The following is a 57,671-nucleotide window of genomic DNA, read 5'->3' as shown; positions in this document are numbered from 1 at the left end:
GGAGAAGTGCCGGCAGAGAAGTTGAGCAGTCCCGTTGCACTTCTAGAAGAGCTTCTTGATGCAGCGTTCGAGAAAGGCCTCCTGGAAGAGAATACGACGACGTACCGTGATTTGCTAGATGCACGAATTATGGGGCTCTTGATGCCTCGTCCTTCCGAGGTGGTACATCAATTTTGGAACAAAGCCAAAACAAAAAGCATAGAGTCGGCAACCGATTACTTCTATAAGCAGTCCATTGATTCGAATTATATTCGGATGGATCGCATTAGGAAGAATGAATATTGGTTGACCGAAACAACGTATGGCGATCTCGAAATCACAATCAACCTTTCCAAACCGGAAAAAGATCCGAAGGAAATTGCCCTGCTCAAAACGCTGCCGCAAAGCACTTATCCCTTATGTCTGCTGTGCGTCGATAATTTAGGCTATGCAGGTCGTGTAAATCACCCTGCGAGGCAAAATCTACGTGTCATTCCGTTAGAACTCGATGGCGATAAGTGGTACTTCCAGTATTCGCCTTACGTGTATTATAACGAGCACAGCATCATTTTTCATGAGAAGCACATCCCGATGAAAACGACATCGCACACGTTCTACCGTTTGCTGGACTTCATCGATCAGTTCCCTCATTACTTCATCGGATCGAATGCAGATATGCCGATTGTAGGTGGTTCGATTCTGAACCACGACCATTTCCAAGGCGGACGCCATCAGTTCCCAATGGAAAAAGCGCCAAGCGAGAAGGCATTCTCGCATGCTGAGTTTGCCGGCGTGAAGGCAGCTATCGTCAAGTGGCCGATGTCGGTTCTTCGCTTGAGCGGGCACAACAAGCAGCAGCTTTATAAGCTTGCGAGCAAGCTGCTCGAAGACTGGCGAGCCTACAGTGATGCGGAAGCGGACGTCCTCGCCTTCAGCGAGAAGGACGGACAGCGGATCCCGCATAACACGATTACGCCCATCGCCCGCAACAATGCACGGGGCGAGTACGAGCTTGACCTGGTGCTGCGGAACAACCGCACCAGCGAAGAGCATCCGGATGGGATTTTCCATCCGCACCAGCACTTGCACCACATCAAGAAGGAAAACATTGGCTTGATTGAGGTGATGGGGCTGGCGGTGCTGCCAGGCCGCCTGCAAGAGGAGCTGGCGGATATCGCAAAGATCCTCACCGGTGAAGCCGAATTTGACCGCGTAAACCGCGAGAATGCCAGCCACCCGCTGCATAAGCATGCGGGATGGATCGATGCAATGCTCGCGGAGCATGGAGCAGCGCTGCCGCAAGACGGAGCGAATGCGGTTCTGCAGGCGGAAGTCGGCAACAAGTTCGCTGACGTGCTGCTCGACGCGGGTGTGTTCAAGCGTGATGAAGCCGGGCAAGCGGCTTTTGAACGGTTTTTGGCGGCTGCAGGATTTGCGCAGCTGTAGTTGGAACTCCCTGGTCATTGCGACCGGGGAGTTTTTTTGCAATCAGGATGACATAATTTTGAAATATTTTATTGGGATAATAAGTTTGAAGATGAGATTTATAGATAAAATCCTAAATAAAAAGGAGATTTGAAAATGGTTATGAAAAAGTTTATTGTAACAACAGCGTTGATATCCCTCTTGTCGGTGAGCGCTGTACCTGCTTTTGCCGCTGAGAAAAATCAATCCAGCATCTCTGTGCAGACAAAAATTTCATTGGATGATGTGAAAGGTCATTGGGCTCGAGAGGCGATTGATGCATTGGTGGAGAAAGGGATCTTACAAGGTGAGGATGACCATCATTTTAATCCGGACAAGTTGGTAACGCGTGAGGCATTTGCTGCGATGGTGGCGCGTACGTTTCATTTGAAAAATACGTCGACCATACAAGATTTTAATGATGTGGGTCCAAAGCGGTGGTCCTTTAATGTTATCGAAGCGACAAAAGATTACTTCGACCGCTACAAAAGCCTAAACGAAGGCTATAACTTTGAACCAACGCTGGGTGCCAAACGGGAAGATGTCACGGTAACACTGGTAAAGGTGCTCATGAAGCAGAATTCGTCCATTCAATTGCTTGACGCTGCAGCGGCAGAGGCCTTGTTAACAAGTAAATTCACGGATACGAATTCGATTCCTGAGGTGCTGCGTCCTTATGTGGCTACAGCAGTCCAGAATAACTTGATCCAAGGGGATGACCAGCACAGATTCCATCCTAATGCAACGCTGACGAGGGCTGAAGCTGCAACGCTCTTGTATCGGTTACTTAAAAATAATGTTGTGGTGGACGTCCCAACGGGCAATAATACTAACGGCAGCACGGTAACAGGCAATACATACGGTAGCAATTAAATGCAGATGATTAGAAGCGGCATGAAGACACCGAAAGGTGCTTCTGCCGTTTTTTTATTGGATGAGATGTTGGATTGGAATCGAGAGAATAAGTTTAGTAAAATGAAGAGCTTATTTATGGCAATAAACAGATGTTAGGAGGAGCCAGATGGATAGCTTTGATGCTTTGATGGTGGAGCGAACGGAGGAACGTTTTTCCGTCGAAGTAAGAGAACTGCAGGTTGAGGAGTTACCACCGGGTGAAGTGACGATCCGTGTTTTATATTCTGGTATTAATTATAAAGATGCTTTGGCTTGCAGTCCGTCCGGACGCGAGTGAATATATTAGGTATTGATTCCGTTTTTACCGCTTTAGATGGGAGTCTCATCTCCAACCCGATGAATATGCCCGGCATGCGCTCTGAAAAAGAAGGACCTGCTCCTTCCTTTGCTGCCGGTCCTTCTTTTTTGAAATTTCTCCTATTGACCCACAAGCGCGATTCCGTTCATCACCGCTTATGCGACCAGCTGCGGTGTATTTTACGGACCGCAAACCAGTATACAATGAACGGAATTGGCGTTTGAATGATGCCCCAGATTCCCCAGAACCAGGGATAACGGACGCTGCGCTTACGCGCATCAACGAACAGCCATGTGCTTTGCACAAGTAAGATGAGGGCAATACCGATCCAAGCCCATAGGGGCAGTTGATCCCAATTTGGATTATTCATGTGAATCCACCTGCTTTCGAAGAAGTAACCAAACTAGAGGCACAATCATCGCCAAAGCTTGGAATGAGATAAAGGTGACCGGCTGTGAAGCTGCGGTCATGTACAAGATATATAGCAGCATAAGAGCTACCAGCCACAATTTGAATAAATCGCCTCGCAGCCTTAAACGCTGCTTGTTCTGTGTTTCAGCAATTTGTTGATCAAACCAAGATGAGCTAGGGGGCGAGGCCGGGAATAGATCATCTAGTTTGTTCAGACCCTCATGCAGTATTTGAACGGTATGTTCTTCACTCGGACCTTCACTCTGTCTCCGCTGTGGCTTCTTCTGATTCTCATCCATTTACTCCAGTTCCTTTCGTAATTGCTTCAGTGCATGATGCACTCTTGATTTGACAGTACCCTCCGCGATGGAGAGCATTTGGCCAATCTCCTCATACGTGTAGCCGTAGTAATGTTTGAGAATGACCGGGATGCGGCTCTCCTGCGGCAATTTGGCCAAGCTATTCAGCACATCTGGCCAAACCTCATTTTGGCTTCCAGTTTGCCACTTCAGGCGTGAGATTTGTTCTTGCTCCTGCCACAGCTTCTCGCGTTTTCGCCGTCTTCCCTGATCAATCAACAAATGGGTGGCGATGGTCATGAGCCAAGATGAGAATTTCGATTTTCCATTGTACAGCTTTATTTTCTCGATACATCGGATCACGGTTTCTTGCGTGATATCTTCCGATATAGACGGATTCAGCGTAATTTTCAGCAAATACTTGTAAACAAAGTCATAATGCTGCTGCAGCAGCTGGGACAGAGCGGTGTTGTCTCCCCGCATAGCCTGACGAATTAATTCGTGCTCTTCCAAGTGAATGAACATCCTCTCTGCCTGAATTCATAGATAGTACGAACAGCTTCGGCGATTCGTTCAATGCACACGAAAATTTATGTTAAATTATTTATTAGCTTACCACGCCAATGCGTAGGCATGTATAATGACATCAGGTAAGAACATTAGAATTATGGGGGACAACATATTGAAACAAGGCATATTACCGAGAGCAGGACTGTCGCCGCAGGAGCTGGAGGAAGTTCGGAAGCTTTGGGAGATTTGTAATGCCCATGACCGCATAGAGATTAAACTGAATTGGGGCACGCTTTCGAACCGTCCGTCTGGCGTGACGAATGACTTTTTATTTTACCAAAATGACCGTGTTGTCGGCTTCTTAGCGATATATTGCTTTCTATCTACCGAAGTGGAAATTAGCGGGATGGTGCATCCAGAGGTGCGGAACCAAGGTATTTTTGGTCAAATGGTTCAAACGGCGATAGACGTTTGCAGGCTTAGGAAAGTTCCGAAGCTGATTTTCATTAATGAGCGAGGATCTGCAAGCGGAAAATCTTTCCTTACGAAACTTGGCACACGATATAGCTTTTCTGAATATGTGATGGAGCTTCAAGAGCATACGGTAGCCACTCAGCCAGCATTAGATGAAATCGTTGCGATTCGTTTGGCTGATGTGCAGGACACAGAGATGCTGGTTAAGCTCAATATGTCGGGGTTCAACATGTCGGAGAACGATACGAGAGAGTACGTCAGCCAAACCATCAGAGGCGAAAAAGAACGGACGTGGATTGCAGAGCTTGGTGAGAAGAAGGAGCCCATTGGGAAAATCGGCTCTATGGTGGAAGTGGATGCGAGTGGATTCATTTATGGCTTTTGTGTGTTGCCAACGTATCGGGGTAAAGGCTATGGGCGCCGTATTTTGAGCCAAACAATAGCAGAATTAAAGCGAGTGGATCATGCGAACGTTATTAAGCTGGAAGTTTCTGTTGAGAACGAGAAGGCGCTTGGATTATATGAATCCTGTGGCTTTAAAACGAAGAATGCGAATGATTATTACGAGCTTTTACTCAGCTAAAAAGGGCAAAAAAAGGATAGATCCGCAGACTACTGCGTTTCAATCCTTTTTTTATGTTTATCCTATGCATGCTTTTTTAATGATAAATGAGTTCGGATGAACCGCTGATGATCGTGCCTGTATTCTGACCCGCACAAATTTCTTTCATGGAGCCCGGCTTGTCGAAGTTGAAAACGTGAATGGGGATGTGATAATCTCTCGCAAGGATGAAGGCGGACTGATCCATGACCTTCAGATTATTGTGGATGACATCATTATAGTGGAGTGATTTGTACTGAAGAGCATCTGTATGATGCTTAGGATCCTTATCGAACACACCGTCAACCCCATGCTTCGCGACAAGAATTGCTTCACAGTTGACTTCAATGGCTCTTTGAACCGATGGATAGTCCGTTGTGACGAAAGGCTGTCCATTGCCGCCTGCGAAAATAACGATGTACCCTTTTTCCAAATGATGAATGGCTCTAAGCCGGATGAAAGGCTCCGCCACAGAAGCGATCGGAATGGCTGTCATGACGCGTACTTCCGCTTCAGTCTTCGCCTTAAGAACTCCGCGCAGCAGCAAGCTGTTGATAACGGTAGCAAGGGTGCCTATATTATCTGCCTCCGCCTTTTCAATGCCCCAGCTCTCGCCCATATTGCCGCGAAAAATATTACCTCCACCAATTACGAGACACACTTCGACGCCTAAATTGACGACTGTCATAATTTCATTGGCAATGTGATTAAGCTGCGTAGGATCGAAGCCAAACTCATTATCTCCCGCAACAGCCCCGCCGCTTAGTTTAATTAGGACCCGTTTGTACCGCATATCCATCTCTCCTCCCCGATGAGTAAAACTATTATTTGGTGTTTCACTATAAAGACCTCCCGCTCAAAGCGGTGTGCGAAAAAAAACACTAAAGCAACGAGTGCTTTAGTGTTTTCATGAATGAGAAATAGGAAGAGAATTCGTCTCTACTGCCAACAGCACTCTTCATACTCCTCACACCTTCCGCTTATGATTAAAAGTTATTGTACACGAATTAGGAGGAAGAATGCAATTTCTGCGGCACACGCATATGAACGAACAGTCCAATCACGACTAGAAGCAAGAGTGAGCCTAAGGCTACACGGCTAGCGAGGTTCCCAGATGAAGCCAGTGCCCAGGTAATTGATCCGTAAAGCGCCGGCCCTACGATGGATGATACTTTTCCCGAGAAGGCGAACAATCCGAAAAATTGACCGCGCTTCTCCTCCGGTGTTAATTGAACTATCAGCGTCCGGGAGGTCACCCACATAGCTCCCATTGATACCCCATACAAGCTGCCGGAAACCCAGAATAAGCTCTGACTAGTCGCTAATGCCGCTATGGCTATCGCAATGATTAGGATGAAGGCGACGATTGTGACTGCTTTTTTGGGGCCGATATTTCTGGTCACATAGCCGAAGAGGAACGAACCGATAATGCTAGATACTGTCGAAACCAGGTAGAGCAGAATGAATTGCCCCGTCGTGAAGCCCATCACGGTATTCGCATAAATGGCCATCACCGCAATCGCCGTGGCAATCGCATCGTTAAAGAAGAAGTAGGCGATCATGAACAGGAAGGCGGCTCGATACTTTCTTGCCTCTTTGAACGTATCCCATATCTCACGGTAGCCGCTGAGGAGTGATTTTTTCTCACTGATCGTTTGCTGAGGCTTCTCTTTATAGAAAAACATGATCGGCAGGGAGAAGATTAGAAACATAAGCGCGCTGGGAATGAACGTATTTTCAAAATGATTGCCATTGACCAAAGGGAATACGACGAGTCCAACTAATGTCCCCACATAACCAACCGCTACACCGACTCCCGAAATAATGGGAATCTCACGCGCATTACCCAGATCTGAAATCATCGAGTCGTAAAAGATTAAGCTCGAATTATAAAAGAATTTGGCGATCATAAAGAAGAAAATTACGCCAAGAATCGAAGTGTTGAGCCCCATCCATTGCTGATTGGTGTGCCAAATGGCTGAAACGCCCATGAGCAGCGTCGCCACGATCGCGATAAGTGTGAAAGGTACGAGGTAGGCCTTTTTTTTGCCTGACCGGTCTATCCATACCCCGAATAAAGGAGACAACAAAACGAGAAAGAAGCTGGATATCGCGTTGGAGTAAGTGATGAAGGTACTGGCAATCTGATTCAATTCTTCGCTTTTGCCTAACGTTTCTTTTAAATAAAACGGATAAAACACAGTCACAATATTGGAGGAAAAAATCGTATTCGCGAAATCGTACATAGCCCAAGCGAATATCGGCAATGAGAAAAACAGTGTCCAGACTTTACGTGCTTGTATCGGGTTGGAAGTGGATTCAAGCTTTGCCAATAGGGTCACACCCTTCCTTCTCATCAATTGGTGTTTTCTCTAGTATATTGGCTATCAAGCAGGTAAATCCCTCTGACTTTACAATAAAAAAAAGCTCCCTCCAATGTAATCGGAAGGAGGTGGTCTGTGTAACTGTATGGGCCGCTGGGCAGAAGGTTTTACTGAACGTGTTAGGTATCCGATCCAGGCTTTTTGAATTCAACCTCGATCATATCCAAGTTCTCTTTCATCTCAAGCACATCGATACCGTTACGTTGTAAGGTGGTAGAGAGTGACCCTTTATCCTGGGCTGGGAAAACATACGCATTGCTTTTCTTGCTGTCGAGCAAGCTCTTTGCCACCTGGACAAGTCGCTCCATGGAAAAGGGTTTTTTGAGATATTTATGGACGAAATGGACGTGAAGACCGTATTTCATCTCCAACATCCTCATGATGAATCTGCAAAAACAAGGAATCTTATCCCAGGCTTACACAGACTTGGACACCTCGCATCAGATTCAGACTTATTCCAGCGCGTTGGGAGAGGGCTTTTATTTATTTTTGGATTTGATGATTTGAAGTTTGACCTTGTGGTGGATGTAACGGAGCGAACGATATTAAGGTTACCCAATTGGCTGGGGTAGCCTTTTTTTGTGCATAGAAAAGTGGCTCCATAGCGTATGAGGGAGAGATGAGGTAAGGTGTAATTTCTATTGTATCTGTACAATAGAATTAAATTTGCAGACAATGTTTTGTGGTTCTATTGCATTTCGTACAATGTTTCTGGCTCTAGCCAGCAAGTGCAATGTATAGACGTACCTATAGCGACGAAGAGCATTTCTATTGCACATTTTACAATGGACTAGGGGAGGGGAAAGGTAGCTTATGGTTGTGGGGCTGCGTTTGTGGGATTGTATGAGTAGCTTAACTGGTGTTAGTTCGTTCGTATTTGGGTAGGAAGGCTGGTTTTTGCAATCAGCTTGCCAAGCCAACTTGTTTGCCAAAGCACCACAAAAATGGGCTGCAACAGCCTACCCGAAGGTAACCTATCACAGCCCGTAACAATCCTGCTAAGACATTCAAAACTAGCTTCTATCCAGCTGCAACTCGTGTTTATGCTTCTACCCACTCGCGGCGCAGCGAGAACAAGTCGCGCAGCTCGTCGGTCGACAGCTCGGTGATCCAGTTCTCGCCAGAGCCGACGATCTGTTGGCTGAGGCCGAGCTTGCGCTCAATCATCTCGTCAATGCGCTCCTCGAGCGTGCCGAGCGTGACGAACTTGTGCACCTGCACGTGGCGCGTCTGGCCGATACGGAAGGCGCGGTCCGTCGCTTGGTTCTCGACGGCGGGATTCCACCATCGATCGTAGTGGAACACATGATTCGCCGCCGTCAAGTTAAGCCCGATGCCGCCGGCCTTCAGCGAAAGAATGAACACATTTCGCTGCTCTTCCGCCGGCTGGCTCACGTCTTGGAAGTGCGCGATCATCTCATCGCGCCCTGTTTTTGTTGTTCCGCCGTGGAGGAACAACACTTTCTCGCCTAGCTCCTGCTGCAGCACATGCTGAAGCAGGTTGCCCGTCTCCACAAATTGCGTGAAAATCAAGCATTTGTCGCCTTCCTGGCGCAGCTCCTGCACCATTTCGAGCAAGCGTTCCAGCTTATTCGAGCGGCCGCTCCATGGCGCATGGATGCCTTCTTTGAGCAGCAAAGCAGGGTGATTGCACACCTGCTTGAGCTTCGTGAGAGCGGCGAGAATGAGACCTCGCCGTTCCATCGCAGAGAGCTTATCCAGCCGATCGAACATGTCTTGGATGTAGTTCTCATACAGCGAGCCCTGCTCGGCGGTAAGGGAGATGAACGTCTTCGACTCGTTCTTTTCCGGCAGATCCAGCTGAATCGCAGGGTCCTTCTTTTCGCGGCGCAGCAGGAAAGGGCGGATCAGCTTTTGAACCTTGCCGATTGTCTCACTATCGCCCGTCTTCTCGATTGCGTTCACATAGCGGTGCGTGAATTCACGTACCGTACCCAGATAGCCGGGATTAGCAAAATCGAAGATCGACCACAGCTCCGTGAGCCGATTCTCAATCGGTGTTCCCGTCAACGCTATGCGATGGTAACCGTCCAGTCGGCGAATCGCCGAAGCTTGCTTCGTATAAGCATTTTTTATATTTTGGGCTTCGTCCAAACAGATGGAGTTCCAGGCGATAGAGCCCAGCTCAGCTTCATCCAGATGGGAAAGCGTATAGGAGGTTAAAACTAAATCGACCTTCCCGACCCCTGCATTAAAGGCAGGTCCTTTTAAACGCTGAGGGCCATAGTGAAGATGAACCTTCAGCGACGGCGCAAAACGTTTAAGCTCCATCTGCCAGTTACCGAGTACGGATGTCGGACAGATCAGCAAAGAAGGCGTTTCTGGCTGCTCAGTCTCTTTCACCGTGAGTAAGTACGTAATCCACTGGATCGTCTTCCCGAGACCCATGTCATCGGCCAAGCAGCCGCCTAGGCCGAAACGGCGCAGGAACAACAGCCAAGAGATGCCGTCCACCTGATAGTGGCGCAGCGATCCATGAAAGCTGGGCGGCGGCTGTATCGTCGGAATCGCCTCCGCCTGCGTAAGCTGATCGACCATGTGGCGCAGCTGTTCGTTCAGCTCGACCTCCATCTCGATGTAGCGCAAGGCATCGGGGTCATCCTCGGCCGGCAGCAGTCCACCAGCATCGCCGGCGAAGTGCAGCTCCAGCACATCGCGAAAGGAGAGGCCCTGCTTCTTCTGTACCTGCTTCATGATCTGCTCGACTTGCGCCATGAATAGCGGGTCGAGCTGAATCCAGTTGCCGCGAATCTGGATCAGCTTGCGCTTCTCCTCCAACAGCAGACGGAATTCCTCTTCCGTCAGCTCCAGATCCCCCACAGCCAGCTTCCAGTCGAACTGCATCAGCTGGCTTAGCCCGAACATCGTCTCCCGTCCAGAACCGACGGAAGACTTGATCTTTGCGCGCAGCTTCGGCCGCAGCTTGCGGATGCGATCCCACCAGGCCGGGAGGAACACACTCGTCCCGGCCTCAACAAGCCGTACGCTTCCCTCTGCGAGGAAGCGCCAAGCCTCCTCCTCCGTCAACGTCTGACGGAGGTCGCCCTCACCCGCATCCAGCCATGGCAGGATGCGTACCCATTTCGCCGCGTCACGTTCTACGCGGCCAAGCTCCGGTTGCCACGCCTCCGGCAGCGGCAGCTCGCCAGGGGCCGGCTCGCCGCCGCGCGTAACCGTGCGCAGCACTTCCGGCGCAAGCCGGTCCTGCAGCAGCACGCGCAGCTGCCAGCCCGCGCCATGCGCCAGGTCCGGCTCCACGAGCTGCAGACAGGTCCGCATCGGCGTCCGGTCTTGGCGCCAACCAATCGCGACGAGCCAGTCCTCCTCGTCAAGCCACAGATCAGCGGCTATCTCGCCGCGGCGCATCAAAGGATACGCAGCTTCGAGCTTGTGCAGATTATCCTTCATGATGCCGTCGGCGTCCACCCACTCGGGGATAAGCGCATGAATCCAGCGTGAGACGGCTGGCGATTCCAAAGCCTGCAGCTCCTCAGGAAGCTGAAGCTTCCAGCCGATCTCACCGGCTTTCCATTTCTCATAGTCCGGCATGAAACGTCCGGAAGCCAAAGCTTCTTTCACAGCTGGGGCGAGTCTAATAAAATCCGCGCAGTCCTGATGCCAGCTAAGCTGTAGATGCTGCACAGGCTGCGGGTCGCTGAAATAATCGAGCGCTTCGAGCGGCCCAAGCTCAATGCCTTCGCGATTTTGCCATTCGCTCGGCTCCATGAACGTGCCGAAGAAGGAAGAGCGATGCCAGGCAAATAGCATATTTTTCAAATCAAGAGCATCCCAAATGCCGCCGTTCTCGCGGGTACCCCATAGAAATAAAGAACCACTAGGTATGGAGCTAACGTGAACTGTCAGCGCGCTGGTTTCGATCATCGAATCCATTTTCCTTTCTTGAGCTCTTCTTGGAAGGCACGCAAACGTGAGAACTTATCCGCTAAACGATACACGTAGTGCTCCCAGCGATCGTCTTGGCCTAACTGTTTGTAAATACCGTGCAGCTTCTTCAGAAGTCGAACAGCCGTCTTATAAGAAGCTCTATTTTTCTCCAGAACAGCCCGTTCGGCCGCTTGATGATAGAGGGGGAGAAGTAAAGCCGAATCATGCTCTTCAATCGCTTTGAGTTCCATCCCGTATAAGCTCAGTGGCGATATGCGGTTAGCTAGCTGCAAATCCACCCATTGCCGATACCGTTTCGTTTGCAATAAATAAGCCGTGTAATAGTAGTAGGAACGAGGCAGCAAAGCCTCCATAACCTGTACCCATTCACTATCGGATTCCAGATGCTTGGTCGTATCGAGCCAGTATTGGCAAAATGTCCGGAAATCATCATGATTCGCGTTCGCAATTGACTTGAATAGAAAACGAAGCCAAACAAGCATGTGGTTCCACTGCTTATCGTTGTAATAATAGTTCAGGTAAAGGAAGTAATCCTTCGCATGGGGATGAGACAGCAGCCCAAGACGCTCGAATGCGCTATCCGTATCCCCCTGCATAATATCAAAATGCGCGCTAGCCGCAATCAACGTATCCTTCTTCCGAGCGAGGAGATCCTTCTTAGCAAGAAGAACCTCAAGACGCTGGATTTCCTCTTTCTGGGCCCCAGTTTGATCCGTAAGCTTCCACCAAATGAAACGGTAGACAAAGAGCCAATCAATAGGGCTATCCTTGCCCTGCAGTGCGAATTCCCCGAGCATTTTAAGGGTAGAAAGCCAGTGCTTCGGTTCCGCAGCGAAAGAAGCATTCACATCAATGCGGTCCATGAATTCAACAAGCTTCTCTTCGCAATTTTTTGCAGCAACGTTGCACCCATTCTCATGATAATAAGATAAATAGGAGCTTTTCGTTTCTTGATAAAATTGTTCGATTTTACGCATCATGAAAAGCACGATATGGCACATGTAGAGCTCATTAGTCGAGCTTCTCCAATTCGCCGCATAGCCGGGTAGAGACTCCAAGGCCGAGTCATAGAAGGTTTCTATCGAATGCTGATGGGAAATGGAAAATCCATGAAACTTCCCTTCAAAAAAACGATGCCAATCTATGGGCATAGCCTCTTCGAGCGGCACGTTGGCTTGTGCAGCAGCTTTACGTTGTTGTACCAAGGATGCCCCGCGTAAGGGCTTTTTCCGTGTGTTTATTTGTTGTTTTAACTGTTGAAGCAGCAGTTCCGGACGTCCATACGGTGCATACAAGCTGAAGAACGTGGCACCAATATGTTTACAAAAGCCGTCATAAGAGCAACTGCACTCACTAGTAGAAAAATTTTCCAAATTAAGCATCGTATTATGTATCATTTTGCCTGCAACGATCGCCTGAATGCTGGTGCCTTTCAGATCGACTTCGGTCACACGGCCTTTATGATAATACTCCCAGCCCTGCTCCAGATGAGCAGCGTCGAAATGCAGCGGGATTTGCTTGATTAGGTAGTTCATTCGATTTTTGGGAATCTGCAGTTTCAGCATGTGTGCTTTCCTACCCTCCGAGCGGTACATTCCTTCTTCCATAGTAACAGATTTTTTCCGAAATTGCCCATTTCCACAGTTTATGCCAAAGGGTAATTTTTTATCCGCCGTAAAAGGGGTAACCCTGCATTCCGAGCTATAATATGATAAAGTGAAGCTAGAAGGAATGCTTTTGAAGGGAGACTGCGCGATGGGCATTAAATTTGGCAGAGAATATAAGGATATTGTCACTGATTTCGTGCGTGGCATTGAGATGGTTGACGGGTTTTATGAGTTCTTGGAGATGAATGCAGAAGATTGGCAGGAACTCGATAAGGATGAACAAGAAGAATGCCTGCGGACGTTGGCTGACGATATTTTTTACGGACTAGGCAGCACGCCTGTGATGCAGATAGGGGCAGGATCGGTTCGCCATGACCCGAGTAATCACGTGCTGAAGGTTCATGATGGTGAAAAGCTGGTTTCCGTCATTTATTTGGTCTAAATAAGGCAGAAGTGTGATATAGAAAGGTGTATAGAAGCTATGCTGGATGGAGCAAGGAAGGTTTTACAACAGGTTTATGGGTATCCGGAATTTCGCGAGGGACAGAAGAATATTATTACCCATCTGCTTGAAGGGAAAGATACGCTAGGCATTATGCCGACGGGCGGAGGTAAATCCATCTGCTATCAGGTTCCTGCGATGCTGATGGAGGGTGTGACGCTGGTCATTTCGCCGCTGATCTCCTTGATGAAGGACCAAGTGGATGCTCTGAATGTGCTTGGCGTTCCGGCGACTTTTATTAACAGCACTCTGGAAGCTAGAGAAGTGGAACAGCGTATGCAGGGTGCGATGCAGGGCAAATATAAGCTGCTGTATATTGCGCCGGAGCGGCTGGAATCTGAGCGGTTTCGAGCTCGGATGTCAGCGCTGAATCTCCCTCTTGTGGCAATAGATGAGGCGCACTGTGTATCCCAGTGGGGGCATGATTTTCGCCCTAGCTATGTGTCCATTGCCCCATTCATTCGTGAGCTGCCGAACCGTCCGATTGTGGCGGCCTTTACAGCTACGGCTACGGCTGAGGTTACTGCAGATATTGCGAGACTGCTTGATTTGGATCAAGCCGGTATATTCATAAATGGCTTTTCTCGGGATAATCTGGAACTAACGATTCTTCGCGGAGAGAATAAGCGGGATTACATTCAGAATTATGTGAAAGAGCATACGCATCAGCCTGGTATTATTTATGCCGCTACGCGTAAAGACGTTGAAGAGTTATACGAGTTGTTGCGTAAAAAAGGCTACGCCGCAGGCAAGTACCACGCCGGTCTATCGGATGATGAGCGCTCCTATATGCAGGAGGCGTTTCTATATGATGATATTCGGGTTATGATCGCGACGAATGCGTTTGGGATGGGCATCGATAAGTCTAACGTTCGTTATGTCATTCACTACAATATGCCGAAAAATATGGAGGCTTATTATCAGGAAGCTGGACGTGCGGGTCGAGATGGGGAGCCGAGTGAGTGCATTCTCCTGTTCAGCGCGCAGGACATTATGACGCAGAAGTTCTTGATTGAGCAGAATCAGCTTTCGCCCGAGCGCAAAGCGAACGAATACAAGAAGCTGCAGACCATGATTGACTATTGCTATTCGCCACGATGCTTGCGTAACGTCATTCTGCATTATTTTGATGAAACGAATATAAAGGATACTTGCGGCAATTGCAGCTCATGCAAGGACGATCGCGATACAGTGGATATCACGGTGGAAGCGCAGAAAATATTCTCCTGCATCCGCCGTATGCAAGAAAGATTCGGCATCTCGATGATAGCTTCTGTGCTCAAAGGCTCAAAGGCGAAGAAGATCGTCGATTATCGCTTCGATCGTTTGCCCACGCATGGTATTATGAGGGATCTGCCTGAAAAGGAAATTTCCGATCTGATTAACGTGCTGATTTCAGAAGGGTTCTTGCAGCTATCAGACGGTCAATACCCGGTAGTAAAATTGATGCAGCCCGCAGCGGAAGTGCTTCAAGGGAAGCTGCAGGTGAACCAGAAGGTGCGTAAGCAGCAGGTTAAGGCTGCTGCTATCGACAATACTTTATTCGAGCAGCTTCGTCTTCTTCGCCGAGAAATTGCAGCACGTGAGAAGGTGCCGCCGTATATTATTTTCTCTGACAGCACGCTGCGTGAGATGAGTGAAATTTGTCCGACATCGGAATCCTCGATGCTGCGAATCAAAGGTGTCGGTGAGGTCAAATACCGGAACTACGGGAAGCCATTCTTAGACCTTCTCCGCACGTATGCTGGAGAGAGCGAAGTCGGTGCAGCGGTTTATGAATTTGAGTAAATGCTGAGGGAGTTGCAACACATGTAGCTTGGGAACACTGACATTGATCAGAGGCTTATGACGATGACGGGTTGGACGACAGACGATCACAAATGGATCGTGCGCAAATACCTTAACAGAGCTGGATTTCAAATCAGCTGCTAAGTTCGACCAGGCTTTTGCTGAGATCAAGTCCGGCAGTTAATCCTAGTTAAGCTCCGTTATATACCATACAATGAAAGGCGGATATCCCTTTGGGGGTCCACTTATCATACGTATCCGTGATTGCAAACCCGGCTCGCTGGTACGTATGGATCGCGCGTTCGTTCCAGACGAGCACTTCCAAATCAATTTCCTGCTGAGGTGCTAGGCGCTTGGCCTCTTGAACAAGCAGCTGAACGAATTGGGCACCGATACCGCTTCCTCTTCCACAGAGATCAGGTCGAAGTCCTAGTCCTAATCGTGTGACGCCCACAATAGGAAAAAACTGAACGAAACCTATCAATAGACCATCTTCATCGACCACGGCTCTATACTGCTCAGCACGAATCTGCGGGTCAGCGAACTCTGCTTGTTCCTGGAGCATGGTCTCCCATGGAGCCCAATTATACAACTCGTATGGAGGCGGATATTTCCACGTACATAGTTCCTGACACCCGGAATCTGTTAGCGGTACGACACGCCATGGTAAGCTTGTGTTGCTTGCATTCACCATCTTTACAATCACCCTTTCTTCTATTGGCTGGAGGTTCAAATGGTTTGGCATTTAGATATTCCAATTAGCACATATACCCTATTTTCCATGCTCATGTTGGGATTAAACTTATTTCGAATCTCCTTGAAAATGAAATGGCCACTTGTGCTGCTTGTCTCCTTATGTGTCTCTAGTTTATTCGGATTACTTTCTTCACTGCTTCATATGAAGACATTGAATCCCATGCTCATTATTTTAACGGAAGCGATCTTTATACACTATATATTTCGCTTGCGGAAGCTTCAGTCGCTCATGGTAGTGTTTCTCGGCTCACTTGGCTATACGATTTATTTGGCTATTGTTCTATTCATAACACCGCTCATTACCCATATTCCAATGAGTGATTACTTTGAGGAGCTTGATGCCTCTTATCGTATTTTGAAAATGATTGCCGCATCGCTTACATACCTCACAGCTTTGGTGATAGTCAAGAGGCGTTTAGGTTTTACGGTTCGCCTGGAGATGAATGCCAAGAACGTTTGGCGTCCCCAGAATAATGTTTTATTGCATGTGTTTCTGTTCGCATTTGCCCTGTTCTCATCAACTTATTATGCAGTTACGTTGAAATTGACGTCCATCTTCTATTTCGTTGCGGGGTTCTGCATTTTACTGGGATGGATCATCTATCTCCTGTACCGTAAGGAAATGGAGGATATTTAGCCGCACCGGTGTCTGTGAATTAGTGCAAATTTTCAGACGCTTACTCCATTCTACATGGCAGACATGGGGTACAATTAATTTATAGACTAAATAGGAATAGGAGGTCATCTTGATGACCCAAGTTACGATTCGTGAAGCTGTTATGCAAGATATTTCGCAGTTGAAAACGTTAATGCTAGCTTATATTGTAGACTTCTATCATTATCGGCAACCCGAGGATGAGAAACTGAACGGATTAATTCATCAATTGCTCGAGCAGAAGGAAGGTATTCAATTCGTAGCTGAGACTGAGGAGGGTACTCTGGTCGGATTTGCGACCTTATACTTTACATTCAGTACCCTGCGTGCCTCCAAAATAACCATTATGAACGACTTATACGTCGTTGAGGCTGAGCGTGGCCAAGGTGCGGCTGCGAAGCTTTTTGCTGCTTGCAAAGGGTATGCGGCTAGAAATGGATATGCGAATTTAACGTGGACAACGGCCAAAGATAACTTCCGTGCACAGGCATTTTACGATAAAATGGGTGGAGATCGGAGTGATTGGCAGACCTATTCCGTTAATCCGACGAGTGGGATGGGCGATTAATCAATTGATGAGGGAAGGTGGCATGAACCTGTGGAAAATATCGTAAGACAGACTTGGCTGCTTGGACAGCTAGGCGATGCGAACATCGTGATCGCGGATTGCCGCTTTGCGCTAGGACAACCAGATTCAGGCAGACAGAATTATGAGAAAGACCATATAGCAGGAGCTGTGTATGTCGATTTGGAGAAAGACTTATCCGGCGCCAAAATGGCACATGGAGGAAGGCATCCGCTCCCTGATCTAGGTGCATTCTCCATCCTCGTGGGCAAGCTCGGGATCGATGGTACGAAGACGGTCGTGGCTTACGACGACCAAGGCGGAGCCATGGCTTCGCGGTTATGGTGGATGCTGAAATTCCTCGGTCATTCCGAGGTATACGTACTCGACCAAGGGTATACCGCTTGGAAAGCTGCCGGCTACCCGGTTACCGATGAAGTACCTGCGGTGTCCCCGCGGACCTTTTCTCCGAAGGTGCAGCGCGCGATGCTCGCCAGCATGGACGAGGTCAAAGACAAGCTCGGCCGCCCTGGCACCGTGCTCGTAGACTCGCGTGAGGAGCGCCGCTACCTCGGCTTGGAAGAGCCAATTGATGCGGTCGCTGGCCACATACCCGGTGCGCGCAGCTACTTCTGGAAAGGCGTTCTCGGTGAGAACGGCGCCTGGTTATCCGCAGCGGAGCAGGAGCAGCACTTTGCCGCTTTGCGCGATGCCGATGAAATCATCGTTTATTGCGGCTCCGGCGTAACGGCGTGCCCCAATGTACTGGGCCTTAGCGAAGCGGGCTTTGATAACGTGAAGCTCTACAGCGGAAGCTGGAGCGACTGGATTAGTTACGAAGACAACCCGATTGCGAAGGGTAGAGAGTAAGAGCATAGAGACCGCGTCGGAAGCAGGGTGGAGGGTTGTGGCAGGTTGCCTTTGGGCAGGCTGCTGCAGCCCTTTTTTTGGTCTTTTGCAAACAAGCCCTGCGGAGTAATAGGTGATCCATATTTTACCATTAAATCCCCCATCGCTGTTTAGTTATGTTACAATAACACTGAATCATCGTGTATCTCCCCTTTTCATTGGGTCTATTGCTATTTGGTGACAAATGGGGTCCTCATCAATTAAATAATTGCAAGGCAGGAGCTTTCGCACAATGGAAAGAAGGAATTTATTTGTCTCGGACACTCTATGTTGTTTTGTTTGCGCTCAGTCTGATCTGGGGAGGTTCGTTTTACTTTATAAAAGTGCTTCTTCATGATTTTGGTCCGTGGACCATTGCTTTTCTCAGATCATCCTGTGGTTTGATTACAATCGTTTTGATTATGCTTGTTTTGCGAAAGCCTTTTGAATGGAGGAAAATCCCTTGGATTCCAATGGCGATAATGGCTTCATTCAATACGGCAATTCCCTGGGCAATCATCGGATTCAGTGAGACCAAACTAACAAGCGGCATGGCATCCGTATTAAATGCTACAACACCGCTGTGGACGATGATCGTGGGAATGTTATTTTTTCAGGCTGTAACGAGTCGGCTGCAGTGGATCGGCATGGGAATTGCCTTCATTGGTTTGCTGGTATTGCTTGGCGTAAATCCGGTTTCAATTATTTCAGTTGATTTGATAGGATTTATCTGTATGATTGCAGCGACGTTATGCTATGGGCTCGGGTCACAGTTGTCTAAGCGTCTTCTCAAGGGACTTTCGATGTATCAAATTACGTTCGGCACACTATTTTGTGCCGCACTTGGCAGCGGGAGTGTGGCGCTGTCGGTTGAACGAATCTCAATTCCGCATTTGACTTCCCCCACGAATATTGCTGTGCTGATTGGTTTGGGCGTATTCGGCTCAGGCATCGCTTATATTCTCTTTTATTATATGGTTCAAAAAGGGAGTCCTGAATTTGCAACGATGGTTACCTATCTCGTTCCGGCAAGCGCCATTATTTGGGGCAGTACGCTGCTGAATGAGAAAATTCATTGGAGCTTGTTGTCAGGACTGGCATTTATTCTTGGAGGCGTATTTCTAGCAAGCAAAAAGCGTCCCGAGAAAGCGGATGTGCAACAGGGGGAAATTAGATTGCGTAATAGCGGAAAGTAGGGTTGTGACTGGTTACCTTCGGTAGACGGTCGCAGCCCTCTCAGCTTATAAACCCGCTTACGGCCACACACTGTACCCCGTGTAAACAAACTCTCAGTACAAATTAGCACTCGCTCAGCAAACGAAGACCTCGAGAGTACAAGACACCAAAGCCCCCCTCGCGACCCGACCAGCATAAAAACAATCTCACCCCATCGCAAACACCTCGCCCATCATAATCAACTGCATACTCCGTCAAAACTTCAAAACAAGCTTCCATTGTAAAATGTACAACAGAAGTACCCATTTTCCTCACAGATATGACTTTTCATTGTAAAACATACAATGAAATCGCCTCTGAACCTCCTGAGAGTCAGGCTCGAGCCAGTTTCATTGTACAAAATACAATAGAGCGTAAAAGCATAGACCATAAAATTAATATCAATGCACAAAATGCAATAGAAATAGCACCATACCGTATACCTGCCAATCTCTTACAGCTATTCGATTCCAATCGTATATTTCATATTCTGGATGCAATTGATCCAGAGAGCCGAACAAGGGCCACCATACATTTTGCAGCAGCAGCTTCTCTGCATAGTTGTGCCCTCGAAGTAACCGTCCCTTTCTCTCGCCAGTCCTGAGATGCAAATGACGCTCGAGAAACGCTTGATGCGCTTTTTCAAAACCCATAATAGGCTTTTCCCTCCCTAAATACAAAAATAGAACGCCCTTCCGCCAAAATGGCATAAGGACGTTCTTCGTCTGCTTCTGATTATAACCCTCGTTATCGTTTATTCAAGTGATACTTTCACGGAAATCCACTTTTTACCCTTTATCGGCCATGTTAAAATCGAGCTCCAAAATAACAGGGCAATGATCGCTGCCCAATATATCACAGTCGATTTTTGCGTTAACGATCATGGAACTTACCCTCGCAGAGGCGAGGAAATAGTCGATTCTCCACCCAACATTCCGTGCTCGAACACCAGGCATATTAGACCACCAGCTATAAACATCTGTTCGCTCAGGGTAGAGATGTCGGAACGTATCGATAAATCCAGCCTCCAACAATTCGGTCATTTTGCCCCGTTCTTCCAGAGTAAATCCTGAATTATTGTGATTCCCTTTCGCATTCTTCAAATCAATCTCATGGTGGGCTACGTTAAGATCACCGCAAACGATAACAGGTTTAAGGACGTCCAATTGCATGAGGTAGTTTCGAAACCGATCCTCCCACTCCAGTCGGTAATCCAGCCTAGAGAGATCACGTTTGGCGTTTGGGGTATACACGGTCACGAGGTAGAATTCATCAAACTCCAACGTGATAATCCGACCCTCCGGTTCTTCGTCCTCCTCCATGCCATATCGTACAGAAAGCGGCGGGATCTTCGTAAAAACGGCCGTGCCGGAATACCCTTTTTTTACCGCATAATTCCAATATTGTTTATAGGCCTCGCCAAGCTCTAGGCTGATTTGGCCTTCCTGAAGTTTCGTCTCTTGAAGACAGAATATATCCGCTTCCGTTTGATCTAAATAGTCGATAAATCCTTTATTCACACATGCTCTTAACCCGTTAACATTCCAGGATACCAGTTTCATTTTCATATTTTCCCCTTGTTGATCACATTCATTTCTTTCCTGAGTGTATCATAGATTTTCATTCCTGCCGATTGTAGGCAAAATATAAGAATTTAGAATGCTAAGCTATCAGATTTTGCAATCTAGCAACCCAGCTAATCCAGAGATTCACAGAAAGACGACGGCAGAGGAAATATGGAAGGATACGGACGGAAAAGTCGATATTTTCGTCGCAGGTGTGGGCTCTGGAGGGACGATCACCGGTGTGGGGGAGTTACTGAAGCGGAGAAATCCATCCGCTCAAGTGATAGCTGTGGAGCCATCCGATTCACCCGTCCTGTCGGCTGGCGCCGTGGCGTACATCAAATCCAGGGCATTGGTGCAGGTTTTGTGCCGGATAATTTCCGAAGATCAGTTGTAGATGAAGTAGTTAGAGTGTCCAGTCAGGATTAACTCCATCGTTGTAATCCTGCCAGATACCGGTGAACGCTGCTTATCAACGGCACTTTTTGATGAGGGATGAGGACTGCCCCTGACTTCAGAGGAATAAAGAGGCACTGAGCTGCTCAATCCCAGGATTGGACGGTTAAGTGCTCTTTTTCAACTTGTTTATTGAAAGCTAAATGCTCTGGCAGCGGCTTGCTAAAATAATACCCCTGTACATAATCACAGCCGATGTTTTGCAAAATGAGAAGCTGCTCTTGTTTCTCTACACCTTCGGCGACAACCTCTTTATCAATCCGCAGAGCAAGTGAAACGATAGATTCCATAATGACCCGGTCAACGAAACTGTCTTCAATATGATCAATGAATGATTTATCAATTTTGATGATGTCCGCTGGTAACTGCTTCATATAGCTGAGTGAAGAAAAGCCTTTGCCGAAGTCGTCTAGTGCTATTTTGACCCCTTTATCCCTGAGGAGGTTTAGATGGTTTGTGGATGTTTCGATGGATTGAATCAAAACGGTTTCGGTAAGCTCCAGCACGAGGTGGCGGGGACTCAGCCCGGTTTCGGCTAATATCGCAAGAACCTGTGCGGCGAAATCATGCTGCATCAGCTGAAGCGCGGATATATTTACGGAAATTGTAAAAGAAGCATGCGAAGAATCCTGCCACTTTTTCGCTGTTTGACAGGCGGTTCTTAACACCCAGTTACCGATGGGAATGATGAGCCCCGTTTCCTCAGCGATATGAATCCAATCACCAGGAGAGATGTATTGGCCATCGGGTTGCTGCCAACGCAGTAAAGCTTCATACCCTTTTACATCTCCGCTATACACTTGAACTTGCTTCTGATAGTGCAGAGTGAACTCATTTTGTGTCAGAGCATCCTGTAACGCGTCTTCTAGCTTGCGCTTTTGAAGAAGGTCGAATGTCATCATTTCGTCGAAAAAGAGAAACTGGTTCTTACCGTTTGTTTTTGCTTTATGCATAGCCACATCTGCGCTAATTAGCAGCTTTTCGGCCGTTTTTCCATGTTCCGGATACACGGCAATCCCCATGCTCACCTTTAAGGGGAAAGAAACACCTGCCACTAGAATAGGGGATTGGCAAGCTTCCCAAATGGTTAGAGCGATGTTCTTAGTCTGATTATCGTCCCTACTCACATCCATAATGAGGTTGAATTCGTCTCCACCCGAACGGAAGAGATGAATATTAGGGGGGAGTGCTTGAACAAGCTGACGGGCAAATAATCGTAAGTATTGATCACCCGTTGCATGTCCAACTGAATCATTAATCATCTGAAAGTTATCCACATCGAGCCAAATAACACAAACTCGGCTGTTTGAGGCAGCTGCTCTTTGTATGGCGTTTTGTAGATGTTCGTGCACAGAAAGTTGATTAGGAAGATTGGTCAAGGTATCTGTGGTGGCCAAACGCTTAATTTGTTCTGCTTTATTCAAGGTATCTTTCTGTAAAGTGGAAAATCGGCTCATGAGCTTTCTATCATTGCCGACAATTAATAGTAAGGTGATTGCAGTCATCATCGACCATGTGATAACGCCTGTAATTACTTGGGGTGACAGAATTGAGATGTTGATTGGCACGGAAAAGATAAAGAAGATGTCCGCTGCCAAGGCAAGTGAAATGGCGGTATATAGAAGATCTCTACGCATGAAGACTCCGGCCAAGACGATCATGTAGACACTGCTAAATGCACTCGTTATAGCTGGGATGAGTACCATCAACAGAATCGTGCTCACAAACTGACCGAAAATCGGAATATATCCGATCCAATTTGAATCTTTACGACGGTAATAAAACCATATATAGGCGGAAAGAGGGATAATATTCGCAATAACAAAAAATAAATAAGAGGTAAATCCGATACCCAAATTGATTAAACCATGAAGGCTTACAATAATTAAAAGTGCAAAGTTGAGTAGGAATAATTGCAGCACAATGGCATTTTTCCGTTGACGATTTTCGCTTATTAATAAATCCATCCGTAATCGCCCCTAACCGAATCTGTTACTTGTAGTTTAATGTCGAATCGTCCAATGTCCTGTAGAAAATTGTAAATAAAAATAAGTATTTTGTAAACCATTACCAGTAAAATAATAAAAAAAGACCAGGAATCCTTAATGGATCCCCGGTCGGTCAACTGTTATGACCGAGAACAGCTGTTACAAATTCTTTCGTTGAGGAAAGAACGTTTGGTAGAGCAACAAATGAATTGATTGCAAAAATAAATAAATCGGTATCGAATACATAAGCTGATACCCATGTTTATAATGAAACACACCAACAAGTACGCTCAACCACTCGAAACCTATGCTCATCGATGTCCAGAGTAAGATATAGGGTATGGTATAAAAACTTTTTACACCTAATTTTTTGTAAAAATATATATATAAATATCCAAAAGGAGTATACATGGCATAGGAGACAATATCAAACAACTGATACCGGGATTCGTCAACGACATCATAGAAATCAAAGGGTTGGACACCAATTGTATGATCAAACATAAGACCAAAAACAATCCCAATTAATAAATTAAACAAGGTTTGTGTCAGGGTAAACTTTTTTGGTAATAGTCAAATAGCTAGTACTCCAAAGACAATCATCGCGATGACGAACCATTCATTTGCGTTGAATTGATTGTCGTAAATGGTCACGTCGTTCATACGGAAATCTCCTTTTGCTTCAGATGCATTAACCAGCGGCCTATCCTATATGTGAGAATCATCATTGTCAGAATTAATAGGCATTCATAGAAGATGTTCCATTTCAGATAGGTTATTGCACCAGTCCATCTTAGGATTTGAGCGATGACAAAGAGGAAGGAGAATGTGTACGGAGAAATCCCTATTTTTACACGGCGATTCGATGTAGTTAGATAGACATTCGCAAAGGTAAGAAGAGTTATTGAAAAGCTGAAATCTCTATGTAGAATAACCGAAAGGAATTCCGGAATCTTGTTGCTAATTTGAAAAAGTTTAAACATATCACTTAAGATCGTTAATTTGTTGATGTCCACGATGGCTAAGCACATGTAAAGCAGCACATTCGTGATGACCGGTAGCTTATTTGGCAAAGCGGTAAATACATGGATGCTTAACCAAACGAAGAACAAGATAATGACGAAGTTCAAGCCAGGCTCCCCTTCTAGATGAAAATAAATATCAACTTCTATCCTTACCTTTATGAGGTTGTTTAAACCATTGTTAGGAAACACAGGAATGGTTTCATACAAAATAAAAAATTGCCTTCTATCCGGCCTTTCTGGGCAGGTGGCTGGCAATTCATGTTCAGGGTAATCGCCAAGACTATAGGATCTCCATAGTCTTTTTTCAATTCGGACAAAATCCCGGATTCCGGGCGCATAACTGCTGCTTGTAGCCCGGATCAAGCTTGGCTAGCTCGGCAAAATAGTTGCCATTTACATGGTTAGCGGAGAATGAGCCCCCTTGATAGGTTAATTCGACCCCTTTTTTAACATGAAGGTAATGGTAGACCTGATCTGTTCGGGGGGACATGTAGATGAAGGGAGGAAGCTCAGTGACTATGTCGTTGATATTATAAATGCGATAGTGAGGTCCGGTCCTGCGGTTGAATAAGCTGGCGAATGCCGGATTTCCAACCCGCGGTGATCCGTAGGTATACACAGAAGGCTCTTTAAACTTCGTGTTCGTACCAATATCGGCGGCGCATATAGCGGCAAGAGCCCCACCAAGACTGTGCCCTGTGATATACAGGGTTTTACGAGGGGAGAGTTTTTTTAACGATGTCATAATCTGTTTGCGGGAGGAACGGTAGATATCTAGAAACCCTTTGTGTACGAGTCCTCCCTCTTTCGCATAAGGGAACAGGGTTTGACTAGCAATGGCATCGGAGATCCAATTTGACGTCGTATGTGTGCCTCGAAAAACGATAACAATCTGTCCATCGGATTCAGCAATAAAGCCGAATAGCTCCTTTTCGCTAAGGATAGAAGTGGCGTAAAAGGAAGAAACCATTCGATAATTTTTCGGCAAAATGACGCTATCGGGACCATTTTCGAATTGGCCATAGCTTTGGCTGCACATAGCTGCTAGGAAGATAGCGGTGCGTGTATCTAACGAATTACTGAGCATATATGGATTCCCCCCCCACAGGATGCTGTTCAACTATATATATATGAATGTAGTGGACACCTGTCCTCCGACAAGGGCCTATTTTATTGGAGAATATCCGCTCATCGGAAATTGCTGATTCATTGAAGTCATAAATTACTCCCTTACATTTTCTTATCAGGTATAATAGGCGAAGGGAGATGGGGATCCACGTGTTAAAACGCTTTTTTTCGTATTATCGGCCCTATAAGCACTTATTTATTTTGGATTTTACCTGTGCGGTCGTGGCTGGGCTCCTAGAGCTAGGGTTCCCGCTTGCAGTGAATCAGGTCGTCGATAGATTGCTTCCTGCTTTGGATAGCGGTGTACTTTAATCAGAAAAAGACGAAGACATTCCGTCGAATGATGGGCGATCTCGCCGATATAAATGCTAGAGTGGAAGACAATATTGGAGGATTCGTGTTGTTCAAGCCTTCGCGAATGAGTCCTATGAGAAAAAGCTGTTCGCGGACAACAATGGACGCTTCCGGCTGACGAAGCTGCTCTCCTACAAAATCATGGCGTGGAACGTTTCGCTGAGTTATATCCTGATGCGTTTGGTAACGGTATTCGTCCTTATTTGCGGCACCTGGTTCGTTATTGACAAACAGATTACCTATGGAGAATTTATTGCTTTCGTTCTGTTAACGAATGTTTTTCTGGGTCCCATTCAAAAAATTAATAATGTCATCGAGAGCTACCCCAAAGGTATTGCCGGCTTTAAACGGTATGTTGAAGTGATCGATACAGAGCCTGAAGTGTCCGATCAGCCGAATGCTGTGAAGGTGAATCATCTAGACGGTCAAATTACATTCGACTCAGTTTCATTCGGCTATGGAGATGAAGCCCGCGTGTTGAATGATATCAGTTTAACGATTCAAGCTGGGGAAACCGTTGCCTTCGTTGGTCCATCAGGCGCAGGGAAGACCACAATCTGCAGCTTGCTGCCCCGATTCTACGATGTGAGCTCGGGCAGCATTTCCATCGATGGCCTCGATATTCGCAGCATCCAACTGGAATCGCTGCGCCGTCAGATTGGCATCGTGCAGCAGGATGTGTTCCTGTTCTCCGGCACACTGCGGGAGAACATCGCGTATGGCAAGCTTGGCGCGACGGATGAGGAGATCCGGGAAGCTGCACGGCGAGCGCAGCTGGAGGTTTATATCCAGACGCAGCCGAAAGGGTTGGATACGACCATCGGCGAGCGCGGCGTCAAGCTATCGGGCGGCCAGAAGCAGCGCCTTGCAATCGCGCGGATGTTCTTGAAGAATCCGCCGATTCTCATCCTCGATGAGGCGACTTCGGCGCTAGACACAGAGACAGAGGCAGCGATTCAGCAGTCACTGGCCGAGCTGTCGCAGGGGCGTACGACTTTGGTCATTGCCCACCGACTGGCGACGATTAAGAATGCAGACCGCATCGTCGTTGTGACGGAGCAAGGCATTACCGAGCAGGGCGGACATGAGGAGCTCATTGCAGTGGGCGGTGTGTATAGCCGCCTGCACCAAGCGCAATTCAGATCTTAAGCCGGGTTGCGGCAACTAGCTTAGGCTAACTTGCTGCAGCCTCTTTTTTATTCTAGATATTGGATAGAACTTCCAAATAAATCGTGGTAAACTATGAAAATAGTTATCTACCAACGATGAATAATAGAACGAGGTGACGATAGTTGAAGTCGAATTTTCGGTGGGTGTTACTTGGGGTATTTACACTGTTGTGTATTTTCTTTCTAAGTAATATCCGTAATGCGTTCTTGTCTACACAACCAGACCAGATTCGAATTGCAATAGGTCCGGATACCAGCATACAGAAAATAAGTGAGCAGCTGCCTGACAGTCAAGTCCTGAATGAAAAAGCAGGCCTGCTATCTGTTCCTTATGGAAAGTCGTGGGACTATATCGGAAAGACGATGGCGATCAAAGGCATTTTTCGCGCGACTACTGTTCCTCTGGATCATCCTGTAATTTCATGGAAATATTACGGTTATTCCGTGAAAGAGCAAATCAAAGACTTCTTCCAAGGTGACTTTGGGAAATTCCGTAATCCTTATAATCGCAAAGAGGTTGCCATTATTCAAGAACTCCCCACCATGCTTCTGCGAACAAGCACGTATTTCATTCCTGGCTTACTGCTGGCGATTGTGCTTAGTATGCTCATGGCGATATTAGCTTCTTTGTGGCGACGATTAGGTGCCTTGATGGATGGTGCGCATGCAATGCTCGTTGGCTTGCCTGATTTTTTCTTGATTGTTCTCATTCAATTAGGCGCTATATATGCGACGAGGTTTCTGGGGCACTTCGTGCTGCTCATTGTCCAAGTTGGCGATAAGACGCCGTTTCTCATCCCGTTTCTCACCATCGCGCTTATTCCTTCAGTCACCATTTATGGCACGCTTCGCGTTGCGATCGTCCGTGAACTAGCCCAAGACTATGTCGTTACCGCACAGGCAAAAGGGTTAACCCGAGGCGAGGTGCTTATCTCACACGTGCTGCGTAACCTGATGTTGGATTTACTCGCAATCTTGCCTAAAGCGACCACGCTGGCACTTGCCAGTATGGCTGTTGCGGAAGCGATCTGCGGGATTTTCGGCCTAGGCGGCTTTATCATCTCTCCAGCTCTACAGAGCGTCTCTTCGATGTCGGTCATCTGTATGACGATCTCGTTGATCGCAATGGCTTTTCAAGTGCTCTACGCCCTGCTTCGTAAAAAGTTTGTCATTCGTACTGGGGAGGTGGTTTCACGATGATGAAACGCTCATCAGCCGCTTACTACTGTTCGATTGGCCTTATCGTTCTTATCCTGCTTGTCATGATTTTCGGCACTTGGCTCAAGCCGCATGGGATCTCACCGAATGACAAGATTAATATGATCCAATATCAAGAAGACGGTAAAACACGATACAGCATCCCGCCGTACGCGCCGAACAGCACCTTCCTGCTGGGTACCGATCATCGGGGCTTTGATATACTCAGCTTACTGCTGAACGGATTGAAATACACGCTGGGGATGGCGCTAGTGTTAACCTTACTTCGCTTTGTTTTTGCACTTCCTTGGGGATTGTGGAGCGGGATCACGGGCAAAGGATGGGGCATTTTAAGCTCTATGCAGTGGGTTATTGCCTCTGTACCCGCTTTTGTTTTCCTATTTCCGCCTTTAGCTGGTATGTATTTCGGGCTGCGGCTTGATCAGTGGATGAAGGCAGACCCTCATTACCAGCTGCTGTTCTCCGCTACTTTCGTTATCCTGGTTACGTTCATTGGTGTATTCCCGCTAGCCCATCAAGTGGCTGAACGGACACGCTTTTATAATGAAAAATTATTTATAGAAGCGTCCCGCTTGATGGGCGGCTCTGTCTTCCATCGAACGGTGCGACATTTGATTCCCTGCATGCGAAATGAAATTCTGTTCATCTTCCTTAGCGAGTTCATGCAGGTGCTCTTCTTGCTCGGACAGCTGGCCGTCTTTAATATTGTGTTGGGAGGTACAGAGGCAATTGGCGACGCAGATGCCGGATATTCGATCACCATCACGACATCGGGAGAATGGTTATCGCTTATCGCCTATGGCTCAAGGTACATTAGGCTGCATCCTTGGATTATTTTGAGCGTAGGGACCAGCTTCGCTTTGTTGTTCCTATCGCTGCAGTTCTTCTTAACCCAACTCAAGCGCCGCTTCGGCAGCGAACGTCAGTTGATGTAAGCGAAGAACTAGACGATATATTTAAGCCTCATTCTCAGCATTTGCATATATTTGTCGGCAGCAGCTTCTGGTATGTTAGCTATACAATTGCTTAGCGATTGTATATGGTTGGGCTCTGCTCCCTAATGTCCGGAAGTAAATTTAAGGCCGAGAACGCCAACCAGGATCAGGATCATAAACAAGATCCGCGTTAAACTGATAGGTTCATCGAGAAAAAGAGTGCCAATAACAATCGCCCCTACAGCGCCAATTCCTGTCCAAGCCGCGTAGGCTGTTCCGATGGGGAGAGTTTTCGTTGCGACAGCAAGAAAATAAAAGCTTACCACCATGCCTGCAATGGTAATGCTGGAAGGAATTAGACGCGTAAAACCATTGGAAGACTTCAACGAGATGGCCCATACCACCTCGAAAACACCTGCAATGACTAGATACAACCATCCCATGATGAATCACTCCTCTTGAACTTTGCTAGGCTGCCTTCTTGGCCGCAGAAAAAAGAAAAAGCCTGGAAGCTATATCGCTAAGCGATATGACTCCCGGGCTTTTTCCCCTCCGTGACCACAGCGTATCCGCCTGTGTGTTTTCTCTCGGACCAGCCTGGCGATGGACGCCACGGAACCCTAGAAAACGATATGCCGTTATTATAGGACGGCTCACATGCTATGTCAAGTTACATCTTTTGCCTCCAAAATGAATAAAAACCCTGAAAGCTGCTCTTTCGAGCTGGGCTTGTCCGGGCTTTATTCATGGATCGTACAGAATTTACTTGGATTCAGCAGTTAGTTGATTGTAGATATCATCCCACAGAACTCGTCTGGCTGATACATACCGCTTCGCATAGTAGGACTCGCTCAACTTATTCTTTACAACACCTTGGCTTGTGGCAGAGTGAACGAATTCACCATCTCCGAGGTACATACCTACATGAGAAACACCGCTTCCATCTGTGTTGAAAAATACAAGATCGCCTTTGCGAAGATCTTTTTTGTCAATCCAGTAGCCTTCTTGGTTTTGTGATTTGGAACTGTGAGGAAGATCGATCCCGAATTGATTAAACAGGTATGCTGTGAAACCTGAGCAATCAAATCCTTTGGTTGTGGTACCTGCCCATTTGTAGGGAGTTCCAATGAGACCATCAACCGCGTTATCCATTTCGGACCCAGCGGCGAAAACGCTTCCTACGCTAATACTCAAAAACAAAACAAGACTAAAAACAAGAGTAACAACCTTTTTCAACTGCTTGTCTCCTTCCGGTGCCTACGAGGTTAGCTGGAGGGTTCGGTTGAAGGTTCCCTATGATCCCTGTTTTGCAAGATCAATTCACCCGGTGTGGTTCCCCCGTTTCCCCAAGAAATGAGGAATTCGGCATGAAATATTTGGTATTTTGATGCTAGTCCTTCTATTTCGTCATAAACATCGAAAATCCTCCTTTTCTATGCGTTTCGTACTAAAAATATGTGAAAAAGTTCGCTATACAGACAAAAAATCCCCTTTCGCAAGGGGATTAAGGAATTTCAGCCAATTTCAGCTAATTTTATTGTTTTTAACCGTTCATTTTGGCAGAAAGAAGCTGATATTGGGAGGTCATGGCCCACATTTGCATGAAGATATGGAAAAGCGGGAAAAGCTGATAAATGATTAGCGCTACCAGACCTGCCCATAAGTAGGTCGCTGCGACTGTGATCCCTGCCAATAGTCCCGAGCTGAGCAGGAGGATGAGTGCAAGTCCGATGATGGGAAGCGAGAAGCGAATGAAGGTAATGAGGGTAGACAAAATGCTAAGTTTTGCAGCAATCGCGAATTGCACGTACATAAACAGCAGATGTAAGAGAAAGCCATAGACAAGCATGCCCAGAAACCAAGGCAGCAATTGAAGGGCTGCCTCCTCATACGAAGTGCTGTGTGCCAATTGCCTCTGCGCTTTGGGCAGCAGCCAAATGAGCGGCAGCAAGGAAAGTGCGATTCGGACAGTATACGCGATTAGGAATGGAAGCATAAGCTCTTTGATGCCTCGGAAGAAGCGATAACCAGCATTTTGCTGGGAATGGGTGAGCGAATAGTAGACCCCGCTATTCAACATCGGTGTAAGCAGCATACGAACAAAGAGCAGAGCGGCTAGCCACCATAGGTAGGAATGACTAAGATTGGTTTTGAGCAGCTGAAACTGTCCTTCGGCTAGAAACAGCTGCAGCGCTTCCTTCGGCTGCCCGCTGCCGGGATAGCGGTGCATGAGAGGGACCAGTACACCCTGCGCAAGCTTATAAAGCAGGACGCCCCAACCCATTTGATACAGGAACAAGATGATCGTAGCGAAAGGCTGCCGCAGAGCCGCATTCAAGCCGGATTTGATATAGGTTGTCACAGTGGTCCCTCCTAAGAATTTTGCATTAGCAGAACTGGCATCGTATTGCAAAGCTTACCAGGTAACCCAGCCGAATATGGCTTGCAGGAATTGAACGATACCGAGATTTAGGCGGATTTTCCACTTCGGATCCACTTCCGTTTGAATATAATTATTAATATGTTTATTTTCCAATATCAGCGTGTAATTAGGATCAATTCGAACCCAGTCAACAGGTGTGGTGTGGGTTAACTTGAATTCGATACTGCTTTCTTTGCCATCCCATGATTTATCCAGTATCGTGCCGTCAGAGAAATGGAACTGGATGGGGACCTCAGGCGAGTTGCCGCCGCGTTTGGAGATAAGCACCGCACTTTCGTAAGACGCCGCCCCCATGCTGCCTAGGGATTTTACGCGAATACTCTCCACGGAATAATCCACCATCATAGCGCCGTATACATATTCATTGAAGAAATCGTCCCATTTCGTTTTGCTCACTTCTTCGACGACATTCTGAAAGTCCTTCGTAGAAGGGTGTTTGAATTGCCATCGCTGGAAATAGGTGCGCATGATGCGGTCCATCGTCTTATTGCCAACCTTTTTCTCAATAGCTTTAAGCACGAGCTTTCCTCGTGTATACACATTTTCTGCGTATTGATCATGTCCTGTATAGGCCCACGCATTCTGCTGCAGGGTATGAGGGGATGTAATGTAGCTCGACTCGACAGGCAAATTAGGGGATACCCCGTATTCCGCTTCCATAACTTTATCCTCCGCATAAGAGGTAAAGCCTTCATCCAGCCAAGCTTCTTCGAATTCGTTACTAGCCACGAGCCCATAGAAGAACTGGTGTCCAATCTCATGAACGACGACGCGTTCCAGCTCCAGATCCGGTTTCTTGTCGCTAGCTCCCCACGCAGTTACCAAAGTCGGATATTCCATACCTCCTGCACCGTTGCCTCCCGGAGGGGGCACGACAATGGACAAGGTCGAATAAGGATACGTTCCGTACCACTGGCTGTAGCGTGAAAGTGCTTTTTTGGCAGCATACATATAGCGGTCTTTCAAATCTTGATGATTGGGATCGAGATAGAGCTTAATCTTAACCCCGGGTATTTGTGCGGTGGAGAAGGGTTCTTCCGCGTAAACGAAATGAGGCGAAGCCGACCAAGCGAAGTCATGTACATCATCCGCATAAAATTGGTACGTCTTCATTCCGTTATCCGTCACGGCGGGCTTAACGGGGAACCCAGTGGCAGCTACGATGTAGTTCGACGGCACTTGAATTTTCACGTCATACATCCCGAAATCCGCATAAAATTCCGAATTCCCATGATATTGGTGGAGATTCCAGCCTGGATCCGTACGTCCCCTTGTACCTGCACGTTCATAGGCGGCAACCTTAGGGAACCATTGTCCAGCCATGACGAAGTCATCCACATAGCCCATTCTTGCGAAGGCAGAAGGCAGCTTGACGAGGAATTCCGTCTTGATCGTGACTTGCTCGCCGGCCCCTACCGGCTTAAGCAACGGGATTTTGAGCAGGGTATGGTCGTCCTTATTGCCGTCATCGGGCTGCACGAAAGCCATACGAGTGCTGAGGTCATCTCCGTCAACCGTTTTCACAGAAAGCAAATCCATACTGCCGATACTATCTGTCTTGGCTTCATCTTGACGCAGCTTTCCACCCGATTCGCGCATAAACGTCGTTTTCTTAGAGGCGAAAGCATTCGGATAGAGATGAAGGTAAAGCTCTTGCACTGGAACGGTTCCGGGATTTTCCCACGTTAGCGTTTGTTGCCCTTTGAGCTGCCTCGTTTCAGGCGTATAGGCAACATTCATGTGATACTCCGCAATACGATAGCTGAGCGGTGTTGGCGTTTGCTTCTCTAACGGTTTGGCGCTATCTGAAGGCTGCATGTCCGGTGCCGGAGCAGACGGTTCATCCTTAGAGACGACTGGAACAGTCAGTCTACTTGCGGATGGGAGCAAAGTTTCAGACAGCAAGACAGTGCCTGCTGCAAGGAGCATGACAACGAACCATTGTACCTTGCGGTTTTTGAATAGAACTCTCATGAGATTCACCCCGCCTAACAAGCATCTACAGCATGTATATGTAGACAACCTAGGGAATATTTCTGCGAATGGAAAAGAATTGTTAGAAGGAGGAACAAAGCAGCTTATCAAAGATTCTATTGAGGTAGGAGGAGTGAGGGGAAATGAATAGATTGGTCACATCAGCAGCGGAGCAGAACCGCCCTTGTTCTGGAGGATGACTTTAGCTACAATAAAACAAAGCGTCATTTTATTAATACGAAGAGTGGAAGGTGCCCTCATGGAAGCGGATAAAAAGAAGCTAGCCTTAAATATAGTAAGCTCCAAAGTGAACCATAAAGGATTCGGTGCCGGAGCGATCGATCTGAGCAATGTATCTGGTGTCATTATTGATGGGGATGAAGCCTACCTGGATGAAGGTACGCTTCATGCCAAGAGCAAGATCGAGAAGGGTATCAAATTCTCAACGAACAAAGAAGATGTTCCGAATGGCCGTAAAGTTTGGATCGTTTGGGTCGCAGTAGACCGTACCGAAGAAGGAGCCTATTATGCTGGTATGACAGCTTGCGAAATGTTAGTGGATACAGAAGCACGCAGAGGGTGGAAAATTTTAGCCGATCACGTGAACAAAATGGACGCTGCGATGAAACGCAAATTCATCCTAGATGGCTTGGAAGACGGGGAGCGGGCGGCACTCAAAAATCAACTGATCGCGCACAACGAGGAATGGTGGAATCGCTCGGATCAAGCACTGAAAGATGCACTTTCTTAAGCTTCTACTTTCACAAAATGAGATTATGAACATTATGTGTCATCCATTGTTAGGCTAAGATGAACCGAGTATACTAGACCCTAGTGTATGTTACCTCATATACTAGGACAGCAAAAAGGCAGACTAAGACGCGCTTAGTTCTGCCTTTTTGTGTTTTCTGGGAACCCTGGATCAGTCGTTCCACCAACGTTTGAGATCATTCCACCAGGAGCCGTTTTGACTTTTTGGTGTGCCCTTTTTGTCATCGTTCGAAGCGGGATTCGCGGGTTTGCCTGTGCAGTACGTTGTAGGCTCCGTGCCAACAAGGAATGCTTCCAGATGTGAGTTCGGACAGTCCTCATTGGACAGCTTACCGCTCACGGGATCAATGTAGACGCTAGTTACTCCTTCAGGAATCTGGAACAGCTTCGGCGGTATCGCCTCCAGCGTTTGTTCCGTGAATTCCGCGAAAATAGGAGAAGCTAGGTGGGATTCTACACTAGAGATATCCCGACTTTTGTCATACCCGACCCATACAGCCGTCGCGAGCTCCGGTGTGAAACCGACCAGCCACGCGTCCGTGTCGGTCGTTCCTGTTTTGCCGGCAATCGGCCGCTTTATCGTACTGGCAACGCGGTTGCCTGTCCCGCCCTCTTCGAATACGCTCTCCATCAGATTCGTCATCACATAAGCGACGGCTGGATCAAGCACATGTTCCGCTTGCGGGTGTGCTTCATATAGAATAGTACCGTTCGCATCCTCGATACGCACAATCGCAGTCGCTTCTTGATGTACGCCTTGATTCGCAATCGTGCCGAACGCCGACGCCATTTCCAACGGACTCACCGGGAAAGACCCCAGAGCCAGCGATGGGAGTGGCTTCATCGGAGAAGCAATGCCCAGCTTGCGAGCTAGATCAATTACCTTCGCAGGACCGACATCCAGAATCGTATGCACCGCATAGATGTTATCCGATTTCGAAATCGCTTGGCGCATATCGATATTCGCATTAACGTACTGATCGTTGAAGTTTCTAGGTGTGTACCTCTGACGCCCTTCATCGTACGTGAATACCGTCGGCTCACTTTTCACCTGCGTCACGGGTGTATAGCCATTTTCCAGAGCTACCATATAGACGATCGGTTTAAAAGACGACCCCGGCTGCCTCGTATTCGAGAGTGCGCGGTTGAACTGATTCTCGGAATAGTCGCGACCGCCGACCATCGCTTTAATCTCACCTGTTCTCGGGTCGATCGCCACAAGTGCGGCCTGAAGGTCCGCTTTACCTGTGAGCTGCTTGGCCATGACACTCTCGGCGATTTGCTGGGCATTTTTATCAAGTGTCGTGTAAATGCGAATGCCGCCCTCATCGAACTGTTCCTCAGGTATACCTAGTTTTTCCGTTGCCAGTGTTCGCACATAATCTCGGAAATAGGGGGCTGCGGCAGCTTTCTTTTTCGTGAGGGGCTGAATGGCCAGCTTCTCTTTACCTGCGGCGTCAGCGGCACTTTGTGTAATGAAGCCGCTGCGCACCATCGTTTGCAGCACCACCTTTTGCCGATCCATCGCATTCTTTAGATCATAATAAGGCGAATAGTAGCGAGGTCCTTTAGGGACTCCGGCGATCATGGCACTCTCCGCCAAGGTCAACTCACTGGCATGCTTGCCGAAGAACAGCTCGGAAGCCGTTTCAATACCATACGTCGAATGACCGTAGTAAATCTGATTTAAATAATTTGTAAGAATCTCATCTTTACTGAGCTGCATTTCCATTTGGATAGCAAAAACGGTTTCTTTGATTTTACGCGACCAAGTCCGATCATGATTTAAATATAAATTCCGAGCTAGCTGCTGTGTAATCGTGCCTGCACCCTGCACCTTAGCCATGGCTTGCACATTCACAACGGCTGCCCGGGCAACCGCCTTCACATCTACGCCAAAGTGCTCATAAAAATGCTGATCCTCGACTGCGAGCGTAGCTTTAATGAGGTAAGGCGAAATTTCGCCCAGTGTGACGACCTGTCGATTTTGCCCCGAATAGAAGGTATCGATGAGTTCGCCATGCGTATCGTACATTTGGGAGGTTTGCAGCATTTTGGTGACGGGCAGTGTTTGAGCACGTAAATAAAGGAAAAAACCAGCCGCGGCAATGAGCAAAAAAATGCAGGAAGTGAATAGGAATGAGAACATTTTCTTAATACGGCGCATCCAGCGCATTGACGCGGGTACCTCTTTATCTCTTGGCGTTTGTGGCGAGCCTGTGGATGGCTGACGATTGTTTCCGTTCTCGGACATCGTTTCCTACCTCCTTTCTCCATGCCAAAGGCATTACTATCCAGTATGGAAAAGCATGGCAGTCCGTATTCAACAAATTGTAAATATTTTTTAGTAAATATTGAAAAACCCTAGGAAAATATTGCATTTTGGGGGTAATCAACTATAATACAATTTGTGCGTTTATAAAGGTTAAGTTTTTAACTTAACTTGCTTTACATCAACCTTGATAAACGCACTCGTCCAATTGGACGGTGGAAGCCGTTATCCTTGGTATGAAGGGACTGGAAAATACAGTTCGGTTTCGCATGACTTTTCCAACTGGAGGAACACTGTTAGAGATAACGAAAATTAGGATTTATTCATCCAATATAGAAGCGAAAGAAGGGTATAACCATGGAATTGTGGTACACAGAGAAACAAACCGATAGCTTCGGCATCACAGCAAAAGTAAAAGAGACTTACGTGAGAGAGCAAACTGACTTTCAAGACTTATCGATGATCGAGACTGAAGAATGGGGAACAATGCTTACCCTTGACGGCATGGTTATGACAACCGTGAGAGACGAATTCGTTTATCATGAAATGGTTGCTCACCCTGCTCTTGTTACTCACCCGAACCCAGAGTATGTGCTTGTCGTAGGCGGCGGCGATGGCGGAGTTATTCGCGAAATCATGAAGCACCCGAAAGTGAAAAAGGCTGTTCTTGTTGATATTGACGGCAAGGTCATTGAGTATTCCAAAAAGTACCTGCCAACCATTGCCGGCGAACTGGACAACCCTCGTGTGGAAGTCATCGTTAACGATGGCTATATGCACATTCACGATCACAAAAATACCTACGACGTTATCATGGTCGATTCCACAGAGCCAGTTGGTCCAGCTGTTGAGCTGTTCTCCAAGGGCTTCTACCAAGGCATTTATGACGCGTTAAAAGAAGACGGGATCTTCGTTGCCCAAACGGACAACCCTTGGTTCAAAGCAGATCTGATCCAAACGGTTAACCGTGATGTCAAAGAAATCTTCCCTATCGTACGTGTTTACAGCGCGAACATTCCTACCTACCCAAGCGGTCTCTGGACCTTTACATTGGGCAGCAAAAAGCACGATCCGCTGCAGGTAGAAGAAGCCGCGATTCCCGAATTCCCAACGAAGTACTACACACCGCGCCTACATAGAGCGGCATTCGTATTGCCTAAATTCGTTGAAGATTTGATAAAGTAATACGCTAATAGCGCCCAACACATATAAGCCGTCAGCACTTCTTGATATCAGGAGGTGCTGACGGTTTTTTCGATAAACGGGGTTTAGGGTAAATGGAAATCCTCCTGGTAATTTTATGTTTAAAGAGGATTGAGCCACTTAACTGGAATACCTCCATCTAATTCGGCGCTAGACCACTAAATAATACAAATCTGAAGAGTATAACAGGTGTGATTCCATTTATTGAGATAAAAGCAGATCGGTTGAAGAAATTAGCAGGATTATTTCCATGTAATCAAATTAGACAGAAGAACCTGAGGCAGAGCCTTAGGTTTTTTCTAACGAGAAAAACTTCGTAGTAACTTTAGAATACTGCCATACTGTTGTCAGTCTATCAGGAATATACTGAGAATAAATAGTAGGAGACAGGAACCGGACTCACCTAGTGTGAATCTTTGCTCATCCTGTACCGTCCATGGAGGTTATGTAGATGTTTACTACCGTACAAAGCTTTATTAAAGAGTATCAGCAAGAATCCGCAACGACGCAACAGCTGCTGGATGCCTTAACCGATGAATCTCTGCGGCAGCCGCAAGCAGATGGCTATAGAGCCCTTGGATATGTGGCCTGGCATTTGGTTCATAACGATAGGGGAATGCTGCTTGGGGCAGGTCTGAAGTTCGAGGCACCTTCAGCGTCCAGCAAGCCGCCTTTACATGCAGCTGCGATCGCTGATGCCTACCGAGCTACTTCACAGGGTATAATCCATGCGGTTCGCGATCAACTCACGGATACCAAGCTGCAAGAAGTCGTCAATATGTTTGGTATGCGGTGGACGATCAGTGAGACGTTGTACAACTATCTCAAACATGAGATCCACCATCGCGGTCAACTGACGATTCTTATGCGCCAAGCGGGTGTGTCCGTCATTGGAGCATATGGTCCTGCCAAAGAGCAGTGGGCGAACATAGGGATGCCTATTCCAGCCATCTAAGAGCCTGATACGAATGAGAGGGAAAGCCTTCAACTCCACTTTTTAGTGGTTTTGGGGGCTTCTTTGCTTCATTAAGGGCTTAACAAATGCGCTTGTCCAATGCAGCGATCTTCGCAATACATTGAATTCATCGACCTTATCATATAAACTAATACCTAACTTGCCTTATCTGACATAAGGTGCAAAGAGGTACTGAAGAATAGGAGAATGACGGACCATGACGGCTAAGCAGCGCGTGCGGATCCGAATTGAGAGTCGAAGCGGGAGCGAGACTGCGGTGCAGAAGGCACGGGGGGATCTCTATCGTAAAGGCAATCACACGTACATCCGCTATGAAGAAGAGCCGAACGAGCTTGGACGAACAGTGACGCTCATTAAGCTGGAAGAAAATCAGATACGCATTGTCCGCCAAGGAGATGTGCAAGCAGAGCAAATGTTTGTGCCCGGCGAGAGGCGGATCGGCTTTTATCAGACGCCTCAAGGTCGATTGGAACTCGAAATCGAGACTCATGAGCTGACATCGGAGGCCGAGCAAGGCATCGGTATTACGAGGTGGAGCTATGATTTATATGCATCAGGCACTCATGCGGGAACATACAGGATCAAGTTGTTAATTCAGGAGGAGTAAGACGAATGGATGTACTAAACGAAGTCAAAGCCATTGTTAAACAAGCTATAGCAGAGGCAGTTACAGCTGCGGGCATCGTGGAATCGGCGCAATTACCGGAGATTATTCTTGAAGTGCCGAAAGAAAAGACGCACGGGGATTTCGCAACGAATGTCGCGATGCAGCTAACTCGAATTGCTAAGCAGAACCCAAGACAAATTGCCGAGCAAATCATTGCTAACCTGCAAAAGGATAAAGCGAATATCGCAGAAGCGGAAATTGCGGGACCGGGTTTTATTAATTTTAAAATGAACAAAGTATACCTATATCCCGTTATTGCAAATGTTATGGGACAGGGTGAACGGTACGGTGCGACTAACGTCGGTCAAGGGCTCAAGGTGCAAGTTGAGTTCGTTAGTGCCAATCCAACGGGTTCTCTGCATTTGGGTCATGCGCGTGGAGCAGCAGCTGGGGACGTGCTGTGCAACGTGCTTGATCTCGCTGGATACGATGTATCCCGAGAGTACTACATCAATGATGCCGGCAATCAAGTTATCAATTTGGCCAAATCGATCGAAGCCCGCTATCTACAAGCGCTTGGACAAGAAGCGGAGATGCCGGAAGATGGTTACTTCGGCGAAGATATCAAAGGCTTTGCGGCAGACCTTGCTGCAGAAGAAGGAGATCGCCTTCTTAGCTTGCCGGAAGATGAACGTCTTGCTTATTTCCGCACGTATGGGTTGAAAAAAGAACTCGACAAAATTAAACACGATTTGGGTCGCTTTGGTGTTCATTTCGACAATTGGTTCTCCGAGACATCGATTTATGAAGATAACCTCATCCCGCCTGTGCTTCAAGAGCTGCGGGATAATGGACACATCTATGAAGAAGAAGGCGCGACTTGGCTCAATACAACGCCGCTTGGTGATGACAAGAATCGCGTGTTGATTAAGAATGACGGCTCCTTTACCTACCTGACACCCGATATCGCCTACCATCGCAACAAATTTGGGCGCGGTTTTGAGCGTTTGATTAATATTTGGGGCGCTGATCATCATGGCTATATTCCACGGATGAAAGCGGCTATGACGGCGCTGGGCTTTGAAGCGGATCGGCTCGTCGTGTTGATAGCACAGATGGTGAGCCTTTTCCAAAATGGAGAAAAGGTCAAAATGTCCAAGCGGACCGGCAAAGCAGTCACGATGGAAGATCTCATGGACGAGGTCGGGGTGGATCCGATTCGTTATTTCTTCGCGATGCGCAGCATGGATTCGCATTTGGACTTTGACATGGACTTGGCGGTTTCTCAGTCCAATGAGAACCCTGTGTTCTATGTGCAGTACGCACATGCACGGATTTGCAGCATCTTCCGCCAGGCGGAAGAGCAGAACATCCAGGTGCTGCCGCTGGAGCAGGTAGACCTTACCCAGCTTACTTCGGAAGCTGAGTTCGATTTGCTTCGCAAGATGGGCGAGCTTCCGGAAGAAATCGCCATCGCGGCCGACCAGTACGCGCCGCATCGGCTCATACGCTATGTCTATGAACTGGCGAGCCAGTTCCATAGCTACTACAGAGGCCACTATGTCATCACGGATGACGCGGCCTTGACCCAGGCGCGTCTCGCCTTGCTCGGCGCACTGCGCATTACATTAGCCAACACGCTTCGTGTGGTTGGCGTATCTGCTCCAGAGCGGATGTAATCTCCGCTCCACACAAAGAAGGACCATCAGAGAGATCTACTGATGGTCCTTCTTCATGCTATAAGCGGGGCTCTGCCCGCTTTAGCTCTGGCGCGCCGCCCGAATCGCCCGTCGGGCGTTCAAATACCCGGGCTGCCAGCGCGTGCTCGAACGCCTGTTAAGGCCGAGCGCGCAGCGCCGCAGCGCGGTTTTAATCTGCAGCGGCGACATCGGCTTGATTGACAACATCAAAGCGATGACGCCGCTGACATGAGCAGTGGCCATGGAAGTGCCGCTTAGCTCATTGTATTTGCCGTGAAGCCAGGACGAGTAGACGCGTTCGCCTGGTGCGTAGATATCAATTTGCTTTCCGCGATTGCTGAAGGGAGCAATTTTACCTAGCCGAGTTGTGGCACCGACGGAAACAACCTGCGGGAAACGGGCGGGGTAATCGATCGTTTTTCTTTTGCCGTCGTTGCCCGATGAGGCCACAATGACTTTCCCTTTGTAATACGCGTTCATGACAGCCTGCTCGAGAGAACGATTGTATGCCTTCATGCCGAAGCTCATGTTGATAATATCGAGATCGTTATGAACGCACCAATCAATGCCGGCGATAATGTCTGAAACATAAGCGCTTCCACCATGGTCGAACGCTTTTACCGGATGAATGATGGCTCTTGGAGCTACACCCACAATTCCTGAATAGCGGCCCGTTGCCGCGATGGTTCCGGCGATATGCGTACCATGACCATTATCATCATAGGGCAGCATACTGTGGTTTAATAAATTAATACCTCGTGAAATTGAATTACGTAAATCAGGATGATTGTAATCGATGCCCGTATCGATGACTCCGATCCGAATGTTCTGACCTACCGACTTGCTCCAAACTTCGGGAGCGCCTACTTGATCAACGCCCCAAGGGATCGTGTGAGAGCCCGACAAGGTGCTTGCGCGTTTGGAGGCAATTTTGTTGCCGATCATTTGGTGAACGGTCATTTTGGAATCTTCTTCAATGCTCGGCACACCGGAGAAACTTCTGAGCTTTGTATCGGGACGAAGCGTGCAGGAGAAAGCGTGAATGATGTCTAGATCACGGACCTTAGAAAGGTTGACTAGATTCGACTTCATTCGTTTAAGCTCTGATTTGCAATCGTAATAGTCCTTAGCCGATGAGAAATGGATGATATGCTTTTTATCAGAACGCTTGGCGAGACCGATTTCCTCATGAAGCAAATGAAGAAAGGTGGCTACATCCATATGCCATCCCCCCATGACAGCTTAGAATCGAATCTCCCCTATCTTATGTACAGGTCACTCCGTATGACCGTGTAATCGCCTTTATAGAAATAAATGGGTTCGAAGCCGTGTCAGATGTGTAGGTTTTACATAGGATAGATAGAGAGGCGCGGGCAGGAGTGTCTCTTTCTCAGGTAGTGGAAACGGCCGTGATTCGTTTGCGCCGCTTCCTTAGGATACAGTCGCAAGCGGAGGGGGACCTTCGCTTGTATTCATTTTAGGGGGCTGCTTTCCTCCCTCCGAAGGATCTATCCCTCAGCTGCTCGAAAGGTTTCTAAGGGATAGTTGCAATTTTAGAAAAAATAGGTTTTACTTAATGAAGATATTGGATAAGGTAGATAGAAGAACTGAAGAAGACGGTCGAAAGGGATGTGCCTTAGATGAGTAGCGAATACACACTCAAAATCACCACAGAGCAAGCACGCGAAATGCCGATGGTGGATTTGGCGTTTGAATTACTGAAGTCAGCGAATACACCGTTTTATTATCGTGACCTGATGGCGGAGATTGCTAAAATTAAAGGGTTATCTGAGCAGAATGTGATGCAAGTGATTGCCCAACTATATACGGAAATCAACATCGATGGACGTTTTGCTTGCGTAGGTACGAACCTATGGGGCTTGAAACGCTGGTACCCTGTAGAGAAATCAGACGATGCGGTTGGTAACGCGAAGCGTCCAAGAATCATCAATGACGAAGACGATGATTTAGATGAAGACATCTACGCTGAGGAAGAAGATACATACGCAGAAGAAGATGAGTACGATACATTTGGTACCGAAACCGAAGAGGAAGAAACGGAAGAGGATACTGAATTCTTCGAAGATGAAGAAATCGAAGAGGATCTTGGTGAAGCGGGTATTGAAGAGACTGACGAAGAGGAAGAAGATTTAGACGGGGATTCCGACGAAGAAGATGAGGAAGAGGATTTGGAAGAAGAGGAATCCGGCGGCAAATAACTTGTCTTGACAGGTCTATCTATTCAGAGTAAACTATTGCATGGGCTTTAAAAGAATCTTAACAATTCGCGAAAGCATTCAAAAAGTGCCCCGTCACTACGGGTGTCACTTTTTTTGTTTTTTAGTGTTTTTTCACCGTATTTTCATGAAAACCCTCATTTAGTAGAAACTAAACAAGAGATGGTTAGCAACAACGATAGCGAATGCTTACGGCGTAAGCTTTTTGCATACAACAAATCAAGTCAGTGCTCACGAAGCCAGTTTTCTGGCGAAAACTAAGCTCATGCTCACGAAGCCAGTTTTCTGGCGAAAACTTTAAGGAGGCGTACATAGTGACCAAATATATATTCGTTACGGGAGGCGTAGTTTCATCCCTTGGCAAAGGAATTACCGCAGCTTCCTTAGGGAGATTGCTTAAGAACAGAGGTCTGAAAGTTACGATTCAAAAGTTCGACCCTTACATTAACGTGGATCCAGGAACCATGAGTCCTTACCAGCACGGTGAAGTATTCGTAACCGACGATGGAGCAGAAACGGATTTGGACTTAGGTCATTATGAGCGTTTCATCGATATTAACCTTTCCAAGAGTTCCAACGTAACTTCAGGTAAAGTGTACTCTTCGGTTATTACCAAAGAGCGCAGAGGCGAATACTTGGGTGGCACTGTACAGGTGATTCCGCACATTACAAATGAGATCAAAGAACGTGTGATTCGCGCTGGTCGTGAAGCGCAATCTGATGTCGTGATTACCGAGATTGGCGGTACGGTTGGGGATATCGAGAGCTTGCCGTTCCTGGAAGCTATCCGTCAAATGAAAAATGATATTGGCCGCGAGAATGTGATGTATGTTCACGTGACGCTGATTCCTTATATTAAAGCTGCTGGTGAAGTGAAGACGAAACCAACGCAACATAGCGTTAAAGAACTGCGTGGACTGGGTATTCAGCCGCACGTTATCGTTTGTCGTACTGAGCATTCCCTCACGGAAGATATGAAGCGCAAGCTCGCATTATTCTGTGATATCGAGCCAGCTGCTGTTATTGAATGTAAGGATGCAGAGACGTTATACGAAGTGCCGATGATGCTTCGTGAGCAGGGACTTGACGATTATGTCGTTAAACACTTGAAACTGCAAACGAACGAGCCGGACATGACTGAGTGGGAAAGCCTTGTTCGTAAAGTGAAATCATTAACTAAGAAGACTGAAATCGCGATCGTAGGGAAATATGTTGCGCTTCATGATGCTTACCTGAGTATTGTGGAAGCACTAGGTCATGCTGGCATCGATAATGACTCCGAAATTGATATCCGTTGGGTGAATGCAGAAGAAGTTTATGATCATAACGTACATTCGCTTCTTTCGGGTGTTCAAGGTATTCTGGTACCGGGTGGATTCGGTGATCGCGGTATTGAAGGTAAAGTTTCAGCGATCCGCTATGCCCGCGAAAAACAAATTCCATTCTTCGGAATTTGTTTGGGTATGCAGGTGGCTGTCATCGAATATGCGCGTTCCGTTTCAGGCTTGGATGGCGCGAATAGCTCCGAAATCAATCCTACAACGGCTTATCCGGTTATCGATCTACTGCCAGAGCAGAAGGATATCGAGAATTTAGGCGGTACAATGCGTCTTGGTCTATATCCATGTAAGCTTGTTCCTGGCTCCCTTGCAGCTGAGTGTTACAATGATGAGCTTGTCTATGAGAGACATCGTCACCGTTACGAATTTAACAATGAATATCGCGATTTGATTGAATCAGCTGGTTTGCGCATTTCCGGTACATCGCCGGACGGCCGATTGGTCGAAATGGTCGAGCTTCCGGGTCACCCTTGGTTCTTGGCTGTGCAATTCCATCCGGAATTCACATCGCGTCCGAATCGTCCGCAGCCGCTTTTCCGAGATTTCGTGAAAGCCGCTCAGCAGATCGCTCGCTAATGTAAAACTTTTCAATTAGTCCCTCTTCTTCGGAAGGAAAACGAAAATGAATAGCGAATTACTAATAATCAATAGAATTAGGGGATTAGTTATTCGTTTTCGGGAGGGAACTAGGCTGATGAGGAAAAAAGTATTAATTGTCGATGATCAAAATGGAATTCGTGTATTGCTAATGGAGGTTTTCAGTAACGAAGGATACGATACTTATCAAGCCTCTAACGGTAAGTTGGCTCTAGAAATCGTTAGAAATTCTTCGCCTGACCTGCTGTTATTGGATATGAAAATTCCTGGTATGGACGGCCTGGATATTTTGAAACACGTAAAAGCGATCGATGCATCCATCAAAGTCATTATGATGACGGCTTATGGTGAGCTCGATATGATTAAAGAAGCAACGGATCTAGGTGCAATCATGCACTTCACGAAGCCGTTTGATATTGATGAATTGCGTATGGCTGTCAATATGCAGCTTAATAATGAATCAAGCAGTGGTTTTGCAGTGGGATCCTAGTGATAGGGTCTTTTTTTGTGGCTGAAAGGCATGGGCTTGGTTATCATTTGAAAAGTTATGTGCTATAATAACTCAGGTATGAGAAAGAGCGGTATACGCAACTATTATAGGTTCTAGGAGGAAGAGAAACATGGCATTGGTTTCAATGAATGAGTTTTTACCTAAAGCAAAAGCGAACAAATTCGCGGTAGGTCAATTTAACATGAATAACCTTGAATTCGCTCAAGCGATTGTGGAAGCTGCAATCGAACTGAAATCCCCGTTCATTTATGGTGTTAGCGAAGGCGCACTGAAATATATGGGTATCGAATTTACAGTAGCAATTGCTGAAGCTGCAGCTAAAAAATCCGGTCTGCCGATTGCTCTTCACTTAGATCATGGCAGTTCCTTTGAAGTCGCAATGAAATGTATCCGTGCAGGATTCAGCTCCGTAATGTTCGATGGTTCCCACTATTCTTTCGAGGAAAACATTCGTTTGACGAAAGAAGTAGTAAAAGCAGCTCGTGCAATGGGTGTATCCGTTGAGGGTGAGCTTGGAACAATTGGCGGCGTAGAGGATGACATATCTGTTGATGAAGAGCACGCTAACCTTGCAAAACCAGAAGAAGCTATCCGTTTCTACGAAGAAACAGGTGTTGACTGTCTGGCTATCGCTGTAGGTACTGCACATGGTATGTATGCAGGCGAGCCTAACATTCACTTCGATATTATCGAAGCGGTTTCCAAAGCGATTCCAGTTCCAGTTGTATTACACGGTGGATCCGGCGTACCTGACGAAATGATTCGTAAATCTATCGCGGCAGGCGTTGGTAAAATCAACGTAAATACAGAGAACCAAGTGGCATGCACTGAAAGCATCCGCGCAGCTCTGAACAAAGATGCCAAAATTTATGATCCTCGTAAATATCTCACCCCAGCACGTAATGCTATGATCGAAGTTGTAAAATCCAAAATTACCTTGTTCGGAAGCAGCAATCAAGCTTAATTCCAATTGTATAGACATGGTAGGAAATGCAGTAAGGAGCGAGTGGAGATAGATGAATTTTGTCTGCCATTTGTATCCTTACGAGCGTTTCCTTCTTCTATTTTTTTCGTCTTATGTTCTCTATGAGAACCGTGAGTGGTTTATTTGTCATGGAAGTTTAGTATGATGTTGTGTTTATTTGTTGTTTGATAGGTTGCGTTTGGTTATTTTGTTTTAATTACTTTGTAAGTAGGCACCTGGTTTAGGGGGAGAATCATGTTGGAGAAATTAATGGTGGTCGGGGGACGTCCACTACGGGGAACGGTTCAAATTAGCGGAGCTAAGAATAGTGCAGTTGCACTCATTCCAGCTGCCATACTTGCAGAAACGTCGGTGACATTGGATAATCTGCCTCATCTGAGTGATGTGGCTATATATACAGAAATTTTGACGGATTTAGGAGCTACAATCGATTGGAATGAAGATAAGATGACGATCGATCCAAGTCGAATGAAGTCGCTTCCGATGCCAAATGGCAAAGTAAAGAAGCTTAGGGCATCCTATTATTTGATGGGAGCACTGCTTGGTAGATTTGGAGAGGCAACGATTGGTCTCCCGGGTGGTTGTAACTTTGAACCACGTCCGATTGATTTGCATATAAAAGGATTCGAAGCATTAGGTGCCGAGGTCAGCAATGAGAACGGTGCTTTAAAGATACGTGCCAAAGAGCTGCGCGGTGCAAAAATATATTTGGATATGGCGAGTGTAGGAGCTACGATCAACATCATGCTGGCGGCCTCACGCGCTAAAGGAGTTACGATTATCGAAAATGCGGCTAAAGAGCCTGAAATTATAGATGTGGCTACGCTTTTAAACTCGATGGGTGCGAAAATAAAGGGTGTAGGAACGGAAACAATTCGAATCGAAGGGGTAACTGAGATGCATGGTTGCCGCCATTCCATTATTCCTGACCGAATTCAAGCGGGCACGTATATGATTGCAGCAGCAGCTACACGCGGCGATGTGACCGTGGATAATGTTATTCCTAAACATATGGAGGCTTTAACTGCAAAGCTGCAGGAAATGGGCGTACATATCTATGAAATGGATGAGTCAATTCGTGTTGTGGGTCAGCCTGAATATGAAAGCGTTGATGTGAAAGCGTTGATTTATCCTGGATTTGCGACGGATCTACAATCTCCGATGACAAGCCTGCTTTGTCAAGCTAAAGGGGTAAGTATATTAACGGATCATGTTTATAGTAATCGTTTCAAACATATCCCTGAGCTTGTGCGTATGGGAGCGAAGATGAAGGTCGAAGGACGTTCTGCTATCATCGAGGGTTCACAGCTCAGTTCCGCAAAAGTAAGAGCAACGGATTTGAGAGCGGGGGCTGCTCTTGTGCTTGCGGGGCTTAGTGTAAGAACGGGTGGTATTACGGAAGTTTCCGGGGTTGAATTTATTGATCGTGGTTATGAGAACTTGGTTTTCAATTTATCCTCACTCGGTGCTGAGGTTTGGCGCGAGAGCGAGGAATAAAGTTACAAACAACAGGCAATGCTAGAATCCAATTGAAAATTTAATAGTTTGGTGGTTGAAACATGAGCATGCAGCTTGCCGAGCTTGAAGTACTCAAGCTTACTGAATTATATAAACTAGCTAAGAAACATCAGATTCCATATTACGGTACGCTGAAGAAAAAAGAACTCATCTTTGCAATTTTACGTGCACAAGCGGCTGAGAGTGGTCTAATGTTCATGCAAGGTGTTCTCGAAATCCTTCAGGAAGGCTTCGGGTTCTTGCGTCCAATTAACTACCTTCCAAGCTCAGAGGACATTTATATATCGGCTTCTCAGATTCGCAAATTTGATTTGCGATCAGGGGACATTGTGTCGGGCAAATGCCGCCCACCCAAAGAGAATGAGCGCTATTTCGGGCTTCTTCAGGTAGAAGCGGTGAATGGGGAGAAACCGGAAACGGCTGCAGAGCGACTCCACTTCCCTGCATTGACACCTCTTTATCCAGACACGCGGGTTACACTCGAAACGGAGCCTAACAAGATATCCATGCGTATTATGGACTTGCTTGCCCCTGTGGGTCTAGGCCAACGCGGCTTGATTGTAGCGCCTCCTAAAGCAGGGAAGACGCTGTTGCTCAAGGAAATCGCTAATAGTATATCTACCAATTATCCGGAAATTGAACTCTTCGTGCTGCTCATTGATGAGCGTCCGGAGGAAGTTACCGATATGCAGCGTTCTGTTAAAGGGGAAGTGGTTGCTTCTACCTTTGATGAACTTCCCGAAAATCATATTAAAGTCGCTGAACTTGTATTAGAACGCGCCATGCGTCTGGTTGAACATAAGAAAGACGTTGTCATTTTGCTGGACAGCATTACACGTCTGGCTAGGGCTTATAACCTCGTGGTACCGCCAACGGGCCGAACGCTATCAGGTGGTATTGATCCTGCTGCATTTCATCGTCCCAAACGTTTCTTCGGGGCTGCCCGTAATATTGAAGAAGGCGGCAGCTTGACGATTCTTGCTACAGCACTCGTAGAAACGGGCTCACGTATGGACGATGTCATTTATGAGGAATTTAAAGGTACAGGAAATCTAGAGTTACATCTTGATCGTAAAATGGCTGAACGCCGTATTTTCCCTGCGATTGATATTCGCAGATCCGGTACGCGCCGCGAAGAAGCGCTCCTCGGCAAAGATGAGCTCGAGAAGGTATGGGCGCTTCGCAAAGGCATGAACGATTCGCACGAATATACAGAATCATTCATTAAAAAGCTCGGAGAATCGAAGACGAATCAAGAGTTTCTGGACTCTCTAGCTTCCCCTTCCGCTGGATCAGCAGGGGTGAGTGTGAGCAAAGGTAAAGTGAAAAACTCAGCTTCTTAAGCTGGAAGATACGTGTAACGCACAAAGAGGAGTACCGCTATGAATTTGGTTTATTCAGACTCACAAGGAAACGTCTTTGACCATCCTGATTTCTTGGCACTTGGTCGAAACGCAGAAATGATCACAGAAATTTTAGAAGACGAGTTGATTCCTCTGCCTGAAGGATCAACGCTCGTTAGTCTTCCGTTCACGCGACCGGTCGGTATTGATGCGGCGACTGGCGACATGAAGCTGGTTGAGGGTGATTATCATGCCGTGGGGGCGCTGCTCCCGCAAGGCTTCACTAGACTTCTGCTCCCTGGTTATGTTAAATCGGATAAGACCAAAGCACTGCCGCTTTTCGGGTATACCGCTGTCGTATGGAAAGAAGACGGCTTCTATGTAGCTGCACGATTGACGGATAATCCGTACTACTGGAACCCAGTACATTGTGACCCTACAGAGCTTGAAGTGGAGGTCAAACGATTGGTTAGCAAGTATCCGGATAATCGGTTATATCAGCACTTATCCAATTGTGCACTCGGGTATGAATGCCTGACTGCTTCGAATACGTTTCTCCAGCGCTGGGAGGGGGCTGTTCCGGTCTCCTACTCCTGTAACGCAGGATGCTTCGGGTGTATTTCGGAACAGCCGGATGAGAGCGGCTTCGTGGCTCCTCAGACTCGTATGAACTTCAAGCCTAAGGTCGAAGAGATCACACAGATCATGCTGGAGCATCTACGAACGCCAGAGAGCATTATTTCCTTTGGGCAGGGATGTGAAGGGGAACCTAGTACACAAGCTGTGATCATTATCGATGCCATCAAGCAAGTCCGCGAGCAGACGAAGATGGGCTATATTAATATCAACACCAATGCAGGGCTCACGGATCATATCCGCGGCATTGTAGACGCAGGGCTTGATCTAATGCGCGTGAGTACGATTAGCGCGTTGGATGATCACTACAACGCCTACTACAAGCCGAGGGCTTATACGCTCAAAAATGTGGAGAAGTCTCTACGTTACGCCACGGATAAAGGTGTCATAACTTCGATCAATTATCTTGTATTCCCAGGTGTAACCGATCGAGAAGAAGAGATCGAGGCTATGATTGAATTCGTGCGAAGAACCGGATTGAAATTGATTCAACTGCGCAACCTGAATATTGATCCCGAAAGTTACCTGAGCATTATTCCTAAGGCTCAAGGTGAACTGCTTGGGATGAAGCAAATGATTGAGATTTTCCAGCAAGAATTGCCAGATGTTGTTCTTGGTTCTTACTCGCATACACCGAAGTTCTACACGAGTGACCCAACCGTCACTACAGTGCTCTAAAGGAAGGGTTATCCGGTCTATTTTTGATTGATCAGGACTTCCGAATATGTTATAATGCACAGGTACGTCCATTAACTCTGTTTCAGCAAATGATTCAGGGCGGAAAGAGGTGAACCAACATGAAAGCAGGTATTCATCCTTCTTATCATGCAACCACAGTGACTTGCGCTTGTGGTAATGTGTTCGAAACGGGCTCTATCAAGCAAAATCTTCGCGTTGAGATTTGCTCAAATTGCCATCCCTTCTACACAGGTAAACAGAAGTTTATCGATGTAGGCGGCCGTGTCGACAAGTTCAAAAAGAAATACGGAATCTAATTGGCATCAATTTCTTTGCTGCCAATCAGCATAAGACAACCTCCCTTGGTCATCCTAAGTTTAGACTTAGAGTCCAATGGGAGGTGTTTTTATGTTTAGGGGCATGCTTAGGTTTACGGGAGCCATCCTGCTCATAACGAGCCTAATTGGCTGTGGAATTAATTCCGGTAACAAGAATCCACTGTCCGAGGGTGCACAGTATAAAGCGCAGCATTACAAGCAGGACGGGTACATGGGGCTCACGAGTGTGAATCCGAACGACCCGCTTAATCCTACGTATCATCACTACGAGGATGATACGAACTTAATGAAAGCCGTACTCGCGCAGCTGCAAGGTATTGAGAAGGCCAATATCTCCATTAACGGGCCGACCGCACGGGTGAAAATAAAACCAAGACCTTCTTTAACGGCTTCGCAAGTGGAGGAACTCCGTTCACAAGCCCAAATGGCCTTGAACACTAACATGCCGCGCTACAAGGTGATCGTGAAAATCGTTCAATAAGCAGGTAGATTTTCCCCTCGGTTGCTATTTACAATTGAATCAGCTATACTATTTTTACTGTGCTAGACGGGGAGGTAGCGGTGCCCTGTAACTCGCAATCCGCTGTAGCGAGGTTGAATTCCTGTTAGCGGTACTGTGATGTGAGGTCTGGCTCTTACACGTGGTGTTGAGAGTTGGGTCCTTCGCAATGAATGCTCATGAACCCGGTCAGGTCTGGAAGGAAGCAGCCGTAAGTGAGATGTTTCATGTGCCGAAGGGATGCCTGACTTGAGCCAACGATAAGAGTTCGCTTGTATCACTTTATCAATAACAGGTGCACGGTTTTACTTAATCATTTCAAATAATGACACACAACAAAACGCCAGCATTTAGGGCGTTTTTTCTTTTGTTAAGGGAAGGAAAATTCTTGCTCTACAGAGAATGAATATAACATCTGAATTATCATGTAAACGTTTGCGAATTCTGCGATTCGATTAGAGAAAGTGAAGGAGCTGCTGAAATGTCCATTCATGACCCTCAAGATTACATGGTTTCCATTGAGGAAATGCGAAAGCTATTCAACCTAAATGTACAGACAGGTATGCTCGTTGTCGATGAGGATGGAAAAATCATTTTAGCAACAGATCAAATTTTGAAATTTTCGGGGTATTCGGCCGAAGAAATAACGCAAATCTCTTTCCCTCAACTTTTTAAAGTGAGGGCAACTTTGCGTGAGCTGTACGAGTTTTATTTTAAGAACGAATCCAGTTTGGTGGAATGGCCCCATGGTTTCCTGGTAGGTAAAAACGGCGAAACCATCTTTTATCAATTTTCGATGTTGAAGCTCATGCGCGGCGATAAGCTAACGTATCTCTTGGCCATGAAGCATCAAGAAGAGTACCCACAATTAAATCTGCTGCAGCGATTCTCAGACGCCTTTCTGAAAGATATCAATTTAGGTGTTTTGTTAATTAGTATGAATTTTACGCTTGTCGATGTCAGCGATCGAGCATGCCAGATTCTAGCTATGGATCGGGAGCATATTCTTAATAAGTCGTTAGAGGAGATCTTTGCAACAGTTCCAAGCCAGCATCAGCTTGTGCAGCGAACGATCTTGGATGGTGCTGTCGTACGCAATCATGCGGTTTCCTGGACGAATAATCAAGAACGGTTTGAGCTGCTGTTGGATTCAAATGTGCTGAAAGACAGTCAAGGTAAAATTGTAGGGGCTTATGTGATTTTCAAGGACGTTACGAATATGCGCTCGCTGGAAGAGATGGTTCAAAGAAGTGACAGGCTTGCAATGATCGGGCAAATTGCAGCAGGCACAGCGCATGAGATTCGGAATCCGCTAACTTCGATCAAAGGCTTTCTGCAGGTGCTGCGGCGCACTTTTGAAGTGCAAGGAATGGAGAAAGAACAGAGCTACACCGTGGTCATGTTAGAGGAAATCGATCGGATCAACGAGCTCGTGAATGAATTTCTTCTGCTCAGTAAGCCTAAACATGTTTCTTATGAGCGGATCGATGTGACGGAAGTGCTGCGAGGGATTTTACCTATCATCAATAATGAAGCAATCTTGTACAATGTTCATCTTCAATATGAAGCTTCCTATCACTTGCCGGAAGTTATTGCAGACAAAGAGCTGCTCAAGCAGGTTTTCTTGAATGTTTGTAAAAATGGCATAGAGGCAATGGCGGATGGAGGAACATTGACAATTTCAGAGAAAGTGGACACGGTTGAACGGAATGTCAGCATTGATATTCATGATACTGGTTCAGGAATCCCGATGTTCGTGATTGATAAAATCTTCGATCCGTTCTTCACAACGAAGGATACGGGTACAGGATTAGGTCTTTCGGTATGCCAGCGAATCATTCACGATATGGGAGGTACGATACGTGTATCTTCCAAAGGCTTTGGGACGACGTTCACGATATCGATTCCTTATGCTTGATCCTCTATTTCATCCCTTGGTGGGTTATAGTATAATGGATTCAGTCATTCCACGCAGGGATTATTGGAGAGGAACATTATGGCACATATTGCTCTGTATCGAACGTGGAGGTCTCAGACGTTTCGTGAAGTTGTCGGTCAGAAACATATCACGCAGACACTGCAGAATTCTTTGCGAGAAAATCGCCTTACCCATGCTTATTTGTTCAACGGACCTCGAGGAACAGGTAAGACAAGTACGGCCAAAATATTAGCCAAGGCAGTTAACTGCTTAAACGGTCCGGCGGAAGAACCTTGCAACGCTTGCTCAGCATGTGAACGAATCACGGACGGTGCTGTTATGGACGTTGTCGAAATCGATGCTGCCTCCAATCGCGGCGTAGAAGAAATTCGGGATATTCGTGATAAAGTAAAATATGCCCCTACAGAAGTAAGGCAGAAGGTGTACATCATTGATGAAGTGCACATGCTCACGACCGAAGCTTTTAATGCCCTATTGAAGACTCTTGAAGAGCCTCCGGCCCATGTCATGTTTATTTTAGCAACAACCGAGCCGCATAAGATCCCAGCAACGATTATTTCTCGTTGTCAACGCTTTGACTTTCGGAGAGTTTCGATGGATGATCAGGTGCAGCGGCTGAAATATGTTTGTGAGCAGGAGCAGATCTCTATCAACGAGGAAGCTCTCCATTATATAGCGAGACTGTCGGATGGCGGGATGCGGGATGCACTCAGTCTGCTGGATCAGGCGACATCCTTTGCCTCGGGTGAAGTGCAGCTCTCTGACATTTTGTCCATCACCGGCGGTGTGGCTTCTGATCAATTCAAGAAACTCGTTCTTTACATCAAAGAGAAGAATCTTGGAGCCGCGCTAGAGCTTATCGATACTTTCATGCAAGAAGGAAAGAGCGCTGACAAATGTATTGAAAACTTGATTAACTACTTCCGCGATTTGCTCATGGTTCGCATGGTGCCGAATTCGCCTGTTATTACGGAACGTGTTTTTGATATGGGCGAACTAAAGGACATTGCCAATCATTTCTCACCTAGTGAAATGATGGCCATCATCGAAACACTGAATCATTATCAGAGCGAAATGAAATACTCCGTACAGCCTCAGACCCTGCTAGAAATTTCGATTATGAAAATGTGCGGTGGTCATAGAGGAGAGGGCAGCAGTTCATCTGAAAGTATGAGGGCCGAAGCCGGAAATCGTTTGCCTCAAGGTGAACTTTTTGCGCAAATGACCCAAAAGCTTCAACAACTTGAAGAACAGATAGCCGGACTGGTAAAATCGGGAGTAACGGGTGCATCGTCCGATCCCCATGCTAAGCAAGCGGCCTCCGCCAAAATGCCGGTGGCCTCGGCCCCTTCGAAGAAGTCGGGCATCAAGCTGGACGGTTACTTGAAGGCCTCGGAGAATGCAGATACTAAGGCAGCTCTTATGAAGTGGAGTCAAGTGTTAGGTGTTGTAAAAGAAAAGAAGATTACCGTTCATGCTTGGTTCGTAAATGGTGATCTGGTATCCATGCTGGATGATGTTGTACTTGTTGCATTCAAAAACGAGATGCATCGCAATACAACGGAAAAACCGGAAAACAAAGTCATTATCGAGCAAGTGCTTACTTCGGTGTTTAGTAAGCCAATACGTTTGCTTACGATCATGCGTAAGGAGTGGGACGATGCAAAGAATGATGCGACTAGCAGCGCTCCTGAAGTCATGGAATTAGAGACTGATAATGGGACTGCTGTCAAAGAAGAGTGGATTTCCGAAGCGATCCAATTGTTTGGCGAAGAGTTAGTAACGATTAAAGAAGACTAAATACGAGGGAGCTACCTGCCATGAATAACATGAATCAAATGATGAAGCAAGTAAAGAAAATGCAAGAACAAATGATGAAAGCCCAAGAAGAACTGGGTACTAAAATGATCGAGGGTACAGCAGGCGGCGGTGTCGTCACTGTCATCATTAACGGACACAAAAAAGTTCAAAGTATTACAATTAAGCCCGAAGCTGTTGATCCGGATGATGTTGAAATGCTGCAAGATCTCGTGCTTACGGCTGTGAATGATGCTATGGCCAAGGCGGAAGAAATCGCTAACAAAGATATGGGCAAATTTACAGGTGGTATGAATATCCCTGGATTGTTCTAAAGACAACCAAGAGCAACGATTCTGAACGATGAAGGAGAACTCCTTTGTATTACCCCGAACCGATATCCAAGTTAATCGATGCTTTCTCTCGTCTGCCGGGGGTAGGCCCCAAAACAGCGGGACGCCTCGCCTTTCACGTCCTTCGTATGAAAGAAGAAGACGTGATAGACTTCGCGAAGGCGCTCGTCAACGTAAAAAGGAACCTTCACTATTGCTCGGTCTGTTGTAACATTACGGATATTGATCCTTGCCGTATCTGTCAAGATAAGAGCAGGGACGGTTCCGTCATTTGTGTCGTCCAAGAACCTAAGGATTTGGTCGCTTTGGAACGCACCAAAGAATTCGAAGGATATTATCACGTACTGCATGGTGCGATTTCCCCGATGGAAGGGATTGGACCGGATCAAATTCACATAGCTGAATTACTCAAGCGTTTGGGTGATGAAACGGTGCAGGAATTGATTTTGGCAACCAACCCGAATATCGAGGGGGAAGCGACAGCCATGTATTTGTCCAGATTAATCAAACCATTCGGTCTTCGGGTTACGCGTATCGCGCATGGATTGCCAGTGGGTGGAGATTTGGAATATGCTGATGAAGTGACGCTGACCAAAGCAATGGAAGGCCGCAGGGAATTATAAATAACGTGCATAATGATCAGGGAGCTTGCAAAGCTCTCTTTTTTGTTGCCAAAAAAAATGTCATGAAGGTTCTAAATGTTCCATTTTTCCCATATGGATAGATCAACCCGGTTATGGGAGGAATGGAGGTTTGCATGTGCGACCAGCTCTATTAGGAAAGTATGGGATGAAGAATCCAAAGACGAAAAACGCTCAAGAAGAACTTAAGAAGGACAAGCAGATGCTAATTCAAGAGATTCGTAATGCCCATGCGAATTGGGTGGCGGCTCAAGCGCACTTTGAATTTGCTTTGGACAAGGATCAGATTGATTATGCGATCTATGCTATGGAAGCTGCAGAGAAAAGATTTGAAATGCTCATCAAGCAAGCCAAAAAGATGAATTTGAGTCTGATTGACAGTGATCGATTAATGGAGGTGTAGAAGGTGTATCTCAAATATGCTGTATGGGGATTACTTGTACTTTCATCTCTAATGCTATTATTCATTTTTTTTCGGAATAGCAGCGGCGGCAGGGTATTATCAGCGCTAGGATTGAATATTGTTGTGGCTGCATTCCTCTTATACACATTGAACTTATTGAGTACCTACACACAATTTGACCTCCCTATTAATACAGCCACATTAGGGACTGTTACTGTTCTAGGGGTCCCTGGGGTCTTACTTCTTATAGGTCTAAAACTAACTTTGCTCTAGATGGTAAGATCATACATGCAAATCGTGGTTGACTCAGTTACAGCATCTGTGGTATCTTATAAAAGTTGCCGCTGAGACATGCGGGAATAAAGAAGTAACTTTAGAAAAACAAGTTGCAAAATAATAGTTAGTGTGTTATTTTGATATTCCGGCTTTCGAGAGAAGACGGAAAATGAAAGAAATTGATCTTTGAAAACTGAACAACGAGTGAGTAAGCACGGTCGAGAAATCGACCAAAAAGAGATTGCAAAATCTCGCTAGCAACGCAAATGAGCAATTAAGCTTTCAAATAGTTTTACTATTATGGAGAGTTTGATCCTGGCTCAGGACGAACGCTGGCGGCGTGCCTAATACATGCAAGTCGAGCGGATTTATCCTTCGGGATAAGTTAGCGGCGGACGGGTGAGTAACACGTAGGTAACCTGCCTATAAGATCGGGATAACTATCGGAAACGATAGCTAAGACCGGATAATTGGTTTTCTCGCATGAGAGAACTATGAAACACGGAGCAATCTGTGGCTTATAGATGGGCCTGCGGCGCATTAGCTAGTTGGTAGGGT

The 57,671-nt window shown here is 46.7% G+C and carries 52 protein-coding genes, 1 rRNA gene, 1 other RNA gene, 3 pseudogenes and 2 riboswitches (1 of these 59 running past the window's edge); of the genes and pseudogenes, 37 read left to right on the top strand and 20 right to left on the bottom strand.

From position 1 onward, the window contains the following. The 3 genes from BLT91_RS14945 to BLT91_RS31620 form a co-directional block, all read left to right on the top strand. Window positions 1-1,425 carry the 3' portion of a UDP-glucose--hexose-1-phosphate uridylyltransferase gene (locus BLT91_RS14945; protein WP_090822234.1) on the top strand. The gene continues 153 nt to the left of window position 1, outside the view, so only the last 1,425 of its 1,578 coding nucleotides appear in the window; its start codon lies off the left edge, out of view; its stop codon occupies window positions 1,423-1,425. Between the two features lie 135 nt (window positions 1,426-1,560). Further along, window positions 1,561-2,316: an S-layer homology domain-containing protein gene (locus tag BLT91_RS14940; RefSeq protein ID WP_090822231.1), complete on the top strand. Its 756-nt coding sequence runs from the start codon at window positions 1,561-1,563 to the stop codon at window positions 2,314-2,316. A 148-nt stretch (window positions 2,317-2,464) separates the two neighbouring features. Further along, window positions 2,465-2,635, top strand: a complete 171-nt coding sequence (locus BLT91_RS31620; RefSeq protein WP_175532310.1) for a hypothetical protein — start codon at window positions 2,465-2,467, stop codon at window positions 2,633-2,635. A 169-nt stretch (window positions 2,636-2,804) separates the two neighbouring features. Here the strand turns inward: BLT91_RS31620 and BLT91_RS14935 are convergent, their stop codons facing one another. Genes BLT91_RS14935 through sigY form a run of 3 tightly spaced genes read right to left on the bottom strand, consistent with a single transcriptional unit; the run spans window position 2,805 to window position 3,879 of the window. After that, window positions 2,805-3,026 carry a hypothetical protein gene (locus tag BLT91_RS14935; protein WP_090822229.1) on the bottom strand — a complete coding sequence of 74 codons (222 nt, stop codon included), beginning with the start codon at window positions 3,024-3,026 and terminating at the stop codon, window positions 2,805-2,807. After that, window positions 3,019-3,366: a YxlC family protein gene (locus BLT91_RS14930; protein ID WP_090822227.1), complete on the bottom strand. Its 348-nt coding sequence runs from the start codon at window positions 3,364-3,366 to the stop codon at window positions 3,019-3,021. Before BLT91_RS14930 ends, BLT91_RS14935 begins: the two co-directional genes overlap by 8 nt. Continuing rightward, the gene (gene sigY / locus BLT91_RS14925; RefSeq protein ID WP_254776959.1) at window positions 3,367-3,879 is read right to left on the bottom strand and encodes an RNA polymerase sigma factor SigY; all 513 of its coding nucleotides are present in this window, start codon (window positions 3,877-3,879) and stop codon (window positions 3,367-3,369) included. A gap of 169 nt (window positions 3,880-4,048) precedes the next feature. Here sigY and BLT91_RS14920 point away from each other — a divergent pair, with 169 nt between their 5' ends. Further along, entirely contained in the window at window positions 4,049-4,933 is an 885-nt protein-coding gene (locus tag BLT91_RS14920) for a GNAT family N-acetyltransferase (protein WP_175532309.1), read from the top strand. 76 nt (window positions 4,934-5,009) lie between these two features. Here BLT91_RS14920 and pyrH read toward each other — a convergent pair whose 3' ends face one another. The 3 genes from pyrH to BLT91_RS14905 all read right to left on the bottom strand — a co-directional run bounded on the left by pyrH (window position 5,010) and on the right by BLT91_RS14905 (window position 7,700). Continuing rightward, window positions 5,010-5,744 carry a UMP kinase gene (gene pyrH / locus BLT91_RS14915; RefSeq protein WP_090822221.1) on the bottom strand — a complete coding sequence of 245 codons (735 nt, stop codon included), beginning with the start codon at window positions 5,742-5,744 and terminating at the stop codon, window positions 5,010-5,012. Between the two features lie 214 nt (window positions 5,745-5,958). Beyond that, complete coding sequence (locus BLT91_RS14910; protein WP_368086806.1) at window positions 5,959-7,284, bottom strand: MFS transporter; 1,326 nt, start codon at window positions 7,282-7,284, stop codon at window positions 5,959-5,961. A gap of 170 nt (window positions 7,285-7,454) precedes the next feature. Beyond that, window positions 7,455-7,700, bottom strand: coding sequence for a hypothetical protein (locus BLT91_RS14905; RefSeq protein WP_090822217.1), 246 nt, complete (start codon window positions 7,698-7,700; stop codon window positions 7,455-7,457). A gap of 13 nt (window positions 7,701-7,713) precedes the next feature. Here BLT91_RS14905 and BLT91_RS33865 point away from each other — a divergent pair, with 13 nt between their 5' ends. Beyond that, window positions 7,714-7,842 (top strand): EAL-associated domain-containing protein, encoded by a 129-nt coding sequence (locus BLT91_RS33865; RefSeq protein WP_090822215.1) that lies wholly within the window; start codon window positions 7,714-7,716, stop codon window positions 7,840-7,842. A 534-nt stretch (window positions 7,843-8,376) separates the two neighbouring features. Here the strand turns inward: BLT91_RS33865 and BLT91_RS14895 are convergent. Both BLT91_RS14895 and BLT91_RS14890 read right to left on the bottom strand, forming a co-directional pair. Continuing rightward, the gene (locus BLT91_RS14895) at window positions 8,377-11,238 is read right to left on the bottom strand and encodes a DEAD/DEAH box helicase (protein ID WP_090822213.1); all 2,862 of its coding nucleotides are present in this window, start codon (window positions 11,236-11,238) and stop codon (window positions 8,377-8,379) included. Continuing rightward, window positions 11,235-12,827, bottom strand: coding sequence for an SWIM zinc finger family protein (locus BLT91_RS14890; protein ID WP_090822487.1), 1,593 nt, complete (start codon window positions 12,825-12,827; stop codon window positions 11,235-11,237). Before BLT91_RS14890 ends, BLT91_RS14895 begins: the two co-directional genes overlap by 4 nt. Before the next feature lie 190 nt (window positions 12,828-13,017). On the opposite strand from BLT91_RS14890, the gene BLT91_RS14885 reads away from it, so the two are divergent. Both BLT91_RS14885 and recQ read left to right on the top strand, forming a co-directional pair. Beyond that, window positions 13,018-13,311 (top strand): hypothetical protein, encoded by a 294-nt coding sequence (locus BLT91_RS14885; RefSeq protein ID WP_090822211.1) that lies wholly within the window; start codon window positions 13,018-13,020, stop codon window positions 13,309-13,311. A 39-nt stretch (window positions 13,312-13,350) separates the two neighbouring features. Then, window positions 13,351-15,159: a DNA helicase RecQ gene (recQ, locus tag BLT91_RS14880; RefSeq protein ID WP_090822209.1), complete on the top strand. Its 1,809-nt coding sequence runs from the start codon at window positions 13,351-13,353 to the stop codon at window positions 15,157-15,159. 190 nt (window positions 15,160-15,349) lie between these two features. Here recQ and BLT91_RS14875 read toward each other — a convergent pair whose 3' ends face one another. Further along, complete coding sequence (locus tag BLT91_RS14875; protein WP_090822207.1) at window positions 15,350-15,853, bottom strand: GNAT family N-acetyltransferase; 504 nt, start codon at window positions 15,851-15,853, stop codon at window positions 15,350-15,352. 39 nt (window positions 15,854-15,892) lie between these two features. Here BLT91_RS14875 and BLT91_RS14870 point away from each other — a divergent pair, with 39 nt between their 5' ends. From BLT91_RS14870 to BLT91_RS14855, 4 genes are all read left to right on the top strand, one after another. Continuing rightward, window positions 15,893-16,552, top strand: coding sequence for a hypothetical protein (locus BLT91_RS14870; protein WP_090822205.1), 660 nt, complete (start codon window positions 15,893-15,895; stop codon window positions 16,550-16,552). A gap of 112 nt (window positions 16,553-16,664) precedes the next feature. Then, the gene (locus tag BLT91_RS14865) at window positions 16,665-17,138 is read left to right on the top strand and encodes a GNAT family N-acetyltransferase (RefSeq protein ID WP_090822203.1); all 474 of its coding nucleotides are present in this window, start codon (window positions 16,665-16,667) and stop codon (window positions 17,136-17,138) included. A gap of 30 nt (window positions 17,139-17,168) precedes the next feature. Further along, window positions 17,169-18,005, top strand: coding sequence for a sulfurtransferase (locus BLT91_RS14860; RefSeq protein WP_090822201.1), 837 nt, complete (start codon window positions 17,169-17,171; stop codon window positions 18,003-18,005). 290 nt (window positions 18,006-18,295) lie between these two features. Next, window positions 18,296-19,219 (top strand): DMT family transporter, encoded by a 924-nt coding sequence (locus BLT91_RS14855; RefSeq protein ID WP_090822199.1) that lies wholly within the window; start codon window positions 18,296-18,298, stop codon window positions 19,217-19,219. Window positions 19,220-19,702: 483 nt separating this feature from the next. On the opposite strand, the pseudogene BLT91_RS14850 reads toward BLT91_RS14855, so the two are convergent. Together BLT91_RS14850 and BLT91_RS14845 are read right to left on the bottom strand one after the other, a co-directional pair. Next, window positions 19,703-19,891 (bottom strand): annotated as a pseudogene (locus BLT91_RS14850) (hypothetical protein); the annotation flags it as partial. A 135-nt stretch (window positions 19,892-20,026) separates the two neighbouring features. Then, window positions 20,027-20,800: an exodeoxyribonuclease III gene (locus BLT91_RS14845; protein ID WP_090822197.1), complete on the bottom strand. Its 774-nt coding sequence runs from the start codon at window positions 20,798-20,800 to the stop codon at window positions 20,027-20,029. Between the two features lie 127 nt (window positions 20,801-20,927). Here BLT91_RS14845 and BLT91_RS14840 point away from each other — a divergent pair. Then, window positions 20,928-21,302 (top strand): annotated as a pseudogene (locus BLT91_RS14840) (pyridoxal-phosphate dependent enzyme); the annotation flags it as partial. A 43-nt stretch (window positions 21,303-21,345) separates the two neighbouring features. On the opposite strand, the gene BLT91_RS14835 reads toward BLT91_RS14840, so the two are convergent. The 3 genes from BLT91_RS14835 to BLT91_RS14820 form a co-directional block, all read right to left on the bottom strand. Beyond that, window positions 21,346-23,226 carry a putative bifunctional diguanylate cyclase/phosphodiesterase gene (locus BLT91_RS14835; RefSeq protein WP_090822195.1) on the bottom strand — a complete coding sequence of 627 codons (1,881 nt, stop codon included), beginning with the start codon at window positions 23,224-23,226 and terminating at the stop codon, window positions 21,346-21,348. Between the two features lie 680 nt (window positions 23,227-23,906). Then, window positions 23,907-24,377, bottom strand: a complete 471-nt coding sequence (locus BLT91_RS14825; protein WP_141224994.1) for a hypothetical protein — start codon at window positions 24,375-24,377, stop codon at window positions 23,907-23,909. Window positions 24,378-24,576: 199 nt separating this feature from the next. Then, a complete protein-coding gene (locus BLT91_RS14820; protein ID WP_090822190.1) occupies window positions 24,577-25,359 on the bottom strand; it encodes a lipase family protein in 783 nt (260 codons plus the stop codon). Window positions 25,360-25,550: 191 nt separating this feature from the next. Between BLT91_RS14820 and BLT91_RS14815 the strand changes: the two are divergent. The 3 genes and pseudogenes from BLT91_RS14815 (at window position 25,551) to BLT91_RS14805 (ending at window position 29,076) form a co-directional block, all read left to right on the top strand. Beyond that, a pseudogene (locus BLT91_RS14815) lies at window positions 25,551-26,903 on the top strand (ABC transporter ATP-binding protein). Between the two features lie 143 nt (window positions 26,904-27,046). Then, window positions 27,047-28,123, top strand: coding sequence for an ABC transporter permease subunit (locus BLT91_RS14810; RefSeq protein ID WP_090822188.1), 1,077 nt, complete (start codon window positions 27,047-27,049; stop codon window positions 28,121-28,123). After that, the gene (locus BLT91_RS14805) at window positions 28,120-29,076 is read left to right on the top strand and encodes a hypothetical protein (protein WP_090822186.1); all 957 of its coding nucleotides are present in this window, start codon (window positions 28,120-28,122) and stop codon (window positions 29,074-29,076) included. The genes BLT91_RS14810 and BLT91_RS14805 overlap by 4 nt, the downstream gene beginning before the upstream one ends. A gap of 122 nt (window positions 29,077-29,198) precedes the next feature. On the opposite strand, the gene BLT91_RS14800 is transcribed toward BLT91_RS14805, so the two are convergent. The 4 genes from BLT91_RS14800 to BLT91_RS14785 form a co-directional block, all read right to left on the bottom strand. Further along, window positions 29,199-29,519 (bottom strand): DMT family transporter, encoded by a 321-nt coding sequence (locus tag BLT91_RS14800; protein WP_090822184.1) that lies wholly within the window; start codon window positions 29,517-29,519, stop codon window positions 29,199-29,201. An 88-nt stretch (window positions 29,520-29,607) separates the two neighbouring features. After that, a riboswitch (guanidine-I (ykkC/yxkD leader) is annotated at window positions 29,608-29,711 on the bottom strand. A 127-nt stretch (window positions 29,712-29,838) separates the two neighbouring features. Then, window positions 29,839-30,312, bottom strand: a complete 474-nt coding sequence (locus BLT91_RS14795; protein WP_090822181.1) for a C40 family peptidase — start codon at window positions 30,310-30,312, stop codon at window positions 29,839-29,841. A gap of 3 nt (window positions 30,313-30,315) precedes the next feature. After that, window positions 30,316-30,454: riboswitch (cyclic di-AMP (ydaO/yuaA leader) on the bottom strand. 165 nt (window positions 30,455-30,619) lie between these two features. Continuing rightward, window positions 30,620-31,438 carry a hypothetical protein gene (locus BLT91_RS14790; protein ID WP_090822178.1) on the bottom strand — a complete coding sequence of 273 codons (819 nt, stop codon included), beginning with the start codon at window positions 31,436-31,438 and terminating at the stop codon, window positions 30,620-30,622. Window positions 31,439-31,492: 54 nt separating this feature from the next. Continuing rightward, window positions 31,493-33,493 (bottom strand): M1 family metallopeptidase, encoded by a 2,001-nt coding sequence (locus BLT91_RS14785; RefSeq protein WP_090822176.1) that lies wholly within the window; start codon window positions 33,491-33,493, stop codon window positions 31,493-31,495. 259 nt (window positions 33,494-33,752) lie between these two features. Between BLT91_RS14785 and BLT91_RS14780 the strand changes: the two genes are divergently transcribed. Continuing rightward, entirely contained in the window at window positions 33,753-34,244 is a 492-nt protein-coding gene (locus tag BLT91_RS14780) for a YwhD family protein (protein WP_090822174.1), read from the top strand. A 171-nt stretch (window positions 34,245-34,415) separates the two neighbouring features. On the opposite strand, the gene BLT91_RS14775 is transcribed toward BLT91_RS14780, so the two are convergent. Next, window positions 34,416-36,413: a transglycosylase domain-containing protein gene (locus BLT91_RS14775; RefSeq protein WP_254776971.1), complete on the bottom strand. Its 1,998-nt coding sequence runs from the start codon at window positions 36,411-36,413 to the stop codon at window positions 34,416-34,418. Between the two features lie 480 nt (window positions 36,414-36,893). Between BLT91_RS14775 and speE the strand changes: the two genes are divergently transcribed. The 4 genes from speE to argS all read left to right on the top strand — a co-directional run bounded on the left by speE (window position 36,894) and on the right by argS (window position 41,001). Next, a complete protein-coding gene (speE, locus tag BLT91_RS14770) occupies window positions 36,894-37,721 on the top strand; it encodes a polyamine aminopropyltransferase (protein ID WP_090822172.1) in 828 nt (275 codons plus the stop codon). Window positions 37,722-38,190: 469 nt separating this feature from the next. Further along, window positions 38,191-38,694, top strand: a complete 504-nt coding sequence (locus BLT91_RS14765; RefSeq protein ID WP_090822170.1) for a DinB family protein — start codon at window positions 38,191-38,193, stop codon at window positions 38,692-38,694. Window positions 38,695-38,911: 217 nt separating this feature from the next. Next, window positions 38,912-39,322 carry a YwiB family protein gene (locus tag BLT91_RS14760; protein ID WP_090822168.1) on the top strand — a complete coding sequence of 137 codons (411 nt, stop codon included), beginning with the start codon at window positions 38,912-38,914 and terminating at the stop codon, window positions 39,320-39,322. Window positions 39,323-39,327: 5 nt separating this feature from the next. After that, a complete protein-coding gene (gene argS, locus BLT91_RS14755) occupies window positions 39,328-41,001 on the top strand; it encodes an arginine--tRNA ligase (protein ID WP_090822166.1) in 1,674 nt (557 codons plus the stop codon). Window positions 41,002-41,082: 81 nt separating this feature from the next. On the opposite strand, the gene BLT91_RS14750 is transcribed toward argS, so the two are convergent. Beyond that, window positions 41,083-42,243, bottom strand: a complete 1,161-nt coding sequence (locus BLT91_RS14750) for a S8 family peptidase (protein ID WP_090822164.1) — start codon at window positions 42,241-42,243, stop codon at window positions 41,083-41,085. Between the two features lie 419 nt (window positions 42,244-42,662). Between BLT91_RS14750 and rpoE the strand changes: the two genes are divergently transcribed. From rpoE to BLT91_RS14665, 17 genes are all read left to right on the top strand, one after another. Continuing rightward, window positions 42,663-43,241: a DNA-directed RNA polymerase subunit delta gene (gene rpoE / locus BLT91_RS14745; RefSeq protein WP_090822162.1), complete on the top strand. Its 579-nt coding sequence runs from the start codon at window positions 42,663-42,665 to the stop codon at window positions 43,239-43,241. Between the two features lie 332 nt (window positions 43,242-43,573). After that, entirely contained in the window at window positions 43,574-45,175 is a 1,602-nt protein-coding gene (locus BLT91_RS14740; protein ID WP_090822160.1) for a CTP synthase, read from the top strand. A 118-nt stretch (window positions 45,176-45,293) separates the two neighbouring features. Beyond that, entirely contained in the window at window positions 45,294-45,686 is a 393-nt protein-coding gene (locus BLT91_RS14735) for a response regulator (RefSeq protein ID WP_090822158.1), read from the top strand. A 130-nt stretch (window positions 45,687-45,816) separates the two neighbouring features. Continuing rightward, window positions 45,817-46,671: a class II fructose-1,6-bisphosphate aldolase gene (fba, locus tag BLT91_RS14730; RefSeq protein WP_090822156.1), complete on the top strand. Its 855-nt coding sequence runs from the start codon at window positions 45,817-45,819 to the stop codon at window positions 46,669-46,671. 258 nt (window positions 46,672-46,929) lie between these two features. Next, a complete protein-coding gene (locus tag BLT91_RS14725; protein ID WP_090822483.1) occupies window positions 46,930-48,189 on the top strand; it encodes a UDP-N-acetylglucosamine 1-carboxyvinyltransferase in 1,260 nt (419 codons plus the stop codon). 62 nt (window positions 48,190-48,251) lie between these two features. Next, window positions 48,252-49,553 (top strand): transcription termination factor Rho, encoded by a 1,302-nt coding sequence (gene rho / locus BLT91_RS14720; RefSeq protein WP_090822154.1) that lies wholly within the window; start codon window positions 48,252-48,254, stop codon window positions 49,551-49,553. A gap of 39 nt (window positions 49,554-49,592) precedes the next feature. After that, window positions 49,593-50,867 carry a radical SAM family protein gene (locus BLT91_RS14715; RefSeq protein WP_090822152.1) on the top strand — a complete coding sequence of 425 codons (1,275 nt, stop codon included), beginning with the start codon at window positions 49,593-49,595 and terminating at the stop codon, window positions 50,865-50,867. 119 nt (window positions 50,868-50,986) lie between these two features. Continuing rightward, window positions 50,987-51,184 (top strand): 50S ribosomal protein L31, encoded by a 198-nt coding sequence (gene rpmE, locus BLT91_RS14710; protein ID WP_090822150.1) that lies wholly within the window; start codon window positions 50,987-50,989, stop codon window positions 51,182-51,184. A 91-nt stretch (window positions 51,185-51,275) separates the two neighbouring features. Beyond that, a complete protein-coding gene (locus BLT91_RS14705; RefSeq protein ID WP_090822148.1) occupies window positions 51,276-51,686 on the top strand; it encodes a hypothetical protein in 411 nt (136 codons plus the stop codon). A 57-nt stretch (window positions 51,687-51,743) separates the two neighbouring features. Next, window positions 51,744-52,007: signal recognition particle sRNA large type (gene ffs, locus BLT91_RS14700), an RNA gene on the top strand. 178 nt (window positions 52,008-52,185) lie between these two features. Then, the gene (locus BLT91_RS14695; RefSeq protein ID WP_090822147.1) at window positions 52,186-53,622 is read left to right on the top strand and encodes an ATP-binding protein; all 1,437 of its coding nucleotides are present in this window, start codon (window positions 52,186-52,188) and stop codon (window positions 53,620-53,622) included. A gap of 78 nt (window positions 53,623-53,700) precedes the next feature. After that, window positions 53,701-55,443, top strand: a complete 1,743-nt coding sequence (gene dnaX / locus BLT91_RS14690; protein ID WP_090822145.1) for a DNA polymerase III subunit gamma/tau — start codon at window positions 53,701-53,703, stop codon at window positions 55,441-55,443. Window positions 55,444-55,463: 20 nt separating this feature from the next. After that, window positions 55,464-55,775 carry a YbaB/EbfC family nucleoid-associated protein gene (locus BLT91_RS14685; RefSeq protein ID WP_090822143.1) on the top strand — a complete coding sequence of 104 codons (312 nt, stop codon included), beginning with the start codon at window positions 55,464-55,466 and terminating at the stop codon, window positions 55,773-55,775. Between the two features lie 44 nt (window positions 55,776-55,819). After that, entirely contained in the window at window positions 55,820-56,416 is a 597-nt protein-coding gene (gene recR / locus BLT91_RS14680) for a recombination mediator RecR (RefSeq protein WP_090822141.1), read from the top strand. A gap of 136 nt (window positions 56,417-56,552) precedes the next feature. Continuing rightward, the gene (locus BLT91_RS14675) at window positions 56,553-56,837 is read left to right on the top strand and encodes a DUF2508 family protein (RefSeq protein ID WP_254776970.1); all 285 of its coding nucleotides are present in this window, start codon (window positions 56,553-56,555) and stop codon (window positions 56,835-56,837) included. A 51-nt stretch (window positions 56,838-56,888) separates the two neighbouring features. After that, on the top strand, window positions 56,889-57,110 hold the full coding sequence (locus BLT91_RS14670; RefSeq protein WP_090822479.1) for a pro-sigmaK processing inhibitor BofA family protein: 222 nt from the start codon (window positions 56,889-56,891) through the stop codon (window positions 57,108-57,110). A gap of 300 nt (window positions 57,111-57,410) precedes the next feature. Then, window positions 57,411-57,671: ribosomal RNA gene (locus tag BLT91_RS14665) — 16S ribosomal RNA — on the top strand; the annotation flags it as partial.

Source organism: Paenibacillus sp. yr247 (assembly GCF_900103825.1).
In the GTDB taxonomy this organism is placed as follows: Bacteria; Bacillota; Bacilli; order Paenibacillales; family NBRC-103111; genus Paenibacillus_E.
The sequence above is the reverse complement of the archived record's forward strand: the minus strand, read 5'-3'. Positions and strand labels throughout refer to the sequence as shown.

Coding starts and splice junctions, on each gene's coding strand:
- BLT91_RS14940 (WP_090822231.1), top strand. CDS start 1,561: ATGGTTATGAAAAAGTTTATTGTAACAACAGCGTTGATATCCCTCTTG.
- BLT91_RS31620 (WP_175532310.1), top strand. CDS start 2,465: ATGGATAGCTTTGATGCTTTGATGGTGGAGCGAACGGAGGAACGTTTT.
- BLT91_RS14935 (WP_090822229.1), bottom strand. CDS start 3,026: ATGAATAATCCAAATTGGGATCAACTGCCCCTATGGGCTTGGATCGGT.
- BLT91_RS14930 (WP_090822227.1), bottom strand. CDS start 3,366: ATGGATGAGAATCAGAAGAAGCCACAGCGGAGACAGAGTGAAGGTCCG.
- pyrH (WP_090822221.1), bottom strand. CDS start 5,744: ATGCGGTACAAACGGGTCCTAATTAAACTAAGCGGCGGGGCTGTTGCG.
- BLT91_RS14905 (WP_090822217.1), bottom strand. CDS start 7,700: ATGAAATACGGTCTTCACGTCCATTTCGTCCATAAATATCTCAAAAAA.
- BLT91_RS33865 (WP_090822215.1), top strand. CDS start 7,714: ATGATGAATCTGCAAAAACAAGGAATCTTATCCCAGGCTTACACAGAC.
- BLT91_RS14895 (WP_090822213.1), bottom strand. CDS start 11,238: ATGATCGAAACCAGCGCGCTGACAGTTCACGTTAGCTCCATACCTAGT.
- BLT91_RS14890 (WP_090822487.1), bottom strand. CDS start 12,827: ATGCTGAAACTGCAGATTCCCAAAAATCGAATGAACTACCTAATCAAG.
- BLT91_RS14885 (WP_090822211.1), top strand. CDS start 13,018: ATGGGCATTAAATTTGGCAGAGAATATAAGGATATTGTCACTGATTTC.
- recQ (WP_090822209.1), top strand. CDS start 13,351: ATGCTGGATGGAGCAAGGAAGGTTTTACAACAGGTTTATGGGTATCCG.
- BLT91_RS14875 (WP_090822207.1), bottom strand. CDS start 15,853: ATGGTGAATGCAAGCAACACAAGCTTACCATGGCGTGTCGTACCGCTA.
- BLT91_RS14870 (WP_090822205.1), top strand. CDS start 15,893: ATGGTTTGGCATTTAGATATTCCAATTAGCACATATACCCTATTTTCC.
- BLT91_RS14865 (WP_090822203.1), top strand. CDS start 16,665: ATGACCCAAGTTACGATTCGTGAAGCTGTTATGCAAGATATTTCGCAG.
- BLT91_RS14845 (WP_090822197.1), bottom strand. CDS start 20,800: ATGAAACTGGTATCCTGGAATGTTAACGGGTTAAGAGCATGTGTGAAT.
- BLT91_RS14835 (WP_090822195.1), bottom strand. CDS start 23,226: ATGGATTTATTAATAAGCGAAAATCGTCAACGGAAAAATGCCATTGTG.
- BLT91_RS14820 (WP_090822190.1), bottom strand. CDS start 25,359: ATGCTCAGTAATTCGTTAGATACACGCACCGCTATCTTCCTAGCAGCT.
- BLT91_RS14805 (WP_090822186.1), top strand. CDS start 28,120: ATGATGAAACGCTCATCAGCCGCTTACTACTGTTCGATTGGCCTTATC.
- BLT91_RS14800 (WP_090822184.1), bottom strand. CDS start 29,519: ATGGGATGGTTGTATCTAGTCATTGCAGGTGTTTTCGAGGTGGTATGG.
- BLT91_RS14785 (WP_090822176.1), bottom strand. CDS start 33,493: ATGAGAGTTCTATTCAAAAACCGCAAGGTACAATGGTTCGTTGTCATG.
- BLT91_RS14780 (WP_090822174.1), top strand. CDS start 33,753: ATGGAAGCGGATAAAAAGAAGCTAGCCTTAAATATAGTAAGCTCCAAA.
- BLT91_RS14775 (WP_254776971.1), bottom strand. CDS start 36,413: ATGTTCTCATTCCTATTCACTTCCTGCATTTTTTTGCTCATTGCCGCG.
- speE (WP_090822172.1), top strand. CDS start 36,894: ATGGAATTGTGGTACACAGAGAAACAAACCGATAGCTTCGGCATCACA.
- BLT91_RS14765 (WP_090822170.1), top strand. CDS start 38,191: ATGTTTACTACCGTACAAAGCTTTATTAAAGAGTATCAGCAAGAATCC.
- BLT91_RS14760 (WP_090822168.1), top strand. CDS start 38,912: ATGACGGCTAAGCAGCGCGTGCGGATCCGAATTGAGAGTCGAAGCGGG.
- argS (WP_090822166.1), top strand. CDS start 39,328: ATGGATGTACTAAACGAAGTCAAAGCCATTGTTAAACAAGCTATAGCA.
- BLT91_RS14750 (WP_090822164.1), bottom strand. CDS start 42,243: ATGGATGTAGCCACCTTTCTTCATTTGCTTCATGAGGAAATCGGTCTC.
- rpoE (WP_090822162.1), top strand. CDS start 42,663: ATGAGTAGCGAATACACACTCAAAATCACCACAGAGCAAGCACGCGAA.
- BLT91_RS14735 (WP_090822158.1), top strand. CDS start 45,294: ATGAGGAAAAAAGTATTAATTGTCGATGATCAAAATGGAATTCGTGTA.
- fba (WP_090822156.1), top strand. CDS start 45,817: ATGGCATTGGTTTCAATGAATGAGTTTTTACCTAAAGCAAAAGCGAAC.
- rho (WP_090822154.1), top strand. CDS start 48,252: ATGAGCATGCAGCTTGCCGAGCTTGAAGTACTCAAGCTTACTGAATTA.
- BLT91_RS14715 (WP_090822152.1), top strand. CDS start 49,593: ATGAATTTGGTTTATTCAGACTCACAAGGAAACGTCTTTGACCATCCT.
- rpmE (WP_090822150.1), top strand. CDS start 50,987: ATGAAAGCAGGTATTCATCCTTCTTATCATGCAACCACAGTGACTTGC.
- BLT91_RS14705 (WP_090822148.1), top strand. CDS start 51,276: ATGTTTAGGGGCATGCTTAGGTTTACGGGAGCCATCCTGCTCATAACG.
- BLT91_RS14695 (WP_090822147.1), top strand. CDS start 52,186: ATGTCCATTCATGACCCTCAAGATTACATGGTTTCCATTGAGGAAATG.
- dnaX (WP_090822145.1), top strand. CDS start 53,701: ATGGCACATATTGCTCTGTATCGAACGTGGAGGTCTCAGACGTTTCGT.
- BLT91_RS14685 (WP_090822143.1), top strand. CDS start 55,464: ATGAATAACATGAATCAAATGATGAAGCAAGTAAAGAAAATGCAAGAA.
- BLT91_RS14670 (WP_090822479.1), top strand. CDS start 56,889: ATGCTATTATTCATTTTTTTTCGGAATAGCAGCGGCGGCAGGGTATTA.